The sequence below is a fragment of the Nocardia sp. 852002-20019_SCH5090214 genome (assembly GCF_001665865.1).
Taxonomy (GTDB): domain Bacteria; phylum Actinomycetota; class Actinomycetes; order Mycobacteriales; family Mycobacteriaceae; genus Nocardia; species Nocardia nova.
The window spans coordinates 56,710-114,380 of the sequence record NZ_LZMK01000368.1 but is presented as its reverse complement, the minus strand read 5'-3'; the positions used below and the strand labels follow the sequence as shown (position 1 = coordinate 114,380).

General features: G+C 68.6%; 54 protein-coding genes and 1 pseudogene (1 of these 55 running past the window's edge). 23 read left to right on the top strand and 32 right to left on the bottom strand.

Annotated features, from left to right (window positions below; genetic code table 11):
• Positions 1-514: 514 nt before the first annotated feature.
• Entirely contained in the window at positions 515-1,888 is a 1,374-nt protein-coding gene (locus tag A5780_RS28975; RefSeq protein ID WP_231983137.1) for a DUF4153 domain-containing protein, read from the top strand.
• 64 nt (positions 1,889-1,952) lie between these two features.
• On the opposite strand, the gene A5780_RS28970 is transcribed toward A5780_RS28975, so the two are convergent.
• From A5780_RS28970 to A5780_RS28950, 5 genes are all read right to left on the bottom strand, one after another.
• Positions 1,953-2,672 carry a 3'(2'),5'-bisphosphate nucleotidase CysQ gene (locus A5780_RS28970; RefSeq protein ID WP_063002033.1) on the bottom strand — a complete coding sequence of 240 codons (720 nt, stop codon included), beginning with the start codon at positions 2,670-2,672 and terminating at the stop codon, positions 1,953-1,955.
• Between the two features lie 187 nt (positions 2,673-2,859).
• Positions 2,860-3,378 carry a hypothetical protein gene (locus A5780_RS28965; RefSeq protein WP_063011765.1) on the bottom strand — a complete coding sequence of 173 codons (519 nt, stop codon included), beginning with the start codon at positions 3,376-3,378 and terminating at the stop codon, positions 2,860-2,862.
• A gap of 11 nt (positions 3,379-3,389) precedes the next feature.
• Entirely contained in the window at positions 3,390-4,178 is a 789-nt protein-coding gene (locus tag A5780_RS28960) for an enoyl-CoA hydratase (RefSeq protein WP_064905401.1), read from the bottom strand.
• A gap of 9 nt (positions 4,179-4,187) precedes the next feature.
• Entirely contained in the window at positions 4,188-5,366 is a 1,179-nt protein-coding gene (locus A5780_RS28955) for an acyl-CoA dehydrogenase family protein (protein ID WP_064910410.1), read from the bottom strand.
• Positions 5,350-6,348, bottom strand: coding sequence for an acyl-CoA dehydrogenase family protein (locus tag A5780_RS28950; protein ID WP_063011823.1), 999 nt, complete (start codon positions 6,346-6,348; stop codon positions 5,350-5,352). The genes A5780_RS28955 and A5780_RS28950 overlap by 17 nt, the downstream gene beginning before the upstream one ends.
• 178 nt (positions 6,349-6,526) lie before the next feature.
• On the opposite strand from A5780_RS28950, the gene A5780_RS28945 reads away from it, so the two are divergent.
• From A5780_RS28945 to A5780_RS28935, 3 genes are all read left to right on the top strand, one after another.
• Entirely contained in the window at positions 6,527-7,180 is a 654-nt protein-coding gene (locus A5780_RS28945; RefSeq protein WP_063011759.1) for a TetR/AcrR family transcriptional regulator, read from the top strand.
• 44 nt (positions 7,181-7,224) lie between these two features.
• The gene (locus A5780_RS28940) at positions 7,225-8,037 is read left to right on the top strand and encodes an acyl-CoA thioesterase II (protein ID WP_064910408.1); all 813 of its coding nucleotides are present in this window, start codon (positions 7,225-7,227) and stop codon (positions 8,035-8,037) included.
• A gap of 172 nt (positions 8,038-8,209) precedes the next feature.
• Positions 8,210-9,028 (top strand): SDR family oxidoreductase, encoded by an 819-nt coding sequence (locus tag A5780_RS28935; protein WP_063011755.1) that lies wholly within the window; start codon positions 8,210-8,212, stop codon positions 9,026-9,028.
• Positions 9,029-9,045: 17 nt separating this feature from the next.
• On the opposite strand, the gene A5780_RS28930 is transcribed toward A5780_RS28935, so the two are convergent.
• The 3 genes from A5780_RS28930 to A5780_RS28920 are packed head-to-tail and all read right to left on the bottom strand — an operon-like array spanning position 9,046 to position 12,528.
• Positions 9,046-9,957, bottom strand: a complete 912-nt coding sequence (locus A5780_RS28930; RefSeq protein WP_063011753.1) for an ArgK/MeaB family GTPase — start codon at positions 9,955-9,957, stop codon at positions 9,046-9,048.
• Positions 9,954-11,099, bottom strand: a complete 1,146-nt coding sequence (locus tag A5780_RS28925; protein ID WP_064910406.1) for a thiolase family protein — start codon at positions 11,097-11,099, stop codon at positions 9,954-9,956. The genes A5780_RS28930 and A5780_RS28925 overlap by 4 nt, the downstream gene beginning before the upstream one ends.
• The gene (locus tag A5780_RS28920) at positions 11,092-12,528 is read right to left on the bottom strand and encodes a class I adenylate-forming enzyme family protein (RefSeq protein ID WP_064910404.1); all 1,437 of its coding nucleotides are present in this window, start codon (positions 12,526-12,528) and stop codon (positions 11,092-11,094) included. The genes A5780_RS28925 and A5780_RS28920 overlap by 8 nt, the downstream gene beginning before the upstream one ends.
• Positions 12,529-12,581: 53 nt before the next feature.
• Between A5780_RS28920 and A5780_RS28915 the strand changes: the two genes are divergently transcribed.
• Together A5780_RS28915 and A5780_RS28910 are read left to right on the top strand one after the other, a co-directional pair.
• Positions 12,582-13,346 (top strand): SDR family NAD(P)-dependent oxidoreductase, encoded by a 765-nt coding sequence (locus A5780_RS28915; RefSeq protein ID WP_063011747.1) that lies wholly within the window; start codon positions 12,582-12,584, stop codon positions 13,344-13,346.
• Positions 13,343-14,092 (top strand): SDR family NAD(P)-dependent oxidoreductase, encoded by a 750-nt coding sequence (locus A5780_RS28910; RefSeq protein ID WP_063011745.1) that lies wholly within the window; start codon positions 13,343-13,345, stop codon positions 14,090-14,092. The genes A5780_RS28915 and A5780_RS28910 overlap by 4 nt, the downstream gene beginning before the upstream one ends.
• 35 nt (positions 14,093-14,127) lie before the next feature.
• On the opposite strand, the gene A5780_RS28905 is transcribed toward A5780_RS28910, so the two are convergent.
• The 5 genes from A5780_RS28905 to A5780_RS28885 form a co-directional block, all read right to left on the bottom strand.
• Positions 14,128-14,940, bottom strand: coding sequence for an LLM class flavin-dependent oxidoreductase (locus tag A5780_RS28905; RefSeq protein WP_064910574.1), 813 nt, complete (start codon positions 14,938-14,940; stop codon positions 14,128-14,130).
• An 89-nt stretch (positions 14,941-15,029) separates the two neighbouring features.
• Positions 15,030-15,809 carry an enoyl-CoA hydratase/isomerase family protein gene (locus A5780_RS28900; protein WP_063011743.1) on the bottom strand — a complete coding sequence of 260 codons (780 nt, stop codon included), beginning with the start codon at positions 15,807-15,809 and terminating at the stop codon, positions 15,030-15,032.
• Position 15,810: 1 nt separating this feature from the next.
• Entirely contained in the window at positions 15,811-16,899 is a 1,089-nt protein-coding gene (locus A5780_RS28895; RefSeq protein ID WP_064910402.1) for an acyl-CoA dehydrogenase family protein, read from the bottom strand.
• Complete coding sequence (locus A5780_RS28890) at positions 16,886-17,791, bottom strand: acyl-CoA dehydrogenase family protein (protein WP_064910572.1); 906 nt, start codon at positions 17,789-17,791, stop codon at positions 16,886-16,888. Before A5780_RS28890 ends, A5780_RS28895 begins: the two co-directional genes overlap by 14 nt.
• On the bottom strand, positions 17,769-19,172 hold the full coding sequence (locus tag A5780_RS28885; RefSeq protein ID WP_064910400.1) for a class I adenylate-forming enzyme family protein: 1,404 nt from the start codon (positions 19,170-19,172) through the stop codon (positions 17,769-17,771). The genes A5780_RS28890 and A5780_RS28885 overlap by 23 nt, the downstream gene beginning before the upstream one ends.
• 73 nt (positions 19,173-19,245) lie before the next feature.
• On the opposite strand from A5780_RS28885, the gene A5780_RS28880 reads away from it, so the two are divergent.
• Entirely contained in the window at positions 19,246-20,292 is a 1,047-nt protein-coding gene (locus A5780_RS28880) for a ferredoxin--NADP reductase (protein WP_064910398.1), read from the top strand.
• 108 nt (positions 20,293-20,400) lie between these two features.
• Here A5780_RS28880 and A5780_RS28875 read toward each other — a convergent pair whose 3' ends face one another.
• Together A5780_RS28875 and A5780_RS28870 are read right to left on the bottom strand one after the other, a co-directional pair.
• Positions 20,401-21,522, bottom strand: a complete 1,122-nt coding sequence (locus A5780_RS28875; RefSeq protein ID WP_082976790.1) for a CaiB/BaiF CoA-transferase family protein — start codon at positions 21,520-21,522, stop codon at positions 20,401-20,403.
• Complete coding sequence (locus A5780_RS28870) at positions 21,519-22,475, bottom strand: TIGR03564 family F420-dependent LLM class oxidoreductase (protein ID WP_064910570.1); 957 nt, start codon at positions 22,473-22,475, stop codon at positions 21,519-21,521. Before A5780_RS28870 ends, A5780_RS28875 begins: the two co-directional genes overlap by 4 nt.
• Positions 22,476-22,874: 399 nt before the next feature.
• Here A5780_RS28870 and A5780_RS28865 point away from each other — a divergent pair, with 399 nt between their 5' ends.
• The 4 genes from A5780_RS28865 to A5780_RS28845 all read left to right on the top strand — a co-directional run bounded on the left by A5780_RS28865 (position 22,875) and on the right by A5780_RS28845 (position 31,849).
• Positions 22,875-26,147 carry an arabinosyltransferase domain-containing protein gene (locus A5780_RS28865; RefSeq protein ID WP_064910396.1) on the top strand — a complete coding sequence of 1,091 codons (3,273 nt, stop codon included), beginning with the start codon at positions 22,875-22,877 and terminating at the stop codon, positions 26,145-26,147.
• Positions 26,148-26,226: 79 nt separating this feature from the next.
• On the top strand, positions 26,227-26,985 hold the full coding sequence (locus tag A5780_RS28860) for a Mut7-C RNAse domain-containing protein (protein ID WP_063011813.1): 759 nt from the start codon (positions 26,227-26,229) through the stop codon (positions 26,983-26,985).
• A 476-nt stretch (positions 26,986-27,461) separates the two neighbouring features.
• Positions 27,462-30,347, top strand: a complete 2,886-nt coding sequence (locus A5780_RS28850) for a BTAD domain-containing putative transcriptional regulator (RefSeq protein WP_231983136.1) — start codon at positions 27,462-27,464, stop codon at positions 30,345-30,347.
• A gap of 62 nt (positions 30,348-30,409) precedes the next feature.
• Positions 30,410-31,849, top strand: a complete 1,440-nt coding sequence (locus tag A5780_RS28845) for an FAD-binding oxidoreductase (protein ID WP_064910568.1) — start codon at positions 30,410-30,412, stop codon at positions 31,847-31,849.
• A gap of 85 nt (positions 31,850-31,934) precedes the next feature.
• Here the strand turns inward: A5780_RS28845 and A5780_RS28840 are convergent, their stop codons facing one another.
• A complete protein-coding gene (locus tag A5780_RS28840) occupies positions 31,935-34,823 on the bottom strand; it encodes a crotonase/enoyl-CoA hydratase family protein (RefSeq protein ID WP_231983135.1) in 2,889 nt (962 codons plus the stop codon).
• 174 nt (positions 34,824-34,997) lie between these two features.
• Between A5780_RS28840 and A5780_RS28835 the strand changes: the two genes are divergently transcribed.
• Positions 34,998-35,648: a TetR/AcrR family transcriptional regulator gene (locus A5780_RS28835; protein ID WP_030516325.1), complete on the top strand. Its 651-nt coding sequence runs from the start codon at positions 34,998-35,000 to the stop codon at positions 35,646-35,648.
• 136 nt (positions 35,649-35,784) lie between these two features.
• On the top strand, positions 35,785-36,945 hold the full coding sequence (locus A5780_RS28830) for an acyl-CoA dehydrogenase family protein (RefSeq protein ID WP_064910566.1): 1,161 nt from the start codon (positions 35,785-35,787) through the stop codon (positions 36,943-36,945).
• Positions 36,946-36,951: 6 nt separating this feature from the next.
• On the opposite strand, the pseudogene A5780_RS28825 reads toward A5780_RS28830, so the two are convergent.
• The 4 genes and pseudogenes from A5780_RS28825 to A5780_RS28810 form a co-directional block, all read right to left on the bottom strand.
• Positions 36,952-37,623: pseudogene (locus A5780_RS28825) on the bottom strand (AMP-binding protein); the annotation flags it as partial.
• Positions 37,624-37,664: 41 nt separating this feature from the next.
• Entirely contained in the window at positions 37,665-39,251 is a 1,587-nt protein-coding gene (locus A5780_RS28820; RefSeq protein WP_064910388.1) for an FAD-dependent oxidoreductase, read from the bottom strand.
• Positions 39,251-39,718 carry a hypothetical protein gene (locus A5780_RS28815; RefSeq protein WP_064910386.1) on the bottom strand — a complete coding sequence of 156 codons (468 nt, stop codon included), beginning with the start codon at positions 39,716-39,718 and terminating at the stop codon, positions 39,251-39,253. The genes A5780_RS28820 and A5780_RS28815 overlap by 1 nt, the downstream gene beginning before the upstream one ends.
• A gap of 57 nt (positions 39,719-39,775) precedes the next feature.
• Complete coding sequence (locus A5780_RS28810; RefSeq protein ID WP_064910384.1) at positions 39,776-40,804, bottom strand: AraC family transcriptional regulator; 1,029 nt, start codon at positions 40,802-40,804, stop codon at positions 39,776-39,778.
• A 166-nt stretch (positions 40,805-40,970) separates the two neighbouring features.
• Between A5780_RS28810 and A5780_RS28805 the strand changes: the two genes are divergently transcribed.
• Complete coding sequence (locus A5780_RS28805; protein ID WP_063011726.1) at positions 40,971-41,402, top strand: hypothetical protein; 432 nt, start codon at positions 40,971-40,973, stop codon at positions 41,400-41,402.
• Between the two features lie 121 nt (positions 41,403-41,523).
• Here A5780_RS28805 and A5780_RS28800 read toward each other — a convergent pair whose 3' ends face one another.
• A complete protein-coding gene (locus A5780_RS28800; protein WP_156511260.1) occupies positions 41,524-41,664 on the bottom strand; it encodes an Rv1535 domain-containing protein in 141 nt (46 codons plus the stop codon).
• Positions 41,665-41,727: 63 nt separating this feature from the next.
• Between A5780_RS28800 and A5780_RS28795 the strand changes: the two genes are divergently transcribed.
• Positions 41,728-41,994, top strand: coding sequence for a hypothetical protein (locus tag A5780_RS28795; RefSeq protein WP_063011722.1), 267 nt, complete (start codon positions 41,728-41,730; stop codon positions 41,992-41,994).
• A 19-nt stretch (positions 41,995-42,013) separates the two neighbouring features.
• Here the strand turns inward: A5780_RS28795 and A5780_RS28790 are convergent, their stop codons facing one another.
• The 4 genes from A5780_RS28790 to A5780_RS28775 all read right to left on the bottom strand — a co-directional run bounded on the left by A5780_RS28790 (position 42,014) and on the right by A5780_RS28775 (position 44,559).
• On the bottom strand, positions 42,014-42,763 hold the full coding sequence (locus tag A5780_RS28790; RefSeq protein WP_219822977.1) for a 2-phosphosulfolactate phosphatase: 750 nt from the start codon (positions 42,761-42,763) through the stop codon (positions 42,014-42,016).
• 195 nt (positions 42,764-42,958) lie between these two features.
• On the bottom strand, positions 42,959-43,549 hold the full coding sequence (locus A5780_RS28785) for a GNAT family N-acetyltransferase (RefSeq protein WP_197521910.1): 591 nt from the start codon (positions 43,547-43,549) through the stop codon (positions 42,959-42,961).
• A gap of 142 nt (positions 43,550-43,691) precedes the next feature.
• Entirely contained in the window at positions 43,692-44,225 is a 534-nt protein-coding gene (locus tag A5780_RS28780; RefSeq protein ID WP_064910380.1) for an SRPBCC family protein, read from the bottom strand.
• On the bottom strand, positions 44,218-44,559 hold the full coding sequence (locus A5780_RS28775) for a helix-turn-helix transcriptional regulator (protein ID WP_030516309.1): 342 nt from the start codon (positions 44,557-44,559) through the stop codon (positions 44,218-44,220). Before A5780_RS28775 ends, A5780_RS28780 begins: the two co-directional genes overlap by 8 nt.
• Positions 44,560-44,648: 89 nt before the next feature.
• Between A5780_RS28775 and A5780_RS28770 the strand changes: the two genes are divergently transcribed.
• Entirely contained in the window at positions 44,649-45,140 is a 492-nt protein-coding gene (locus A5780_RS28770) for an SRPBCC domain-containing protein (protein ID WP_064910377.1), read from the top strand.
• Between the two features lie 51 nt (positions 45,141-45,191).
• Here the strand turns inward: A5780_RS28770 and A5780_RS28765 are convergent, their stop codons facing one another.
• Positions 45,192-45,575, bottom strand: coding sequence for a hypothetical protein (locus A5780_RS28765; RefSeq protein WP_063011714.1), 384 nt, complete (start codon positions 45,573-45,575; stop codon positions 45,192-45,194).
• 217 nt (positions 45,576-45,792) lie between these two features.
• Here A5780_RS28765 and A5780_RS28760 point away from each other — a divergent pair, with 217 nt between their 5' ends.
• From A5780_RS28760 to A5780_RS28750, 3 genes are all read left to right on the top strand, one after another.
• Positions 45,793-47,148, top strand: coding sequence for a sugar ABC transporter substrate-binding protein (locus tag A5780_RS28760; RefSeq protein ID WP_064910376.1), 1,356 nt, complete (start codon positions 45,793-45,795; stop codon positions 47,146-47,148).
• A gap of 116 nt (positions 47,149-47,264) precedes the next feature.
• A complete protein-coding gene (locus A5780_RS28755) occupies positions 47,265-48,119 on the top strand; it encodes a carbohydrate ABC transporter permease (protein WP_063011803.1) in 855 nt (284 codons plus the stop codon).
• Positions 48,120-48,971, top strand: coding sequence for a carbohydrate ABC transporter permease (locus A5780_RS28750; RefSeq protein ID WP_227462839.1), 852 nt, complete (start codon positions 48,120-48,122; stop codon positions 48,969-48,971).
• Positions 48,972-49,174: 203 nt separating this feature from the next.
• Here the strand turns inward: A5780_RS28750 and A5780_RS41415 are convergent, their stop codons facing one another.
• Positions 49,175-49,348 (bottom strand): hypothetical protein, encoded by a 174-nt coding sequence (locus A5780_RS41415; protein WP_197521909.1) that lies wholly within the window; start codon positions 49,346-49,348, stop codon positions 49,175-49,177.
• A 19-nt stretch (positions 49,349-49,367) separates the two neighbouring features.
• On the opposite strand from A5780_RS41415, the gene A5780_RS28745 reads away from it, so the two are divergent.
• Positions 49,368-50,021, top strand: coding sequence for a hypothetical protein (locus A5780_RS28745; RefSeq protein ID WP_174553933.1), 654 nt, complete (start codon positions 49,368-49,370; stop codon positions 50,019-50,021).
• A gap of 115 nt (positions 50,022-50,136) precedes the next feature.
• On the opposite strand, the gene A5780_RS28740 is transcribed toward A5780_RS28745, so the two are convergent.
• Positions 50,137-50,391, bottom strand: a complete 255-nt coding sequence (locus A5780_RS28740) for a nickel-binding protein (protein ID WP_063011710.1) — start codon at positions 50,389-50,391, stop codon at positions 50,137-50,139.
• 306 nt (positions 50,392-50,697) lie between these two features.
• On the opposite strand from A5780_RS28740, the gene A5780_RS40395 reads away from it, so the two are divergent.
• Entirely contained in the window at positions 50,698-50,997 is a 300-nt protein-coding gene (locus A5780_RS40395; RefSeq protein WP_063011708.1) for a hypothetical protein, read from the top strand.
• A gap of 165 nt (positions 50,998-51,162) precedes the next feature.
• Positions 51,163-52,077 carry a MurR/RpiR family transcriptional regulator gene (locus A5780_RS28730; protein ID WP_063011799.1) on the top strand — a complete coding sequence of 305 codons (915 nt, stop codon included), beginning with the start codon at positions 51,163-51,165 and terminating at the stop codon, positions 52,075-52,077.
• A 24-nt stretch (positions 52,078-52,101) separates the two neighbouring features.
• On the opposite strand, the gene A5780_RS28725 is transcribed toward A5780_RS28730, so the two are convergent.
• From A5780_RS28725 to A5780_RS28710, 4 genes are all read right to left on the bottom strand, one after another.
• Complete coding sequence (locus A5780_RS28725) at positions 52,102-53,472, bottom strand: FAD-binding oxidoreductase (protein ID WP_064910374.1); 1,371 nt, start codon at positions 53,470-53,472, stop codon at positions 52,102-52,104.
• Between the two features lie 95 nt (positions 53,473-53,567).
• Positions 53,568-54,368 (bottom strand): crotonase/enoyl-CoA hydratase family protein, encoded by an 801-nt coding sequence (locus tag A5780_RS28720; RefSeq protein ID WP_063011705.1) that lies wholly within the window; start codon positions 54,366-54,368, stop codon positions 53,568-53,570.
• On the bottom strand, positions 54,365-56,542 hold the full coding sequence (locus A5780_RS28715) for an acetate--CoA ligase family protein (RefSeq protein WP_064910372.1): 2,178 nt from the start codon (positions 56,540-56,542) through the stop codon (positions 54,365-54,367). Before A5780_RS28715 ends, A5780_RS28720 begins: the two co-directional genes overlap by 4 nt.
• Before the next feature lie 9 nt (positions 56,543-56,551).
• Complete coding sequence (locus tag A5780_RS28710; RefSeq protein WP_197521908.1) at positions 56,552-57,313, bottom strand: enoyl-CoA hydratase/isomerase family protein; 762 nt, start codon at positions 57,311-57,313, stop codon at positions 56,552-56,554.
• 184 nt (positions 57,314-57,497) lie between these two features.
• Here A5780_RS28710 and A5780_RS28705 point away from each other — a divergent pair, with 184 nt between their 5' ends.
• Positions 57,498-57,671, top strand: the 5' portion of a protein-coding gene (locus tag A5780_RS28705; protein WP_197521907.1) for an amino acid permease. 1,239 nt of this gene lie beyond the right edge of the window; the window shows 174 of its 1,413 coding nt (coding positions 1-174); its start codon is at positions 57,498-57,500; its stop codon lies off the right edge, out of view.

The window sequence follows — 57,671 nt, the reverse complement described above, 5'->3', positions numbered from 1 at the left end:
CAGCCCGAAACTCACAGCCCGGCAGACCGATTCGGTCCCGGGCCGATACCCCACACCCTCAGGAGGACCGGCCGTGCCCGAAGAATCCACCCCCGACCGCACGCGATCACCGGAACCGGCGGACTCCGCCGGTCACGATCGTCCGCTGTGCGCCGACGCCCATTCGGAACCGAATCGACCGGACATTCCACCGGACCGAGACGACACCACGGGGCCGGATCGTCAGCTGAAACCGGCACCGGCATCTCCTCCGGCCTCAGCGAAACCGGCTGCCCCGGAGACGGGTTCAGCCGCGGACGCTTCGGTCCCGAACGGCTCCGGCGAAACTCCGGGCGCCGCGTCGCACGATATCTCCACCGCCGGCGGCTCGGCACCAGCCGGGCACACCGAGGCGCCGGTGTGGTCGCGGAATGCCGGTACCGCCACAGCTGTGGTCGCCGACCCGCCTCGCTGGGGCTCCCTGTCCGCACCTCCCGTCGCGCCCCGTGGGCGATGGGTCGCCTACCCAGCGGGCGTGCTCCCTGCCGCGGGAGTGGCAGGTCTGGTCGCGGCAGCCACCGTGCCGGTGGATCGGCCCGGAATCGGCTGGCTGCTAGCGGGTTTCGCCATCGCCCTCGCGATCGGTACCGTCCATCGTCGCGCCGCGGACCGCGCGGAAATACCCAGCGAGCGCCGGCACCGCCCGAGCCGCTGGTGGGGGGTCGCCGCACTCGCACTGCTCGCGGTCGGCACCTTTCGGGCCGCGGGGTGGTTGTTCGTCCTCTGCCTGATCGCGGCGGCCGTCTGCGGATCGCTCGCCGTGGTCGGCCGGCCCTCGGCGCGGGGGGTGTTCCACGATGCGATCGCGGTCCCGCTGGCATCGGCCGGCGCCCTCGCCTGGGTGTACGCGGCGCAGGGAAGGTTGCGCGGCAGCACCGGAGCCCGGCACTGGCGACTCGGTGCGTCCGTGGCCGCGACGGTGGCGTTGCTGGCGGTGTTCGTGCCGCTGCTCGCCGGTGCCGACGCCACGTTCGCCGCCATCGTCACGGGGCTGGTGCCGCGCATGGACGCCCCCACCACCACTCGATGGATCGTGCTGTTCCTGCTCACCGGTACGACAACTCTCGGCGCGCTGTACGTGCTCGCCGGGCCCCCGGCTCCTGCCGACGCGGGGAGCACACGCGCGAAACGCACGCTGGCACGACTGGAATGGGCGCTTCCGGTCGGGGCGCTGACCGTGTTGTTCGCATCGTTCCTCGGCGCGCAGCTGGTGGCCCTGTTCGGTGGCGACGACTATGTGCAGCGCACCGCCGGGCTGACCTACGCCGACTACGCGCGCAGTGGATTCTGGCAACTGGCCGCGGTCACCCTGCTCACACTCGCCGTCATCCTGCCCGTCCTGCACCGGGCCGCCAGGGATTCGGCGGCCGACCGCCTCTGGTTGCGCGGCCTGCTCTGCACGATCAGCGGGCTCACCCTGGTGATCATCGCCTCCGCGTTCGGTCGCATGTGGACCTATCAGCAGGCATACGGATTCACCGTGCTGCGTCTCCTGGTCGGAACCTGCGAACTCTGGCTCGGCGTCGTGTACCTGCTGGTGGTCGTCGCGGTCCTGCGCCTGGAAACGGCGTGGCTGCCGCGCACCACCCTCGCGACCGCGGTGGCCGCGCTGCTGATGCTCGCCGTCGCGAATCCCGAGGCGCTGGTCGCTTCGGAGAACATCGATCGCTGGCAGCGCGGTGCAGACCTCGACGCGGACTATCTGTCGGGGCTGTCGGCCGATATCGTCCCCGTCCTCGACCGCCTCCCGGGACCGATCCGCCTCGACCTGAGGCAGCGGCTCACGCACCGAGAAGACGACGAGACCTGGAACAGCTGGAACCTGGCCCGGATGCGCGCGGGTGAATGACCGCGAACATCACGCAGTGCCGGCGGCCCCGGCCGGACGGCATGTAGCGCCGGGCCGCCACCACTCAGATCCCGAAGTCCCGCAAGGCTTCCAGGACTTCGTCCGCCAGTTCCGGACGGCAGATGAGCAGATCCGGGAGGTAGGGGTCGGGCTGGTTGTAGATGAGCGGCGAGCCGTCCAGGCGCGAGGTGTGCAGGCCCGCGGCGGCGGCCACCGCGACGGGGGCGCAGGAGTCCCATTCGTACTGCCCGCCGGAGTGGGCGTAGATGTCGGCTTCGCCGCGCACGACCGCCATGGCTTTGGCGCCGGCCGAACCCATCGGGATGGTCTCGGCGCCGAGCGCGGCGGTGAGATGGTGCACGCAGGCGGGTGGGCGGCTGCGGGAGACGACGATGCGCGGCGGGCCGTCGTGGGCGGGCGGGAGTACCGGCGGCGCACCGGTTTCCAGCACCAGCCCGGGCACCGGAAGCGCGACGGCGCCGATCTCGGCGCGGCCGTCCACCGCCAGCGCCACGTGCACGGCCCAATCCGCTCGCGGGGGCTGCCCGTATTCGCGGGTGCCGTCGAGCGGGTCGACGATCCACACTCGGCTGCGGGACAGGCGAATCGGATCGTCGGTGCTCTCCTCCGACAGGACCGCGTCGTCGGGGCGCAGCTCCGCGAGCCGCTTCAGCAGCAGTTCGTCGGAACGCCGGTCCCCGACCGCACCACCCTGGTCACGAATCTCGAGCAGGAGCTCACCGGCTTCCCGGGCGAGCTCGGCGGCCACCGCGTGGTCGTCCATATTCGGTTCTCACTCTCCCGCCGGACGGCGAACCGACGCCGACCGGGCGCACCTGGCGCGCCGGCGTTCGGCCGGCGCTCGCATCGCCCCGCGGTGATCGGCGGGACCCTTGCAGTGTGCCAGCCGGTGCGGCCGCGGTGGCGTGCCCCCTGTCGCTGCGGGTCGATCAGGGGGCCGGAGCAGCCGCTCAGCAGGCGGGTGCGGTGCCGCCCTGCAACTTCAGCAGCGCGCAGAAGGTGGAGGCGGCGACCTTCCACTGCCCGTTCTCCTGCACGGCCTGCCCGGACTGATCCGGCAGCACCGGATTGCCGCCCATGAGCAGCGTGTAGGTGACATCGGCATGGCCGGCGTCGACCGTGACGACCTTCGAGACGGTGGCGGAGGTGCCCTGCGCCTGCGGGTTGTTCGCCTGGGCGGCCAGCACCGGCGCGAACACGTCGCCCTTCTCCACCGCGGCCGCGCGTTTGTCGGCGGGCTGTTTGGCGTCGAAGAACAGCACGTAGGCGTCGGTGACGGCCTTGGTGGTCGCCGGGTCGGCCGCCGACGATCCGGCGGCGGGCGCCGCCGCCGAGGTGGTCGCCGCCGCGGCCGTGGTGGTCGAGGCGCTGTTGTCGGACTTGTCGTCGCTACAGCCGGTGACGGTCGCCGCTGCGATCACCGCGATGCCGCACAGACTCGCCGCGCCGCGAATCATCTTGTTGCGCATGGATATACCCTTCACTCGATCTTCTGTTTCATCTCGTCCAGGTTGACCAGAATCGGATAACCGTTGACGCTCAGCGCATTACCGTGCCCGGTCTGGTGCACGTCGAACACCGACTGGATGGCCGCGTAGAAGCCCTGCACATCGAGGGTCTGGTTGACCGCGCGCTTGGCCTGGCGCAGACCGAACGGCGGCATCGCGGCGATGCGTTCGGCCAGTGCCCGGGTGCGGGCGTCGAGGTCGGCACGCGGCACGACACTGTTGACCATGCCGATCTGTTCGGCCTCCCGCGCGGTGACCGCCCGCCCGGTGAACAGGATCTCCTTGGCCTTGCGCGGGCCCAATTCCCACGTGTGCCCGTGGTATTCGACGCCGCCGATGCCCATCATCACCACCGGATCGGAGAACTGTGCGTCCTCGGCGGCGACGATCAGATCGCACGGCCAGCACAGCAGCAGCCCACCCGCGATGCAGCGGCCCTGCACTGCGGCGATGGACGGCTTCGGGATGTTGCGCCAGCGCAGCGAGAATTCGAGGTACTTCCTCGATTCGATGGCGTAGATGCGCTCGAGGGTGACCGTCGACGGGTCCGGCCACGAGCGGTCCTTGAGATCGTGTCCGGCGGAGAAGTGTTTCCCGTTGGCGCGCAACACGATCACCGCGACATCGTCGTCGGCGCCGGCCTTCTGCCAGGCGGCATCCAGTTCTTCCAGTAGTTCGCCGTTCTGGGCGTTGGCTGCCTCCGGGCGGTTGAGTGAGATGGTCGCGATCTTGTCGGCGACCTCGTATTCGATGTACGACATGGCGACTCCTCAGCCTCGGGGCAGACCGAGCACGCGCTCGGCGATGATGTTGCGCTGGATTTCGGATGTGCCGCCGGCGATCGTCCCGGCGAAACTGCGGGTATAGCGTTCGAACCAGCTGGCGCCGAAGGCATCCAGATTCAACGGGTTGAACGCCGAGGTCCGCGCCGGGTGGATCAGGCCATCGGCTCCCTGCGCGCGCAGCGCGTGTCCGGAGGCGGTCTGCACCGCCTCGGAACCGAAGACCTTCAGCACCGACAGCGCCGCCACATCCTGTTCGTCGCGCGCGGCCCGGGCCAGCGCCGCCGAACCCAGTAACCGCAGGGCGTAGCTGTCCATGATCAGGGTGGCGTAGTGATCGCGATCGAGCACCGTCTGCGGAGCGAAATCGGCGGCGAGTTCCTCGAGCCGGTCCGCGTAGGACAACCACAGCAGTGTGCGTTCGTGTCCGAGTGAACCGTTGGCGACACCCCATCCGCCGTGCAGCGGGCCGACCAGATTCTCCGCCGGCACCCGCACGCCTTCGAAGAACACCTCGTTGAAATCCAGATCGTGCGGACCGCACACCGAGGCGAACGGCCGGCGCGTCACGCCGGGGGTATCGGTGGGGATCAGCAGCACGCTGATGCCCTTGTGTTTCGGCGCGTCCGGATCGGTGCGCACGAAGGTCAGCAGCACGTCGGCGTCGTGGGCGCCGGAGGTCCACACCTTCTGCCCGTCGACGACGAATTCGTCACCGTCGCGCACCGCCCGGGTACGCAGACCGGCCAGATCCGATCCCGCGCCGGGTTCGCTCATGCCGAGTGCGGCGGTGATCTCCGCGCGCAAAATCCTTCTCGCCCAACGGGTTTTCTGCTCCTCGGTGCCGAACGACAGCAGCGAGGCCGCGACGATTCCGACGCCCTGCGGATTGAAGCTGTGATAGATGCGCCGATCCGACAGCTCCTGCAGATGCACGTACTGCTGCAGGATGGTGGCATTGCGCCCGCCGAATTCGGGCGGATTACCGGGCAGCAGCCAGCCGTGATCGAACTGCAGCCGCTGCCAGTCCCGCGCCCATTCGGGCACGTCGGCACTGGAATGCGACCGCCGCCGGCTCGCGGTGGCCGCATCGGGCAGATGGGCGTCGAGGAAGGCTGCGAATTCGGCCCGGAACTCCTCGACGTCGTCGTCAAATCTCAGTTGCACGGCACTCCTCGGCGATCAGCGCCCGGTGTTCGGCCGCACCGCCGAGCATCAGCTCGCCGGCCTGGGCACGTTTGAGCGCGAACTGCAGGTCGTTCTCCCAGGTGAATCCCATAGCTCCGAACAGCTGTAATCCGTTGCGGAACACCACGTTCTGGCACTCTCCCGCGGCGGCCTTCGCCATCGAGGCCGCCAGCGCCCGGCGCGGATCGTCCTCGGCGATGGTCAGCGCGGCGAAATAGGCCAGCGCCCGGGCCCGCTCGATCGCCACGTGCATATCGGCGGCCTTGTGTTTGACCGCCTGCAGCGAGCCGATCGGCACGCCGAACTGGTGGCGGGTGCGCACATGGTCGAGCACCAGATCCAGAATCCGCCGGCAGGCACCGACGACGGTCAGAGCCATTCCGGTGACGGCGAACTGACGCGCCCGCGCCACATCCACGGTGCTGCGCCGATCGTGTCCGGCACGCACGCCTTCGAAGCGCACCTCGGCGATATGCAGCACGGGATCGAAGACCGCACTGCGGCGCACCTGCACCTCGGCGGCCGGCACCACGAACACACCGGCCCTGGTCACCACCGCGAACTGTTCGGCGCGGTCACCGTCCAGGACGTGGTGCGCGGTGCCGCCGAGCACCCAGCCGTCGGCGTCGAGGACCGCGTTCACACCGTCGTACACGGCCGTGCCCGACCGTGCGGGATCCGCGAATTCCGGTGCCAGCGGCGCGAATTGGGTCATCGTGGCCAGATACGGCGTCGGATCGGTGGCCCGGCCCAGTTCCTCGAGGACGATCGCCAGCTCGACAGCGGCCGCGTCCCCGGTCAATTCGGTCCAGCCCAGCCCGATGTAGCTGCGCCACAAGGGCATCGGGTCACCGTCCTTGTCGGCGATCTCCCGGATCAGCGTCGCCGGGCATTGTCTGCCGACCGCCTCGCGCACGGTGTCGCGCCAGAGTCTTTGTTCGGAGTCGAACTCCAAAAGCATCCCGGACCGCCTCTCTGGCCACTAGACTGCCTACCGACGCGAGAATATCATTCTCCACAACAGAAAGTAACAGTCTCTCGTGCCGTTCCCGAACACGCGCCCTCGGTGCCCGGGAACATGACATTCTCCGGTACAGTGCATTCATGTTCTGCACACATAACCAAGGACCGAGCCGACCGTGAGCAGCCCCAGCGAAGAGCCCGCCTGGAAGCAACGCGCCGTCGAGCGCTCGATCCGGACCGCGAAATTGCGTGCCGAACAGCGAGTACAGCGCTTCCTCGACGCGGCGCAGGCCATCATCACCGAGAAGGGCACCACCGACTTCACCGTGCAGGAAGTGGTGGACCGCTCCAAACAATCGCTGCGCAGCTTCTACCTGCAGTTCGACGGTAAACACGAACTGCTGCTGGCCCTGTTCGAGGATGCGCTCAGCCGCACCGCGGACCAGCTGCGCGCTGCCGCCGACGGGCAGGACGATCCGATCGACCAGCTCCGGGTGACCATCGAGCTGCTGTTCGAACTGAGCCGCCCGGATCCGACCGCGCAGCGGCCGCTGTTCACCGATTTCGCGCCGCAGCTACTGGTTTCGCATCCCGCGCAGGTGAAGGTGGCGCACGCGCCGCTGCTGAGCCTGATCACAGAGTTGATGGAGAAGGCCCAGGCACAGGGCCGGTTGCGCAAGGATCTCAACGCGCGCCGGACCGCGGCGATGGTCATGCAGACGGTGATGTTCACCGCGCAGTCCACCGGCGGCACCGACGAGGAGACCACCCACCCCATCACCGCCGAAGAGGTGTGGAACTTCTGCGCCCACGGCTTTGCGCAAGACTGAGAATTTCATTCTCGTAATCGAGAAGGTCGCTTACACTCGGATCCATGCCCGATCTGTGGAGCGACCTTCTCGCTTGTCTCGACCTGCGTTCGGTTCCGGCCGAGGACGACCGCGATACCGCGGTGTTCTCCGGCCCCAACCAGAGCCTGGGGTACTACCGGATCTTCGGCGGCCAGCTGCTGGCGCAATTCGTGCGCGCCGCCCAGCTGGCCTGTCCGGACAAGTCCGTCAAATCGCTGCATGCGCTGTTTCCCCGCGAGGGTAAACCGGACGAGGCGCTGCGGTACCGGGTGCAGGTCCAGCATCAGGGACGGACCTTCGCCTCGGCGACGATACTGGCCGAGCAGGCATCGGGAATCGTTGCCACCGCGGCCATTTCCCTGCACGCCGCCGACGACGGGCCCGAGCAACAGGCGACCGCACCGATCGGCCCGCTGCTGTCGGCCGAGCACAAGGCCGGATTCGACATCATCCCGTGGGAGACCCGCACGAACGTCGACCTCGACGACACCGGTTCGGCCGCACCGGAATTCGAGTTCTGGATGCGCACACCGGCCGCGGACGCCACGCTCGCACCGGCCTTGACCGGCTACGCCACCGACCTCACCCTGATCGGCACGGCACTGCGCCCGATCGAGGGGGTGTGCCAGCGCGGCAACGGCACCGCGTTCCGCTCCGCGGTCACCAGCCACACCCTCTGGTTCCACCGGCCGTTCCGCACCGACGACTGGCTGTTGCTGCGCCAGGACAGCCCGGTGATGGCACAGGGCCGCTGCTTCGGCCGCGGGGACGTCTTCACCGAGAACGGTTCGCTGGTCGCGTCTTTCGCCCAGGAAGCCATGGTGCGGTTCCCCTAGCCGAGCCCTTTCCCGGTCGGCCCATCCGGCATCGGGCCGGTTCTCCGCGTCGCGTAAGCCGATGGCCGGCTGTTTCCCGGCCGCCGCGAAGTGATAGAACCTGTTCTAGAACCCTCTTTCCGCTCGATGGGTTTCGAGCGCGGTGCGCGGAGGGGCGGAAGGAGTTCGTCCGGTGCAGGTCGCTGGCAAGGTATTCGTCGTCACCGGCGCGGGTAACGGCATCGGGCGCTGCGTCGCCCTCGAATTGGTGCGACGAGGAGCGATCGTCGCCGGCGCCGACCTCGACGAGCAGGCACTGGCCGCGACCGCGGACCTGGTCACCGACCGATCCCGGTTCTCGGCCCACCGCCTCGACATCGGAGATCGCGACGCGGTGCAGGCCTTCCCCGATGCGGTGATCGCCGCGCACGGCCATGTCGACGGCCTGTTCAACATCGCCGGAATCGCCCAGCAGATGCAGACCGTCGCCGAGGTCGACGACGACCGCATCGACACCTTGATGCGGGTGAACTTCTTCGGCTCCGTATGGATGTGCCGGGCATTCCTCCCGCACCTGTCGCAGCGCCCGGAGGCCACGATCATGAACACCTCGAGCCTCTCGGCGATCGTGCCCGTTCCGGGTTCGACGTTCTACGGGGCCTCCAAAGCCGCGCTCGCGATGTTCGGATACGGATTGTCCCAGGATCTGCGCGGGCGGCGCTCCGCCGTCACGGTGACCACGGCTCTCCCGGGGACGGTGTGGACCGATCTCGTGCGCGCGAGCGCGGCGCAACTGGGAGCACCCGAACCCGTGGCCAGAGCATTCGCGGCACGTCCGGAACGGGTCGCGAAACGAATGATCGACGCAACGATGCGCGGGCGAGGCCGGGTGGTCATCGGTAAGGACGCCCACGTCTACAACCTCACCCGCCGGCTCAGTTCTCGGCTGGCGGACCGGCTCGCGTATCTGCAGGTCGGCAAGATCTTCTACGCTCGCCGCGGCGGACACTGAGCCGGCCGGGAACTACCTCACCACCGGATGGCCGGTGCCGGGACCGCGGGCGAACGCGGCACCAGCCGCTCCGCGGCCGTGTAGGCATCCAGGCTCCCGCGGGCGACTTCCTCGGCCAGCCGTGCCAGGTCGGGATGGGCTCGCACGCGGGTGTGCACCAGCGACAGGATCTGCGCCCGGGCGCGGGCGGCGCGGCGTTCGGGGTTGTCGCTGCGCTGGTGCGCGTCGATGGCCTCGGCCAGTTCGGCCACACCGGTGCCGTTCTCCGCGACAAGGGTCAGGATGGGGGCCGAGGATTCGCCGCGCAGTTCCCGCACCGTCCGGTCGGCGCCGGGCCGGTCGGCCTTGTTCACCACGAGGATGTCGGCGATCTCCAGCAGCCCCGCCTTGGCGGCTTGAATCGCGTCTCCCGCACCGGGATTCAGGATGACCACGGTCGGATCGGCGACCGCCGCGACCTCGATCTCCGATTGCCCGACCCCGACCGTCTCGACCACGATCCGGTCGTAGCCGAGATCGGCGAGCAGCCGGATCGCGGCCGGCACCACCGCGGCCAGGCCGCCGATATGCCCGCGGGTGGCCACCGAGCGGATCAGCACACCGGGGTCGCCGACATGGGCCGACATGCGGATGCGGTCTCCGAGCAGAGCGCCGCCGCTGTAGGGCGAGGACGGATCGACCGCGAGGACGGCGACCCTCGCACCCTGCGCCCGATACGTGCCGACCAGCGCCGCGACCGTGGTCGATTTTCCGGCGCCCGGCGGGCCGGTGACGCCCAGCACCCGAGGCGTGGCGACCGAGCCGAGCAGCGCGAGAACCTCGTCGCGGCTGCCGTTTTCGACCATGCTCAGCAACCGCCCGGTGGCTCGCAGGGAACCCTCCCGGGCGGCGGCGAGCAGCCGTTTGGCCTCACGCCCGGCGGTGGTCACGGAGCGGGCACCTCGATCACGGTCGCCGATCCCATACCACCCCCGGCGCACAGCGCCGCGATACCGAATCCGCCGCCGCGACGGCGCAATTCGTGGACCAGGGTGACGATCATGCGGGCGCCGGTGGCTGCCACGGGATGCCCCAGCGAGCAGCCGCTGCCGCTGTAGTTCACCCGCTCGGGATCCAGGTCCAGCGCCTTGACCGCGGCCAGCGGGACCGAGGCGAAGGCCTCGTTGATCTCGATCAGCTTCACCTCGGACAGTGAGATACCCGCCCGCGCAACCGATTTGGTGATCGCCTCGATCGGCGCCAGGCCGGTGTCGGCGGGGTCCACGCCCACCGAGGCCCACGAACGGATGACACCCAGCGCGGGCAGGCCCAGCCGATCCGAGGCGATGGCCAGCGCGGCGGCGCCGTCGTTGGATCCCGAGGCGTTACCCGCGGTGATCGAGAACCCCTCGATCTCCGGATGCAGCACCTTCAATCCGGCGAGCCGCTCCAGGCTGGTGTCGCGGCGCGGATGTTCGTCGACGGAGAATTCGCCGTGCGGCGTCTCGATCGCGACGATCTCCTCCTTGAACCGGCCCTCGTCGATGGCAGCGATCGCGTTGCGATGCGAACGCAGGGCCCAGGCGTCCATCTCCTCGCGCGAGATTCCCGCCTTGACCGCGGTATTCCAGCCGACGGTGATCGACATATCCAGATTGGGCGCGTCCGGGCGGTCCGGATGCGACGGCGAGACCCACGGGTCGATCCATTCGTCCGCACCGACCCGGAACCGCACCCGGGGCCCGGTGGAATCGGAATTCACACCACCGGCGAGGACGAGTTCGTCCATCCCCGAACGGATTCCGGCCGCCGCGCTCTGCACCGCGGCCATTCCCGCCGCGCAGTGCCGGTTGGCGGCCAGTCCCGGTACTGTGGTGAGCCCGGCCGTCACCGCCGCGTGGCGGGCCAGCACCCCGCCGCCGTAGCGGCCCTCGCCGAGGATGACGTCGTCCACCCGGCTCGGGTCGATATCGCGGGCGACCGCCGCGACCACATGGTGGGCGAGGTCGAAGGCGTTGGTGTCGCGCAGCGTGCCCTTGCGCGCGGTTCCGATGGGGGTCCGCACGGCGGAGACGATGACGGCTTCAGGCATGGGAGCTCTCCAATTCGGCGACGAGGTTGCGGCGCAACAGTTTTCCGGTTTCGGTCTTGGGCAGTTCGGCGCGGAAGACGATCGCGTCGGGGGTTTTCGAGGACCGCATCCGCTCCCGCACCCACCGCTTGATCTCTTCGGGATCACCGGCGCCCACCACGACCGCGACCAGGCGCTGCCCCCATTCCGGATCGGGCACCCCGATCACCGCGGCCTCGCTGATCCCGGGATGGGTGAGCAGCACATCCTCGATTTCGGCCGGTGCGATGTTCTCCCCGCCGCGGATGATGGTGTCGTCGGCGCGGCCCTCGATGAACAGATAGCCGTCCTCGTCCAGCCTGCCCAGGTCACGGGTGCCGAACCAGCCGTCGGCATCCAGCGCGGTGCGCGCACCGTACTCTCCCGAGATCTGCTCGCCCCGCACGTACACGAGTCCGGTCTGCCCGATCGGCAGCGATTCCCCCGCGGCACTGCGAATGTCGAATTCGACGCCCGGCAGCGCCCGGCCGGCGGAGCTCAGCCGCTCGCGGATCGCGGGATCGGTCGCGGCCTGTGCGGCGCGATGATCCTCCGGTCCGAGCACCGCCACCGAGGAGGCGGTTTCGGTGAGGCCGTAGGCATTGACGAACCCGGCCTCGGGGAACATCGCCAGCGCCCGTTCCAGCACCGGCCGCGGCATCCGTGAACCGCCGTAGGCCAGGCTCGCGAGCGTCGGCGTAGCCGCGTCGGCGCCGTCGACCGCGGTGACGATGCGGGCCAGCATGGTCGGCACCAGCATGGCGTGCGTGATCCGCTCGGCCCGAACGGTTTGCAGCCATCGCTGCGGTTCGAACGCCGGCAGGTACACCACACGGCGGCCGGTGTAGAGATTGGAGAGCAGATTGGTGAGTCCCGCGATGTGGTACGGCGGGACCGATACCAGCGATGCGTCGGATTCCGCGGCCGTGCCGAACTCCATCGTGTTCAGCAGGTAGGCCATCAGATGCCGGTGTCGCAGCAGCGCCGCCTTGGGTTCGGAGGTGGTGCCGCTGGTATAGATGATCGCGGCCACCGCCTCGCCGTCCCACGGGGCCGACTGCGGTTCCTGATCGGGCTGTGCCGCATCGGTTTCCACCAGGGCGTCGAGATCCCCGGGGCGCAGCACCCGCGCACCCGGATGCCGCGCCAGCAGTGCCGAGAGTTGCTGTTCGCCGAGCCGATAGTTCAGCGGCACGAACGGCACCGCGGCCAGCACGGCGCCGAACAGCGCCACCGGATAGGCCAGGTGGTTCGTGCCCAGATACAGCACGGCCGAACTGTCGGCGAACTCCGCGGCCGCGCGGCGCGCCAGTCGCAGCAATTGCGACGCCGTGAGCGAACGGCCGTCGACGGTGATCACCGGCCGGTTTCCGGCCGAGGCCGCCATCTCGAGGATCATGCTAATGTTCATGAGAACATTATTCTCTCAGCAAGAGAGTGTTGATTTCAAGAGAGGGCAGCGTCATGGAGATCAGCGGTAGCGCCGCGATCGTGGTGGGCGGCACCGGGGGGCTGGGCGAAGCGACGGTGCGGCGGCTGCACGCCGCGGGAGCCAAGGTGGTGGTGGCCGATGTCGCCGACGACAAGGGCAAGGAGCTGGCCGCCGAACTCGGCATCCGCTACGTGCACACCGACGCCACCAGCGAGGAGTCGGTGCAGGCGGCGATCGCCGAGGCGCAATCGCTGGGCCCGCTGCGCATCTCGGTGGACGCGCACGGCGGGCCGGCCAGCGGTGGCCGCTTGGTCGGCAAGGACGGCAGCCCGCTCGCGCTCGACGGGTTCCGCACCACGATCGAGTTCTATCTCACCGCCGTATTCAATGTGCTGCGACTCTCGGCCGCGGCGATCGCCCAGTCCGAGCCGGGCGAGGAGGGCCGGCGCGGTGTCATCGTGAACACGGCGTCGATCGCCGCCTACGAGGGCCAGATCGGGCAGTTGCCGTACTCGGCGGCCAAAGGCGGGGTGGTCGGCATGACGCTGGTCGCCGCACGTGACCTGTCACCGCTGGGCATCCGCGTGGTCACCATCGCACCCGGCACGTTCAACACCCCCGCCTACGGTAAGGCCGCCGATCAGCTGGAAGCCTATTGGGGCAAACAGGTTCCGCATCCCAAGCGGATGGGCCGCTCCACGGAATACGCGCAACTGGTGCAGTCCATCGTGGAGAACGACTACCTCAACGGTGAGGTGATCCGCCTCGACGGCGCCCTGCGCTTCCCGCCCAAATGACCTCTCTGACAGGCAAAGTCGCGTTCGTAGCGGGTGCCAGCCGCGGTATCGGCGCCGCGATCGCGCACGGCCTGGCGGCGGCGGGGGCCGAGGTGGCCGTCGCCGCCCGCTCGCGGGAACCGGGGCGGTTGCCCGGAACCATCCACTCGGTGGCACAGCGGATCACCGAATCCGGCGGCCGGGCCCTGCCGGTGGCCTGCGATGTCACCAGCGCGGAATCCGTCGAGACAGCCTTGGTGGCAACGGTTTCCGAATTCGGCGGGGTCGACATCGTGGTGGCGAATGCCGGGGTACTGGCACTGAGCCCGATCGAATCGACCCCGGACGCCCGCTGGCAGCGCTGTCTGGACGTCAACCTCACCGGCGTCTTCCACGTCACCCGGGCGGCGATTCCGCTGCTGCGTGCTCGCGGCGGCGGTTCGATGATCGCCATCACGACCACCGGCGTCGGCATGCTCGACCGCGGCGCCAACGCCTATTGGATCACCAAGGCCGCCGTGGAGCGCATGTATCTGGGACTGGCGGCCGATCTGCGCGCGGACAATATCGCCGTCAACTGTCTGTGCCCGTCGCGGGTGGTTCTCACCGAGGGCTGGCGGGCCGGTGGCGGCGGACAGCGGATTCCGGCGGAGATGGTCGAACCGCCGGAAACCATGGCGGAGGCCGCGGTACTGCTCGCGCGGCAGGACGCGACCGGCATCACGGGATCGGTCCAACAGTCGGAAGTGCTGCTGGCGCAACGCTAGCCGTCGTCGGCACAGCGCGGCGGCTCCGGCGGTCGTTACGACCGGGCGCGGCGCATGCCACCGATGACCGCGTCACCGAATTCGGCGAGAGTCTCCGGGTGCGCGAAATCGGTGAACCAGATGTAGAACCGTTCGACACCCTGCTCCGCGGCAGCGGCGAAGTGCGCGATCAGCTCCTCGGCATTTCCACACACCAAACCGCCTACCAGATAACCGAATCGGCGCCGGCTCACCTCGCGCACCCGGTCGGGATCGGCGCGGCGTCCCACGAAACCCACCAGCTGCTGGGTCGACACGCGCGCCCGCCCGGCGCTCGACCGCAACCGTGGCAGCCGGTCGAGCTGGTTGGCCGGCAGGTTCCACCAGTCCGCGTAACGACGCACCAGCGCCATCGTCGCGGGACCGGACCCGCCGATCACGATCGGAATCCGCGACGTCGGTGCGGGTGCCAGGCCGAGGTCCCCCTCACCCGACCAATACCGCGGCAGCAGTGCCAGCGTGCGTTCCAACCGGGCCCGGCGGGCCGGCCCGTTCTCGTGGCCGATGTCGAAGTCGGCCAGTTCCTTCGGCACCGACCCCGACCCGAGCCCCAGCTCGAACCGGCCACCGCTGGCCTCCTGCAACGCCACCGCTTGTTTCGCCAGCATCGCGGGATGGCGCAGCGCGTCGCAGAGCACCAGGTGGCCGATGCGCAACCGTTCGGTGCGCGCGGCCACCCAGGCGGCGACCGTCATCGCCTCCCACAGCGGCTGCTGTTCGGCGCCGGGCGCCCGCAGATGATCGATGAAGGCGATCCCGTCGAATCCGCCGGCCTCCGCCGCCCGGGCCCGCGCCACGATCTCGGCCATATCGAACCGGATCTGCGGCAGGAACAGATACCACTGCGCCCCGCCTGCCACTGCCCGGCCTGCCTCCACTCCACCTACCGCTGCCACGGCTACTTCTTCGCGCCGTTCTTCGGCGCCGACAACCGGGCCAGATTGGCGCGCAGATCCTCCGATTGGAAGGTCAGGTCCTCGGCGGTGAGCGCGAAGTCGAGAGTGGCCAGCACCGCGCGCTCGAGCTGCAGGTTCAGGATCCGCTTGGTGGATTCGACTGCCTGCCTGGGCAACCGGATGATCCGTTCGGCGCAGGCGCGTGCCTCGGCGACCGGATCGGCGACCACGTGATTGACCAAACCCATCTCCCGCGCCCGCTCGGCCGGGATCCGGTCACCGGTCAGCGCGTACTCCTTGGCCAGCAGCAGGCTGGTGTGCAGCGGCCAGGTCAGTGGGCCGCCGTCGGCGGCCACCAGTCCCACCTGCACGTGCGGATCGGCGAGATAGGCCTGTTCGGCGATGTAGACGATATCGCTGAGGGCGACCAGGCTGCAGCCCAAGCCGACCGCGGGCCCGTTCACGGCGGCCACGATCGGCACCCGGCACCGAGCCATCCCGAGCACGATATCGCGGCCGTGCGCAATGGTTTTCGCGCGCAACTCGGCATCGCGGCTCAATTCGCCGAGGTAGGCGAAGTCGCCGCCGGCGGAGAAGGCGCGCCCGGCGCCGGTGAGTACCGCGACGCGGGCCTCCCGATCCTCGCCGAGTCGCGGCCACAGCCGGGCCAGCCCGGTGTGCAGCGCGTCGTCGACGGCGTTGAGCGCGTCGGGGCGGTTCAAGGTGATGATGCGAATCGGGCCCTCGGCCCGGACGTCGACTTCGGCGGGCAGGTCGTACATGTCAGGCTCCCAATCCGAGTATGCGGGCGGCGATGATGTTCTTCTGAATCTGCGAGGTGCCGCCCATGACGCTCTGCGCGCGGCTGTAGAGGTAGGTGCCGAACATATCGGCGTCGTCGGTGCCGGCGACGGTCAGCGCGGCATGGCCGACGGCCTGGTCCACCCACGTCATGAGCAGTTTGTCGAGTGAGCCGTCGGGGCCGTGCGAGACGCCGTCCAGTTGTTCGGACAACCGGCGCCGCACGTGCAGCCGCAACATCTCCGATTGCACCGCCGCCCAGGTCAATTCGTCGGGCAGCAGCCCGTCGACGCGGTCGACCAACGCGCGCACCGTCTTGGCGTAGCGGGCCGAATAGCCGAGAGTCGACGGCTCCCGCTCGTGACCGACGACGGTCATCGCCAGCTTCCAGCCCTCACCGGGGGCGCCAACCATCCGATCGGCCGGCACGGTGGCGCCGTCGAAACTCACCTGCCCGAATTCGGTGGTGATACCGCTGATCATGCGCAGCGGCCGCTGCTGCACACCCGGCTGCTTCATCGACACGATGAACGCCGAAATCCCCTTGTGCCGAGGCGCTTGCGGATCGGTGCGGGCCAGCAGCAGGCACCAGTCCGCGACATCGGAGTAGCTGGTCCAGATCTTGTGGCCGTGGATCACATAGTGGTCGCCTTCGAGGGTGGCGGTGGTGGTCAGGGCGGCGAGATCCGAACCGGCTCCCGGTTCGCTGAAGCCCTGGCACCAGCGTTCGGTGCCGTCGATCATGCCGGGCAGGAATCGCTGTTGCAGTTCCCTGTTGCCGTGGCGGCCCAGGCCCTGGATCAGATAGCCCAGACTCGGCCGCGGCGGGGCGCCCGCGCGGGCCAGTTCCTCGTCGACGATCACGTCGTAGACCGGCGCCAGATCGTGTCCGCCGAACTCCTTCGGCCACGACGATCCGAAGAAACCGGCCCGGTACAGGGCGCGATGCCACGCGCCCTGACGGGCCCAGTATTCGTCACCCGAGGTCGGGAAGTCGCCGGCGACCTCGGACAGCCAGCGCCGCAACCGATCCCGGAATTCGGCCTCGGCCGGTGAGTCACGAAAGTCCACGGGCGATCTCCTCCAGACGGACGGGAAACAGTTCGGTCGAGACCAGGGCGCGGCGAAGGTAGATGTGCGCCAGGCATTCCCAGGTGTTGCCGATGCCGCCGTGCACCTGGATGGCGGTTTCGCAGACGGTGCGCGCGGCGCGGGCACCGTAGATCTTGGCGATGCGGGCGGCGCGCACCGCCTCGTCGGGCGACAGTTCGTCCACTCCCCAGGCGGCGTAGCGCAGCACGCTGACCGATCCCTCGATCAAGGCCTGCGATTCGGCGAGCAGATGCGCCACGGCTTGGTAGGAGCCGATCGTCTTGCCGTACTGGGCACGGATTTTCGCGTAGTCGACGGCCAGCCGCTGCGCGCCCCGGGCGGCGCCCAGGAGGTCCGCGGTGGTGCCGACCAGGGCGAGGGCGAGCCATTGCGACGCCTGATCCGGCGACAGTTCCCCGATGTGCTCGAGCCGCCCGTCGAGCTCGGCCGCCGCCCTGGTCGGATCCGCCGACGGCGCGGCGGGACCCAGCCGGCCGGCCAGCACCTGACCGTCGGCGAGCACCACCGCCCGATCACATCCGGCCGCGTCGACGGCCCGTCCACGCACCCCCAGTGTCCAGCGACCCTCGTCCCCGGCGGGATGGCCGCGCAGATCGTCGGCCAGCACCGGACCCAGAAACGCCACGTCGACCAGTCCGCGCGCGAATTCCTCGGCCACCAGCGCCACTTCCACGCCCGACGCGCCGTCGGAGCGCAGGGCTCGCCATCCGGTCAGCTCGACGGTCTTGTCCAGCCGCGTGATCCGCTCCCGGTCGGCCAGTTCCGCTACCGAGCCGGGCCCCAGATCGTCGGCCAACTTGGCTGCGGCATCACGCAATTGGCGCTGTTCACTGGTCAGACGGACGTCCATAGCGCTCCTCGAGGACTCGGCGCAGCACCTTGCCGGACGGCAGGCGCGGAATGTCGGGGACGAACACCACCCGGCGCAGCCGCTTGTATCCGGCCAGGCGATCGGCGACCAGAGCGGACAACTCCTCCGCGGTCACCGGCGCGGCGGCCGACACCGCGGCGACGATCGCCTCGCCGTCGGCGCCGTCGGCCACACCGAAGACCGCGCAATCGGCGACGGCGGGATGCCCGTGCAGGACGGACTCGATCTCGGCGGGCGCGACCTGGAAGCCGCGGACCTTGATCATCTCCTTCACCCGATCGGTGATGCGGACCCAGCCGTCGGCGTCGATCCAGCCGACATCGCCGGTGCGGTACCAGCCGTCCACGACGGCCCCCGCGTCCGCGCCATCGGGCAGATAACCCGCCATCAGCGACGGCGACCGCGCCTGGATCTCCCCGATCTTCCCGGGCGGCAAAGGTTTTCCGTCCTCGAGCGACGCCGTTCGCAGGCATACCCCGGGCGCGGCGCGTCCCACCGTGTCCAGCCGGGCGCCTTCGATCGGATTACAGGCCAGCACCGGCAGTTCGGTGGCGCCGTAGGCGGGCAGCCAGCGCACGCCCGTGCGGCGGGTCACGGTTTCGGCCACGCTCACCGTCACCGGCGTCGCGCCCCACATGATGTAGCGCAGCGAGGACAGGTCGAACGATTCCAGTTGCGGATGCGAGGCGATGGCCAGCGCGATCGGCGCCACCGCCATCTCCACGGTGATGCGGTCGCGTTCGATGCTGCGCAGCATCGACTCCAGGTCGAAGCGGCGATGTAGCCGCATCCAGGCGCCCACCCGCAGCGCGGTGACGATGTTGAGCAGGCCGAGGATATGGGACGGCGGGGTCAGGATCTGGATCCGGTCGTCGCTGCCCAACTCCAGCACCTGCTGCCAGTCCCGCACCGCGGCCGCGAACGAGGCGTGCGTGTGGCGCACCGCCTTGGGCAGGCCGGTGGTGCCGGAGCTGAACACCAGCACTGCATCCGATTCCGGATCCGGCGGGTCGAATTCCGCGCGGCTGGGCGTGATCGGGTCGTCGAGATCGAGCATGGGCATCAGTTCCGCCAGCACCGGATGGTCGCCGGCCGCGAATCCGGGTGTGGTGATCGCGAGCGCGTGCTCGACCTCGGCTCGCCGCCACGCCGGGCTCAGCAGGACCACCGCCGCGCCGAGCTTCCACGCCGCCAGCACCGCGAGCACGAATTCCGGGCGATTCGACGACATCACGGCGATCCGGCTGCGCGCGCGAACGCCGCGCGCGTGCAGGGTCTCGGCCAGTCCGCCGGCCAGCTCGTCGAGCTGCGACAGGCTGTAGTGCCGATCGTCGAACACGATCGCCGTCGGCTCGGTCATGAGAAAATCCCATCTCGTTCAGGAGAACGCTATTCTCTTTGTATAAGAATCTTAATACCAGGAGAGGCGTTCCATGGCGAGTCCCCCGATGTTCCGGCCCGCGACCGTGACCCGGATCGTGAAGGAGTGCGCCGATGCGCGGACTTTCGTGCTGGCCCCGCACGACGGCCCGCTCACCTATCGCGCCGGACAGTTCTGCACCTTCCGGGTCCGGGTCGACGGCACCGATCTGTATCGGTCCTATTCGATGTCCAGCGCACCGGAAACCGACTCCGAACTGATGACCACGGTCAAGCGGGTGCCGGGAGGCAAGGTCTCGAACTGGTTGCTGGACAACGTGTCCGAGGGTGACGTGATCGATATGGGCCGACCCGCCGGCCGATTCTGCCTGCGCGACACCGAGGTTCCGCTCCTGGGCTTCACCGGCGGCAGCGGGATCACGCCGGTGCTCTCGCTGGCAAAGAGCGCCCTGGCGACCACCGAGCGCCGCGTGCGGCTGTTGTGCGCGGACCGCGACGCGGAATCGGTGATCTTCGGCGCGGCACTGCCCGAGCTGGCGGAGCGCTATCCGGGCCGGCTCCAGGTGATCCGGCATCTGGACAGTGCCGCCGGGCTGCTCGACCCGAGGGCGGTGCGCGACTTCGTCGGCGCGGACGGTCACGGCGACAGTTATGTGTGCGGACCGGAGAAATTCATGGAGATGGTGGAGGCGGCCCTGCCCGGCCCGGGGGTGATCTTCAGCGAACGGTTCGGCGCACCGGTCCCCGAACTCGCCGATTCGGCGACCGAGCCGGCACCCGCAACCACCTCCGATACCGCCACGCCCGCAACCGAATCCGGCGCTGGCGGTGGCACGATCACGATCTTCCTCAATCGCAAGAAGGCCACGGTGCCGCGCCACGCCGGCGAGACCCTACTGGAAAGCGCCCGCCGCGCGGGCCTGACCCCGCCGTTCTCCTGCGAATCCGGCAACTGCGCCACCTGTATGGCCCGGCTCAGCGAGGGCAGCGCCACGATGCGGGTGAACGACGCCCTCGCCGACGACGAGGTCGAGGACGGCTACGTCCTCACCTGCCAAGCGGTGCCGGACACCGAGTCGGTGACGGTGCATTACGAATGAGCGGAGTCCGCGGGCGGTCGTCCCCGGTCGGCCGCCTCGGTTCCCGCAGGGATGTGGCCGTATCGGTGTGAGCAGCGCCGAGGCCGACGCTGGTCGGCGCCTATCGACTCAACGCACCGGCTCCTGGTTGTCGTGTTCACCCAGCCGGGGGGGCGGGCCGTATTCCGGTGTGTAGCCGTCGATTCGGATGGGAGATGCCACCAAACGGTACGTCCCCGCGACGGCCACGGCGTCGGGCGTGGCGTCGAGCGCTTCGGGCAATGTGCGGACCGCGGCGGCGGGAATGCCCAGGGGGCGCAGCCGCGCCTCCCAGCCCCGGGCGTCGTCGCGGGCCAGTGCGGCGGTCACCGCGGCGAGCACCTCGGCTCGCCGGCCCACGCGTTCGGCCATGGTGTCGAAGCCCGTCACCCCGGCCTCGGCGGCGAAGGCCTTCCAGAAGCGGTCGTGCGTGACGAACAACGCCAGGTAACCGTTCGCGGTCGGAAACAGCTGTGCCGGAACGTAATACGAATGCGCGCCGAACGGGCGCCGCTGCGGATGTTTGCCCTCGTTGAGATACGCCGCCGCGTGATAGTTCAATTGCGACAACATCACATCACGCAGCGAGACGTCCACCTGACCACCGCGGCCGGACACGATCTGCGCGAGCAGACCCAGCGCCGCGGTCAGGCCGGTGGAGTTGTCGGCGGAGGAATAGCCGGGCAGGGTCGGCGGTCCGGCCGGATCGCCGGTGAGGGCGGCAACCCCCGTGGCGGCCTGCACGATGTAGTCGAAGGCCGGATCGTCGCCGCCGTAGAGACCGAATCCGGTGATCGCGACGCAGACGATCGCCGGGTTGAATTCCCGCAGCGAGGCGTACGTCAGGCCGAGCCGGTGAATCGCCGAGGGTTTCAAATTCACCAGCAGCGCATGCGAATGCGCGACGAGCTCACCCAGGCGTGCCCGGCCGGCCGCACTGCCTGGGTCGAGACGAATGCTGCGCTTGCCGCGGTTCAGGCTCGCGAAATAGCTGTCGCCGACCTGCCGGGAGATGTCGCCGCCGGCCGGTTCCAGCTTGGTGACCTCGGCCCCCAGATCCGCCAGCATCATCGTCGCGTACGGACCGGCGAGCATGGTGCCGACCTCGAGAATGCGAATCCCCGCCAGCGGACCGGCACTGGTGCGCTCCGCCAACGCTCCGGTTCGCCGGTCCGGACCCGTACCGGACGCCGCAGAGACGTCGGTGCTCATCGTAATTCCCGCGCGATACCGGCGATCATCTCGCGGGTGCGGCGCTTGGAGGCGATCAGTTCGCCGCGAGTGTCACCGATCGGCAGCAGCCGGATCGAGACATCGGTCGCACCCGCCTCGGCGAAACGGCGCAATCCGGCCGCGATGGCGGCCTCGTCACCGGCCACGCAGATGTCGCCGACGTCGCGAGCATCGCCCTGTTCGAGCAGGCGCTGATAATTGGGCGAGATTTCCGCCTCGCCGAGGATGCGATTGGCACGCGCCTTCGCCTCCTCCACCTCCGAATCCCGGCACAGGCAGACCGGAAGTCCCGCCACGATGCGCGGCGGTGTCCGGCCCGCGTCGGCGGCGGCCTTGGTGATCTTGGGCGTCACATGATCGGCGATCGCGCGCTCGTCGGCCATCCACAGAATGGTCCCGTCAGCCCGCTCCCCCGCGATGCGCAACATCACCGGCCCGAGCGCGGCCACCAGCACCGGCACCGGGGCGACCGGACCCAGATCGAGCGGATTGTGCACGGAGAACGTGTCGTTCTCGACGTCGACGGTCCCCGGGCCGGTCAGTCCCGCCGCCAGCACATCCAGGTAGTCACGGGTGTAGGCCGCCGGGCGCTCGTACGGCAAGCCGAGCATGTCGCGCACGATCCAGTGATGCGAGGGGCCCACCCCCAGCGCCAATCGCCCACTCGCGGCGGCCTGCGCCGAGAGCGCCTGGCGTGCCAGGGCGATCGGATGCTGCGCCTGCAATGGCACCACGGCGGTCCCCAATTCGATGCGGCGAGTCCGCAATCCCATCGCCGCGACCGTGATCAGCGCGTCGAAATCGCTCGGAATCTGCGGAATCCACGCGGTGTCGAGCCCGGCCTCCTCGGCCCAGGCGATGTCGTCGAGCATCCGGCTCAGCTTGCGCGCGGAATCCCCCTTCTCCGGTCCGATCATCACTCCGACACGCACGAAGACCTCCAACCCGCCGCTACGCCGGGCGACCGCGTCACCCACTGATGAATACGGTACTTGCGAAAAAAGAGAATGCCAATACCGCTAGCGCGGTCATACGTTATCGAACCGGTGGCGCAGCGTCGAGCGGCGCCTTCGCAACCGCTGCGCAAACCCTCCCGCCTCCGCGCGCACGACCGGGCGGCCATCCGACTCGGGATGCGCTGAAAGCCGTTGCCACGAACGGGGATCGAATGTCCGATTCGCGAACGGTGACCTACCCACCGGCAACTCACCGGCCGGGGTCGTCGGCGACCTCGGGACGCGACCTCGCCTCGCCCGCCGATTCCTGAGTGCAGACTGAGAACAAGAGACGAAATCGCGGATAACAGAAGCGTCACGCTAGCATCGGCGACCGTGGTCGACACGATGGTGAGGGCGGACGGTGCGCCTACTGCAGGCGCGACACCCAGGACCTCGGGTAGACAGCGCGGCGACTGGGCCGGACCGATCGCCTTCCTCGCCGGGCTGCTGGGCGCGCTGTGCGCCCTCGCGGTGCCGTTGCTGCCGGTGAAGGTGGACCACACCACCCTGTCGTGGCCGCAGGCCGATTCGGCCCGCAGTGTCGACGCCCCATTGGTCACCTACGCACCGCTGACCTTCGATGCCACGATCCCCGGCCGGTCGATAGCGCAACTGAGCGCACACGGCGGCGTGCTGGCATCGACGCTGCCCGCCGGTGCGCCGCAACTGGAGAAATACGGGTTCGTCGCGCGGGTGCGACCGGTGCAGGACGGAAAGCCCGCGCAACTCGAGGTCGTGTTGCGCAATCAATCGCTGCTGAACGTGCCGATCGATGCGGTCGCCGACGGCACCTTGACCGTGCACGCCGATATGTCGTCGACCAAGGTCGGTGTCACCGGAACCGATATCGAAGGCGCCACCTTGCCGCCGGGTGACTGGCGGCCACAGGTGGTCGGCATCTTCAGCGATCTCCCCACGGCGGACGGCGCCAAGGTCGTCGTGCAGGTCGACAGCCGGTTCTCGGTGACGCCGACCTTTCTCAAGCGCGCGGCCGAAGTACTGGCTGTCGTCTTCACACTGGTAGCGCTGCTCGCGCTGTACCGGCTGGACCGCACCGACGGCCGGCGTGTGCGGCGGCTGTTACCACAGCGATGGTGGAGGTTCACCGGCGTGGACGTCGTCGTCTTCGCCACGCTGCTGCTGTGGCATTTCATCGGGGCCACCACCTCCGACGACGGCTACCAGTTCGGGATGGCACGCACCTCGCTGGCGTCCGGTTACATGGCCAACTACTTCCGGTTCTTCGGCGTCCCGGAGAATCCGGTCGGCACGCCGCCGTACGACATCATCGCGCACATGTCGGAGATCAGCGTCGCGAGCCCGTGGATGCGACTGCCGACGCTGCTGGCCGCCGTGGTCACCTGGCTGGCGCTGAGCCGTGAGGTGATCCCGCGGCTCGGTGTGGCGGTGCGCCACGACAAGGTGGCGGTGTGGACGGGCGCGCTGGCCTTCCTGGCCGTGTGGCTGCCCTACAACAACGGGCTGCGGCCCGAGCCGGTGGTCGCCGTCTGCGTGCTGCTCACCTGGTGCCTGGTGGAGCGCGCCATCGCGACGCACCGGCTACTGCCGTATGCCCTCGCGATCCTGGTCGCCGCGTTCAGTTTCACCGCCGCGCCCTCGGGCATCATCTGCCTGGCGCCGCTGCTCGCGGGCCTGCGTTCGGCCGTGGGATTCGGTGTCCCGAGAGCACGCGAACTCGCCGGTGCGCAGGACGGAAACACGGTGCCGACCGGCGCGTGGATCCGGGCGTACGGGGCGCTGCTGGCACCGCTGGCCGCGGCCGGAATGCTGGTGCTGGCCTTCGCCTTCGCCGTCGAACCGCTCTCGGCGATGTTCGAGATGCAGCGCGTGCACAACATCGTCGGCCCCTCGGACCCCTGGTACAACGACTACCTGAACTATCAGTGGCTGTTCATGCCGTCGGCCGACGGCTCCATCGCCCGTCGCTTCGGCATGGTCGCGATGTGGCTGAGCCTGCTGGTCTGCGTCTTCGTCCTGCTGCGCAAGGGCGGGCGCATTCCGTTCACCGCCCCGGGGCCGGCGCGGCGGCTGCTCGGCGTGACATTCGGGGCCATGGTGCTGATGGCGACCTGCCCGACGAAATTCACCCACCACAACGGTGTCTACGCCGGCCTGGCCGGAGCGGTCGCGGTACTGACCGCGGTCGCGGTGGGGCCCCGCGTGATGCGCTCGCCGCGCAATCGCGCCCTGTTCGCGGCGGTGGTGGCGCTGGCGATGGCGCAGATCTTCACCAGTGTCAACCAGTGGTGGTGGGTCTCGAGTTTCGGTGTCCCGTGGTGGAACGAGCCACCTGCGGTGCTCGGCGTCGGGTTCAGCCGGATATTCCTGATCATCGCCGCGCTGTGCCTGCTGCTGGCGATCTGGTGGCATGTGCGGGCGCCGAAACCCGGCACACCGCATCGGGTTTCCCCGCGCGCCTGGCGCCTGGCGAAGTTCCCGCCGTTGATGGCGGCCGCGGCGATCCTGGTGGTGTTCGAGGTGTTCTCGTTCACCGCGGGCGCGGTGACGCAATATCCGGGATTCTCGCTGGCTTCCTCGAATATCCATGCGGTAGTGGGCAATCCGTGCGGGCTGGCGAACAAGGTCCTGGTCGAAACCGACCCCAACGCCTCGCTGATGCAGCCGCTCGTCGGCGACCAGTTCTCCACCTTCTCCAACGGCGCTCGCGGATTCGTGCCGAACGGCGTCGGTGACGTGATGTCACCCGACGAGAAGGAGGAGACCAGCAGTATCGCCAAATCGTTCGGCGACAAACCCGGCACCGGCGAGTCGGCCACCCAGACCGGCGGTGCTCCACTGCCTTACGGTCTCGACGCGGCGACCACACCGGAACTCGGCACCTACGGCGAGGAGGAGCCCGCCGATCTCGTCACCGGCTGGTACCGCCTGCCCGCGCAGCACGATCGCAGCGATATCGTCTCGATCGCGGCGGCGGGGCGCATCCAGGCGGTGGGTCCGAACAACGGATACGTCGGCGGTGAACCGGTGGAGATCGAATACGGCAGCACCGACTCCGCGACGAGCGCACACGCACTCGGACGGGTGACCCCGATCGACATCGGCCCGGCGCCGTCGTGGCGGAACCTGCGGGTTCCCCTGGATCGAATTCCCGCCGCGGCCAACGTGATCCGCATCGTGGCCAAGGATCACAACCTCGATCCGCAGCGCTGGGTGGCGCTGACTCCCCCGCGCATCCCGAAGACCCACACCCTGAACGATCTGGTCGGCTCGAAGCAGCCGGTTCTACTGGACTGGGCCGTGGGCCTGCAGTTCCCCTGCCAGCGCCCCTTCGACCACAAGGACGGCATCGCCCAGGTACCGAACTGGCGCATCCTGCCCAACCGCCTGGGCGCCGCCGACACCACGATGTGGGAAAGCCACGCCGGCGGCGGACCCTTGGGCTGGAGTCAGCAACTGCTGCGCTCGCAAACCCTGGCCACCTACCTCGCCTACGACTGGGACCAGGATTGGGGCGAACTGCAACGCCTCAGCAAGATCGATCCCTCGGCCGTCCCGGCGACCCCGGCGGTCACCCAGGAGACCCACGGCGGTATGTGGTCACCCGGGCATATCTACACCTGGTGACCGATTCCGCGGAGCCCGCCCGCGATCGGACTTCGCGCGTATCGCACAGCGCGCCCGCAGCCGGACGACAATGGTCTCCATGACCGCGAGTGTCGAACTGCGGGTGTACGCCGAGCTGAACGACTTCGTGCCCCCGGCCGCACGGTACGCGGCGCAGCCGCGGCCGATCCGTCCGCATCAGACCGTGAAAGATATCGTCGAGGCCGCGGGCATCCCGCATACCGAGGTCGACCTCATGCTGGTGAATGGCGAATCCGTCGACTTCGGTCATCATCCGCGGCCGGGCGATCGACTCGCCGCCTACCCGGTCTTCGAGACCCTCGACATCGGGCCGGCGACACGGGTCCGTCCCCGCCCGCTGCGCGATCCGCGCTTCATCGTGGACGTCAATCTCGGTGGGCTCGCCCGGCTCATGCGGTTGATGGGCCTCGACGCCCGGAGCCCGTCGGACACCGACGATGCCGCCCTGGCAACGGCCGCCGCGGAACAACACCGGATCATCCTCACCCGCGACCGCGGGCTCCTGAAGCGACGCAACGTGACCCACGGAGTATTCGTGCGTTCGAATCGGCCCGTCGATCAGCTCGTCGAGGTAATCCGCCGGCTCGATCTGACCGATCGGCTGAGGCCGTTCAGCCGCTGCCTGCCCTGCGGGGGCCTGCTGACCGACGTGGCCGAACAGGATGTCGCCGACCGGCTCGAGCCACTCACCCGCAAGTACTACGACACCTTCAGACAATGCCGGGAATGCCGCCGGATCTATTGGGAGGGTTCGCACCAGCGGCGGCTCGACGACCTCGTCACCAGAATTCGAGCCGCGGTCGGACCGGATCGATAGGGGCAACCACACCGCCCCGGCGTAGACACGACGCAATTCCTCCACCGGGACGGAAGCAGGCTTCTACAGCACCGGTGCCGCCGGTGCCGGGCACACTCTCACGCTAGATGCAGAAGCTGACGCTCGCCGATCCGACCGGAAGGTTGAGGCAAACGGAGAGCCACTGAATCTGCGTCGCCTGGGCTGTGTCGCTGGTCCCCGGCGTACCGGCCGCCGGGGCGGCGGCCGAAGCGATCGCGGGGGCGGCGACCCCCAGGGTCAACGTAGTGACAGCCGTCGCGACGGCAAGACCAATCCTTCGAGACATCACAGTTCTTTCGCAGGAGTCGGGACTATCACCCGCCTATTCTCCGCCCGGCGCCGCATCGATCACAAGTGACCGTCGGTACTCGACATGCCGAGGAATGCTCCCTGCCGGGCCGTCATCGGGCGGGGCCGGGTTAGATTGCCGGGCGAGAGCTGTAGTGAGGTGACTCGTGGGTGATCCCCCGGATACGGATGATTCGAGCGGTGCGCGGTTGCGGCTGCGGGTACTGGGCGGGTTGGCGGCCACCGTCGGCGGCCGGCCGGTCGATCTCGGGGGCTTGCGGCAGCGGACACTGCTGGCGGCGTTGATCGCCGCGTTCCCGCACGAGGTGTCCGCCGACCGACTGCTCGAGCAGGTGTGGCACGACGCCAGGGACCCCTCGGTGAACTCGCTGCATTTCGGCATCTCGACGCTGCGTAACCGGCTCGAGCCCGACCGCCGCCGCGGCGGCGGGAGCGTGATCGCCCGCTGCGGCACCCGCTACCTGCTGGATCTGCCCGCGGACCGGATCGACGCGCATCGATTCGCACAGCACGTCACCGACGCCGAATCTGCTTGTGCCACAGGTGATCTCGATGCCGGTCTCAGGTCGTACGAGGCGGCGCTGGCGGATTGGCGGGGTGCGCCCTACGCGGACGTGGCCGATGTGGAATTCGTGCGCCCCGAGATCGTCAGACTGACCACGCTGGAACTGCGCGCCCGCAAGGCACTCGTGCAGTTGCGACTCGACACCGGTCGCGCCGATGCCGCGCTGGCCGACGCCGAGGACCTGGTGTCGGCGCACCCCCTCGACGAGCGGGTATGGGAGTTGCTGGCGCTGGCCCGTTACCGGGCCGGGCGGCAGTCCGAGGCCCTTGCCGCCCTGCGGGACATCCGCCGCCTGCTCGACAGCGAGCTCGGCATCGAGCCCGGTGTGCGGCTGCGGGAACTGGAGACTGCGATCCTGCGTCACGACGAGGATCTGCTCTCCGGCTCCGCGAGACGCACGACGGCCGCCCAAGGCTCGGTCGCGTCGGCTCCACAGATGCCGGTACCGCGCACCCAATTGATCGGCCGCAGCGGCGAACTCGACGACATCGGACGAGCCGTGCGCACCCACCGGCTGGTGACGCTCGTCGGCACCGGCGGCGTGGGCAAGACCCGGCTGGCCCTCGAAACCTGCCAGCGACTGCCCGCGGGCGACGGGCCGTGGTGGGTCGACCTGGCACCGGTCGAATCCGACGAACTGGTCGCCGCCACCGTGGCCGCGGCTGTCCAGGTTCGCGGTGCGGCAACGCCGGATCGGCTCGCGAACGTCCTCGCCGACCGGGAATGCACGCTGTTGCTGGACAATTGCGAACATCTGCTCGACGGGGTCGCCGCCGTCGTGAGCGTCCTGTTGAGCCGATGCCCGCGCATCCGAATCCTGGCCACCAGCCGGGAGGCGCTGGCCGTCGACGGCGAACGCGTCGTCGAGGTCCTGCCGCTGGACGAGGCCGACGCCGTCGAACTGTTCGCCACGCGGGCGGCGGGTGTGGTCGACGGCTGGACGCTCGACGAGCGGGTGCGCGAACCGGTGCGGCAGATCTGCGCCGATCTCGACGGCATTCCGCTCGCGGTGGAACTGGCCGCCGCGCAACTGCGGGTCTTGTCCGAACAACAGATCGCCGCCGGACTGGCCGACCGGTTCACCCTGCTGGCGGGCGGCGCGCGCACCGCGCCGGCCCGCCAGCGCCGGCTGGCCGACACCATCGACTGGAGCTATCGCATGCTCGGCCCGGCAGAAGCCCGGCTGCTGCGTGAGATCGCCGTCTTCGCCGGCAGTTTCGACATCGACGCCGCAGCCGCCGTGCACGGCGCGCCCTCGCCGCTGGCGGTTCTCGAAACGCTGACGGGTCTGGTCCGTCGATCGCTGCTGCGAGTGCAGCCGGCGTCCTCGCCGCGCCGGTACCGAATGTTGCAGTCCATCCGCGAATTCGCTCTCGCCCGTTGCGAAGCCGACGAGCTGGTTCGGGTGCGGGCGGCGCATCGACGCTGCGTCCTGGAGCGATCGCAGCTGGCGGCCACCCACCTGCGCGACGCGCGGTCGGCACAGATGCTGGAGGCGCTCGCCGCCGATGTCGCCGAGCACCGCAGCGCGATCGCCTCGGCATTCGCGGACGGCGACCCGGGCTACGTCTTGCGGCTGGCGGCAACGCTCTACTGGTTCTGGTACCGGCGCGGCTTCATCGAGGAGGGCATCGAGGCGATCACGGGCGCGCTCTCCGCGTGTGAGCATTGCGGGCACGAGGCCGACGGGGCGACACTGGCGGCCGCTCTGGCAGGTCTCGGCGGACTGTACTACCTGTCGGGCGATCCGGTCCGGGGCGCGGAATCGACCGAGCGAGCCGCCCGGGTGGCGACGGATGCGGGCGACCAGGCCACCGCCGCGTGGATGCGGACGTGGACCACCTACATGCACGCCGTGGTCACGGCGACGCCCGCGACGGCGGCCGCCGCCCGTGCGGCCGTCGCCGAGGTGAGTGCGGCCGGCCACCCGTGGCAGCTGGCCGAGGCGCTCATGATCGAGGGCATGATCCTGCGATTCGTGAACCGCCTCGACGCGGCACGGGACGCGCTGCGGGAGGCGGTATCGGTCGCGGAGCGATGCGGCCACCGCTGGCCGGTCGCCTCCGCGTCGTGGACGCTGGCTCGATGCGCGATGGACACCGGCGATCCGACCGATGCTCGCACGGCGTTGCGCACCATGCAGACGGCGCTGGAATCGGACGGCGACGTCACCTCGTGGCTGGTGATGGTGCATCTGGCCGCCGCGATCGCCGCGCGCAGCGGCCGTGCCGACGACGGTGCCCGCCTGCTGGGCGCCGTGCGCGCACTCGGCGGTCGGATCGGATTCCTTCCGGAGGCGATGGATCCGATGGATGCGCCGCGCGAGGCCGCCGCGGTGCGGGCGTCGCTGTCCGAGCGGGATTTCGACGCGGGTCTGGCGGCCGGCGCGGCCATGACACGGACCGAGGTGAACGCGCTGGTGAGCGCGGTGGGCGCCGAGCCGACGAGGACGCTGAGCGGGAGCTAAGTTCGCGCTAAGCGGTGCGCGGTGTGCTGAAGACGTTCACCATCAGCGACTTCAGGAGTCACATGTCCAGCGTCTTCGATCCGCCCGCGCCGACCGGAACCGGGCGGCAACCACTGACCGGTGTCGCCCTCGCCGAGCGCCTGCGCGCGGCGGTCGCCGGTCGGGTCCACACCCCCGGCGAGGACGGATATCGCCTGTCGGCAACCGGGTTCAACGTCGCGACCGAGCACCGGGCGGCGGCCGTCGTCGTGGCCGCCGGCGCCGCCGATGTCGCGGCCGCCGTGAGCGTCGCGAACGCTGCCGGCTACACGGTCGCGGTGCAGGCCACCGGGCACGGGGCGAGCCCCACGCCGCCGCACAGCATCCTGATCGACACCGCGCTCCTGGACGCGATAGCGATCGATCCGGACGGGCGCACCGCGACGGTCGGCGCGGGCGTGCGCTGGCAGGAGGTATTGGATGCGGCCGCCCCGTTCGGACTGGCCGCGCTGGCGGGGTCATCGACCAGTGTGGGTGTGGTCGGCTATACCCTCGGCGGCGGTCTGGGCCCGATCGCGCGCACCTACGGGTTCGCCGCCGATCATGTGACCGCCATGGAGGTGGTGACCGCCGATGCGACGCTGCGCCGGGTCACGCCCGAGGCCGAGCCCGATCTGTTCCGGGCGCTGCTCGGCGGCGGCGCGGCCTTCGGAATCGTCACGCAGATGACCTTCCGGCTGTTCCCGATTCGCAGCCTGTACGCCGGCGGTCTCACCTATCGGATGGACGATGCGGCGACGGTGCTGCGAGCCTGGCGGAATTGGGCGGCGACCGTGCCGGAGGCCGTGACCAGTTCGGTGGCTGTCCTGAATCTTCCTCCGCTGCCGGAGATTCCGGAGCCGCTGCGCGGTGCGACGGTGCTGCACCTGCGCTACGCCCATGTCGGCGACGCTGCCGAGGGTGCCGCGCTGCTGCAGCCGCTGCGGTCGGTGGCATCACCGATGCTGGACACGATCGCCGAGATGCCCTATGCGGCACTCGCGTCCATCCACAACGACCCGGTCGACCCCATGCCCGCTGCCGATCGGTCCACCCTGCTGCGCGAACTGCCCGACGCGGCCATCGACGCGCTGCTGGAGGCCGCCGGTCCCGCACGCGGACTGCCGATCACCATGACCGAGATCCGGGCTCTCGGTGGCGCGCTCGCGCGAGAGTCGCTGTCGCCCACCATGGTTGCGGGCAGGCAGGCCGCTTTCAATGTCCTCGCGGTCGGCGTGCTGGCACCGCCGATCGCGGCGGCGGTCCCCGCGGCACTGGACACCGTGATCGATGCCTTCTCCGCGTGGAGTCTCGGCGCGGCCACACCGAACTTCACCCGCGATCCGCACGGCCGCAGCGCCGCCGAAACCATGGCGGCCTGGACCGCCGGTCAGCGCGAGCGCCTGGTCGAGGCGCGCCGCCGCTACGACCCGGCCGGCATGTTCGACCCGGCCGCCCGCTGGACCATGCCCGCCGCCCACTGACCGCCGGCGGGGACGCGGCATCCGGAAAGACCTGCCACCGGTCGAGAGACCCCGAGGGGTGCGGCAGGTCGATCCGGGTTTCCTATCAGCGGCCGTTCCAGACCGGGGCGCGCTTCTCGGTGAAGGCGCGCACACCTTCGGCGGCGTCTTCGGAAAACAATGCGGTGGACGCGATGTCGTATTGCTTGTCGAAGGCGTCGGCCGTGGTCCAGTCGGATGTCTCGTCGACGATGCGTTTGCTGCCCTCCAGGCTGAGCGGTGCGTTGGCGGCGATGCGCTCGGCCAGTTCCAGAGCCGCTGTGAGTGCTCGGCCCGGTTCGGCGAGGATATTGATCAGGCCGAGTTCGGCCAGCCGGGTCGCCTGCATGGGGTCGCCGGTGAGCGCCAGCTGCATCGCGATATTGCGCGGCAGGCGCTCCCGCAGACGCATGACGCCGCCGGCGGCGGCGATCAGGCCGCGTTTGGGCTCCGGTATGCCGAATTGCGAATCGCTCGCGGCGACAATCAGATCCGCGGCCAAAGCCAGTTCACAGCCGCCCGCGAGGGCCGGGCCTTCGACGGCGGCGATCAACGGTTTGCGCGGCGGCTTACCGGCCAGACCCAGAGCACCGCGATTCTCGGTCAGCGGGGCTTCTCCCCGCGCCATCGCTTTCAGATCCATACCGGAACTGAAGTAGCCGCCCGCGCCGGTGAGGACGGCGACGCGGACGTTCGGATCGGCTTCGAACGCGTCACAGGCCTTTTCGAGCCCGAGGGCCATGGCGTGATCGACCGCGTTGCGGACCTCGGGGCGGTTCATCGTGATGATCATGACGGGGCCGCGGCGCTCCACCAGCACGGGCGGCGGTGGGGGAGCGGGCAACTCGTGGCGTTGCGTGCCCTCGAAGGTGATATCGCCGTCACCGATCGTGGCGGATCGGCCCAGCGCATCACCGTCGCGCAGTTCGGCGACGAGATCGGATCTGTTGCTGCGCACCAGCACTCGCGTGCCGTCGGGGGCGATCAGGCTGATGATCACCGCCTCCGGCTCGCCGTCACGTCCGTAGGGCAGTGTATAGGCCTCGACCACCGCCGGTCCCTCGTACTCGGTCCGGACCGGACGGGCGGGCGGATTGTCGACGACCGGCCGCAGATGGGCGTAGGGCCGCTGCGGCGGTGTGGCGGAATAGATGCCCAGCGCGTGCTTGGTGACGTACCAGCCGAGTGAGGTGCTCAACCCGAAGGTATCAGGGTCGGCGCGCAACTGCGCGACCATGGTGGCGATCGCGTGGGTGCCGTAATTGTTGCCCGGCCCGCCGCCGAAGGTCAGTCCGCCGGTCACCGAGAGCGAGCGTTCGGGATCGTCTGTGGCGAGCCCGAGTTCACGCGCCGCGATCTGCACCGCGACCGGGAAGCAGGAGTACAGGTCCACGGGACCGATCCGGTCGATGGTCAGGCCGGCATGCTCGAGCGCAGCCGCGCCGACGGCCCGGATCGCCGGGGAGGCAGCCAGTTCCGCGCGTTCGGAGACGAACCATTCGTCGTGCGCGCTGGCGCCGGCGTGGACGAACACCCATTTGTCCTGCGGGATTCCGGCCGCCTCGGCAGCGGCGGCGCTGCACAGCACCAGTCCGGCGGCCATATCCACCTGCAAATTGGCGCACAGCAGTTTGGTGTACGGGGCCGATACCGTCCGGTTGTCCGCGGTCGGTGTGGTCAATTCCGGCGCGCTGAACCGTTGCGGCAGCCAGGCATTCGGATTGTCCGCGCCCACCGCCGACAACCGCGACCACAGCTCGCCGATCGCCTCGAGATGCTGCTTCGGATCGCGGCCGAGCCGATGCCGGTTGGCCGACTCCATGAGCGCGTACATGTAGATGGGCGCACCCAGCCCGACGGCGATTTCGGCGGCGTTGTTGGCCTCCTTGTCGATCCCGGCGATACGGGTCGGCTCCACCTCGGGGCCCTGTTCCGGCCACGTCACCTCGGTGCCCACGCGCTGCGCGGCGGCCATGGTGGCGCCCGCTTCCGCGCCGGTCACCAGCACGATCTCGTAGGTGCCGTCGGCGATCGCCTGTGCCGCTTCATTGACCAGCAGCTGGCCACCGTCGCCACCGTAGGTCGAGGACTGCACGGTATCGGCTCCGTCAGCGCCGACCGAACGCACCACCAGGGCGCCGAGATCTCGATACTTCCAGGAGGCGCTGGCGACCGCGAACACCGCGTCGGCGGCCGAGAGCAGCGACTGCCCCACCCCGGCATCCCGCGCGGCCAGCCGCAGTGCTCGCACCGCCAGCGCCGCCGGGTCCTCGGCGGTGTTCGGCTGATGCTGCACCAGCTGTCCGGCACCGACCAGAACCGGCGTATTCGGTGCGATCGTGCGACCGGACGCCTTGTGCAGCACGGGTTTGCGCACCGATTTCGCGCCGGTGAAGGGCCCCGCCGCGGCGATACGGTCCGGCACACGGTCCAGTGATTCCCGCAGGGCCTCCGACAGGCTTCGCACCAGCGAGGCACCCAGCGGGCCGTCGACGGGTTGTCCCGACAGCCCGGCGTCGAAGTAGGCGGTCGCCCCGTTCCCCTCGGCACGCACGGTCAGCCAGAAGCCGAGGGTCAACCCCATCGGCCCGGCGCCGCGCAGCACCAGCGCGGTCTCGTCCACCGCGACCACGGTCCAGGCGACTTCGGCCGGGATGCCCATGAACTTCACCTGCTGAGCGAACTCCGATCCGGGGTATACACCGCTCGGCGCCTCGCCGCGGAAGGCCGCGTGCATGGTCAGCCATTCGGCGAACCGGCCCGGATCGGTCAGATAGGCCGCGACCTCGGCCACCGGACGGTCGAGATGCTTGCTCGCGTGGGCCCGTTTGCCGAAGTCCGCGAGCCCGTCCGGTGGGGTGTACGCCTCGGAGACGGCCGGGCCGGCGGGAGGCGTGGCGGGCCTGCCCAGCACTCCCCCGACGATGTCGCGCAGAATCGCCGGATCGCTCGTCACGGCGTCGGCTAGTGCGCGTACCGCACGTACTCGAGCGCGCGCCTGGCGCATCACCTGGGGAAGTCGACCCACGTCAGCCACTACCTAGCCCTTTCCATCGGCGGAACTATTATTTGCGAAATAGTTCCGTGGAACTATTAGACGGATAGTGGTTCCACGTGTCAAGATGACCTCGTGACCAGACCCGGTGCGCCGCTGTCCAGCCTGCTCAGCCGCGCGATGACCCTGCTTCCGCAGTCGGCGCCCAGCGACGACGCGACGGACGCGCGGGTCCTCGACGCCGCGTTGCGAGTCCTGGCGCGCCGCGGCACCCGCGAGGCGACCATGGACGACATCGCGGCCGAGGCCGGGGTCGGCCGCACGACGCTGTTCCGCCGCTACACCGGCAAGGACCAGCTGTTCGAACGGGCGCTGGCTCGCGATATCGGCCGCATCCTCGCCGACCTCGCCGACCGCTTCACCGAAGTCACCGATCCCACCGAACAGGTGGTGCTCGGCTTCCTCACCGGGCTCGGACTGGGCGACCACATCCTGTTCCGCGATGCCGACCCACTGCGCCGAGCCGAACTCATCCAGGCTCTCGGCCAGGGCGATCCTTCACCGATCACCTTGGCCTTCAACGCCATTCGCGCGAATATCGGCAAAGCCCAAGCGGACGGCAAGATCCCGGTCCGTGACCCCGACGCCCAGGCCGACGCCCTGGTGCACCTGATCATCGGCTACCTGGCCACACCGAGCCATGCCATCGATCTGACCGATCCCGCGGCGGCCGAACGCGTCGCCCGCGCCGCCGTCGCGCCGATCCTCACCGGAACCATCGACTGATCCACACCCGTCCGGGGACGTCCCGCGACGACATCCGAATACACCGTCCCACCGCCTGTCCGCGGTGGCGCCGGTCGCTGCCCAGCGCCCGAAAGCCTCACGCGCGCATCCGATCCCGCACATCTCAGGAGTGATCATGACTGTCACCTACACCGACCCCTACCGCACGCCGGAACGTCTCGCGCTACGCGAGGCGGTGGGCGATTTCGTTCGCCGCGAGGTCGCGCCGCATCTCGACCGGTGGGAACGCGAGGGGGCTCTGCCCCGCGAATTGCACCGGGCCGCGGCGAAATCCGGGTTGTACGGCATCGGCACGCCCGAGGCGTACGGCGGTGACGGCGGGGATCTCGTCGACATGACCGTCGCCACCGAGGCGTTCATCGAGGCCGGCGGCTCGTCGGGCTGCCACTCCGCGCTGTTCACCCACGGGATCGCGCTGCCGCACATCGTCGCCGCCGGCGACGCCACCCTGATCGACCGGTACGTGCGCCCGACCCTCTCCGGGGACCTGATCGGTTCGCTCGGGGTGACCGAGCCGGAGGCGGGCTCCGACGTCGGATCCGTGCGCACCACCGCGGTCCGCGACGGCGACCACTACGTCGTCAACGGCGCGAAGCTGTTCATCACCTCCGGCACACGCGCGGATTTCGTCACCACCGCGGTGCGCACCGGCGGACCGGGCGCGAGCGGAATCAGCTTGCTCGTGATCGACACCGGCACTCCAGGTTTCAGCGTGTCGCGGAAGCTGGAGAAGATGGGCTGGTTGTGCTCGGACACCGCCGAGCTGACCTTCACCGATTGCCGGGTACCCGCCGCCAATCTGGTCGGCGCCGAGAACGGTGGATTCGCGCTGCTCGGTGCGGCTTTCGTCACCGAGCGGGTCAATATCGCGGTGCACGCGTACGCGATCGCGCAGCGCTGCCTCGATCTGACCCTCGACCACGTCCGGCGTCGGGAGAGCTTCGGCAAGCCGCTGATCGCCCGGCAGGTGGTGCGGCACAAGCTGGTCGAGATGCGCCGCCGGATCGAGCTGGCCCGCACCTTCACCCGCCAGGTCGCCGTGCGCGCCACGGCCGGCGAATTCGTCGTCGGCGAAGCCTGCCTGGCGAAGAATTCCGCCGTCGCGGCCGTCAAACACGTCGTCGACGAGGCCGGCCAGTTGCACGGCGGCATGGGGTACATGCGGGAATCGGAGGTGGAGCGCCATTACCGTGACGCGCGCATCCTCGGCATCGGCGGGGGCGCCAGCGAAGTGATGACGGATCTGGCGGCGAAGCTCTTCGGCTACGACAGCTGAGAAACGTCAGTCCATCTCCTCCAGCACCCGGCGCAGGACCTTGCCGGTGGCATTGCGCGGCAGTTCGTCCAGGACGACCACATCGCGGGGAACCTTGTAGCGCGCCAGGTTCGCCTTCACGTACGCCTTGATCTCCGCGTCGTCCACGGTGGCGCCGGGCGCTGGAACGATATAGGCGCGCAAGCGTTTTCCGAACTCCTCGTCAGCCACGCCGACGACCGACACCTCGTCGATATCGGGCCGCGCCGCGAGCAGGTTCTCGATCTCCAGCGGGTAGACGTTCTCACCGCCGGAGACGATCATGTCATCGTCGCGGCCGTCGATGTGCAGCAGCCCGTGCTCGTCGATCCGGCCCATATCGCCGGTGGACATGTAACCGGCATCGAACCGGCGCAACAGCACCGTCTTGTTGCCCAGCGCGGTGGCCACGGTCCACATCCCGAAGCCGGTCGAATGGAAAATCGGCGACACGATCACCACGCTGCCTTTGCGCGGGAACGGAATACGGTCCACGATCATCGCACTCGCCAGCGGCGACACCTTGGTGCGCGGCGCTCCCTTGGGCAGGCCCGTGGTGCCGCTGGTGAGAATGATGAAACCACCCGGCCGCGCCGGTGCCGGTGGCATCCGGCGATCGCCCGCGTCGATCAGCTCATCCACGGTACGCGCGCCCGCCGGTACCGCGTCGACCCGTTCTACCCGGGGATGAGTGCCGGCCGCTAGTTCGAGTCCGGTTCTCGGAGTGCGGGTTTGGCCGGAATGTGGCTCAGCGCCTCCTCGGCCATGGCGGTGATGGTGAGGCTCGGGTTGACGCCCACATTCGCCGGTACCGCGGACCCGTCGGTCACCAGCAGATTGCGGTAGCCGAAGACCCGGTGGTACCGGTCGACCACTCCTCGGCTCGCGTCGGGCCCGATCACGGCGCCGCCGAGGATATGAGCCGTGGTGGGCGAGCTGATCAGCGATTCGGCGACGGAGCTTTCGGGGTAGCCGCCGATGTGTCGCGCCGCCAGTTCGGTGAACCGGTTCGCGATCGGCAGATAGCTCGCCGGGGCTGTGCCGGCATCGTCGACGACGGTGGCCATCCCCGAACCGAATCTCTTGGGACGCAACCGGAGTGAGCTGTCGAGGCTTTGCATGACGGTGAAGACGACGGTGCGGCGGGACCAGCCACGGATGCGTGTGGGATTCAGCCAGCGGAACGGTTGCCGGGCGATCTCTCGCACGAATTGCAGGGTTCGCCGCCGGCCGCCGGTGAACGGGCCGAAGGTCAAGGCCAGCGCGTCACCGGCCGCCGCGTAGGTGTTGTTGGTGACGTGGGTGTGCTCGTCGGGGTGCACACTCATGGTGATGGTCAGGTCGGTGGCGAGATCGGCCGAGCGGTCGTGCGCGGTGACCGCGGTGATGGCTTCGCTGTTGGTGCGTACGAGGTGCCCCACACGGTCCGACAGTCTCGGTAGCGAACCGGTGGCGCGGGCTCGGGTGAGCAGTTCGCTCGTTCCCATCGCTCCGCCCGCGAGCACGACTCCGCGTGCGTGCACGACCTGGCGGTCACGCCGTATCCACGCGCCGGAGCGTTCGGTGGTGACGGCGTAACCGTCGCTGCCGTCGGCGGCGCCGAGCGGACGAATTCCGACGACCGTGCGTTCGGGCCGGATCTCGACGCCGAGCCCTTCGGCCAGGTGGAGATAATTTTTGACCAGGCTGTTCTTGGCGCCGTGGCGGCAACCGAGCAGACATTCGCCGCAGCGTAGGCACCCGGTGCGTTCCGGTCCGGCACCGCCGAAGAAGGGATCCGGCACCGTCTTGCCCGGAGTGCCGAGATACACCCCCACTCTGGTCTGGTGCACGGCATCCGGCACACCGAGGTCGGCCGCGACGGCGCGCATCATCTGCTCACTTCGACCGTCGCTGTGACAGTCCACCACCCCCAGCATGCGTTCGGCGGTGGCGTAGTGCGGAGCGAGCACCGATCGCCAATCCGCGAGCTCGGCCCACTGCTCGTGCCGGTAGAAGTCGTCGGAGTGCGGAACGTACAGCGTGCTCGCGTACACCAGGGACCCGCCGCCGACACCCACCCCGCAGATCACCGATACGTGCTTCATCGGCCGCAGTTGGAGGATTCCTCTGAGGCCGATGCGCGGAGCCCACAGCATGCGCGGAGCCTGCCATGCGCTGGTGGCGAAGTCCTCGTCCCGGTAGCGGCGGCCTTTCTCCACAACGGTGACGGAGTATCCCTTCTCGGCCAGTCGCAACGCGGCGACGCTGCCGCCGAAACCGGATCCGATCACGATCCAATCGCGCATCACCGGACCTCCCGTCGCAGCAGGAAAGGCGAGCCGCCGCGGGGCGTGAAGGGCAGGCCGAACGTGAGGCCCAGCACGGTCCCGTCCGCGAGGATGCGCAGATCGTCGACGACCCGCCGCCAGGGGAAGGGGGCATCGGGTGCATAGCTGACCACCACGGCCGGCGCGCCGTCGAGCCGGGAGGGACCGATGGTCGCGCGCAGCGGCAGGGTGGCCGATTCGCCGCGCGGGCCGGCGAGGTTGTATCCCGTCAGCCCGTCCCCCGCGGGAGCTGGTCGCAGATCCTTACCCCACCAGTCCGCCAGGCCGGTGAGCCGGAACGCTATCGGGGCCAGCGCACGCACGAGCGCCGGCCCGGCGAGCTCGGCCTCGAGACGTCCCGTCACCTCCGCGAGGTCCGGGCACGCCGCAGTCCGAAACAGTGCGCGTAACTCTTCGCTGCTGCGCCGGGCGAGGGTGTTGTCCATGACAGGGAAGTGTGCGTTTCGCCGACCTGCGGGGTATTGCCCACCGACGACAGAGATTTACCTCTGGACGACAGGTTCGGCGACGCCGCCCGCGCGGCGGACGGCGCTCGGGGTGGCGCCGAACCAGCGCAGGCAGCAGCGCGTCAGTGCCGACTGCTCCGCCAGTCCGACCGCAGCGGTCACGCGGGACAGGGCGAGGTCGGATTCGATCAAGTGGCGTAGCGCGGCATCGCGGCGGACCGCGTCGAGAATCTCGGCGTAGGACGTGCCCTCCGTCACCAGCCTGCGCTGCAGGGTTCGCGCGTGAATACCGAAAGTGGCTGCGACAGCTGACAACTCGATCGCCCCACTGCCCAGAGCCTGGTCGAGATAGCCACGAACCCGCGGGACGTACACCTGCTGCGGGTCGGGGTAGCGCGAAGTGAGGTAGTCCAGGGCGAGCTTTCTCAGCAGCGGATTCGCCGCCGCCAGCGAGGAGTCCAGCCCCTCGGCCGGCAATCTCAGGGTGGCCGTGCGACGGCCGAATCGGGCCGGCGCCCCGAAACACTCCACGTACCGCTCGGGCGGGGCGATCCGGGAATGCGGGAAGTCCACGCCGATCGGCGGCGTCGCCGCGCCGAGTTCGAGTCGACCTACCCGATATGCCACCAGCAGCGCCATTTCGACGACCTGACGCGTGGGCGGGGGCGCACTCAGCGAGTACCGCACACCGGCCACGTCCGCATTCCCGTCCGGATCATCGGTCAGGGTGAACGACACCGCCGGGCTGTGCACGAACATGAACCGGGATGCACTCTCGACCGCTTCGCGCAGGGTCGCCGAGTGGAGCATGACCACCGCGAGCGGGCCGAGGATCGAAATGTCTTGGCGTTCGGCCACTCTCAGCCCCAGGTCGGGGACATCCAATTCGGCGGATGCGTGTTCCAGCAGCCGTGCCAGACTGCGATGCGAGATGAGCGCGTCTTCGGAGTCAAGCAGCGCGGGTTCGATTCCGACATGTGCGAGCAGCGCGGCAGGGTCACCTCCGCACTCTTCGATCACACTCCCGAAACCCCGCAGGGCGGCAGCTCGGATCACATCGCTCATGTCGCGCCAGGATAAATCACGATCCGAGTGATGACCGACCGCCCTCGTCACGAGGAGTGCCGGGCGCATGTTTCATCTCGGTCGCTACGCCCGGAGCGGCCGCGCGCCGCGAGTAGACTGCAGCTTGCTCGCAGATGTCCAAAAGGTGAACTCAAAGGGAGTGACGATGGACCTTCTCGAGGGTGGGGTAAAAGCGATTTCGTGGACGGCCGATGCGACCACATCCGCGGCCGGTGCGGTGGGCGGCGCCGCGGTGAACGGAGTTCTCGGCGGGATGCAGGGTGTCGTGTCCGGGGTGCGGAGCGGACTGAGCAGCGGGAGTCATTCGACACCGGCCGCCGCGCTCACGTTGGCGGCGATCGGAGCCACGGGAGTCGTGGACTGGCCCGTGCTCCTGGGCGTCGGCGGCACCGCACTCGTACTCCGGAGGCTCACCTCGCACCCGGACCAGCAACCGTCGTCGGCCACCAGGGCTCCCGCCGCGCAGCGCAAGCAGCCGGCCCGCAGTGACCGACCGGCCCGCCGCAGCGACGGTGGCAAAAAGACGACCGCCCGCAAGACCGCGGCCCGCTCACGGCGCGCACCCAGCAAGGCGTAACCGGCGCCGGCGAACCTCGAGCAGCCTTCCGCGTGACCGTGGGCGCACGCTTCTCGTTGCGCGTCGACGGCCGTCGTACGTGCCGTCATCGGCCTCGACTCGCGGCGTAGCGTGGAAACGGTCAGCGCGATGATTCGCCGACGACGTCGATGACTCCCAGGCGCCACAACGCCGCGTACAACTCACGCAGGGGAACGGTCAGCACCTGCGTCAGCGCGCCCGTCAACGGATCCTGGCCGCCACCTACATCAGCTGTCCTCACGACGGCCACTGTGGCGAACCCAAGCGTCGGGACCCCGAATATCGCATGACCGGAAGGCAACATATGGCCGACAAAACGCACACCAGCCACCGGAACGCGGTCGACAAGGTCATCGCCGCGCACAGTTTCGCGGTGGAACTCCCCCTGCTCGGCCGTGTACCGATCCCCCGCCCCGAACAACTGGCCTACTACGGCGCACTCGGCGCCCTGGCCGCCGCGGAAATCATCGAATGGCCCGTCGCCCTGGTACTGGCCGGCGGGCACTGGCTCGCGGAAAACCAGCACAACCGCGTGGCCCACGAAATCGGCGAGGCCCTCGAAGACGCCTGATTCCCCACCTCGGACGCGCCTACCCGCCGTAGATTCCGCCGACGAGCACGGGCGCGGCCGTACTGATGTTCCACTGCGCCGCGAGCCGTACATCGCGCACCAGCCCGATACCGGTCAGTTCCCGGCCGGAGATCGCCTCGGCCAGGACTGCGGGCAATTCACCTGCCACGCCACGGAAACCAACGGCCGCGAGCCGGGCCTCCGGCGAGCCGTGGGCATCGTGTGCGAGGAGTGCGGTGGCGATCGCGCCCGCCCCCAGGTGATCCTCGAGGCTCGGACGCAGCGGCCCGTCCACGACGCCCCACCGCTCGCCCGCCGGGACGATCCCGACAGGTCGATCACCGGCAGCGGCGATCGCGGCCTTCGCCACCGCATCGGCATTGCGGATCGATCCGGCAAAGACGGTGAGATCGAATCCCGCGGCGCGGGCCGACAGCGTGGCGCCGTTCGGCGACGGCAGCGCCAGCAACGTGCCCGCCGGAAGTTCGAGCAGGGACGAAGGACTCAGCGACCACCCACTCCGGTGTTTGGCAGCAGCGAGCACGGCGCCGGCCCGCTCGGCCTCGACGGCAGCCCGGGGATCGGCGTGCCGCAACGGTAACGGCAACACCCGCCCGCCCCGCGATACCGCGATATCGACCGCTGTCGAGAAGGAGAGGACGTCGACGATGATCAACGCCCCGCACTCCGGACCGAGCTGCTCGACACCCTCGCGCCCCCACTCGAGACGAATGCGATAGCCCTGCTGCCGGAAGATGCCCGCATTCACTCACCGATAGTGCACTCGACTCGGCGCGTCCGCGAGCCGCCTGGCGGGTGAGCAGCGTCGAGTCGCGCTCGACCGCATACGGTTCGAGCCGACTCCGCGGTGAACACGGCGGGCAATGCCGCGACCAGGTATGCCTCGCCGCGGGCCCGCAGCTCGACACCGGAACAGCGATAGCCGCCTCACGGCGGCAGCCGATCACGCATAGCGCTCGACGTGCCCGACGGTGCCGAAGCCCAGGCGTCGATAGATTCCTTCGCCGTCCGGTGATGCGGTGAGTACGACCCGGCGAGCACCCGCTGCCAGGGCCAGTGCCAGCGCATACCGCGTGAGCGCGGTCCCGATGCCTTCTCCGCGATGATCGGCTCGGGTCACGATGTGCTCGAGCGATGCGCCCGCGGCGCAGGTGACGACGGCGGCACAGCCGAGCACCTCCCCGCCGTCACGCCAGAGCAGGTAGCGGGTGGACCTCCGATCCATCCCCTCACGCAGGCCGGTCACGAGATCGTCGACATCGGTCACACCCGACCAGAGTCGCGCCCACTCGGCGAGGCCGGCATCGTCGGCCACGTCCTCGATCGGCTCCGGTCGTCCGCGTTCCAGGTACGCGGCTCGGTCGGGATCGGCGAGCATCATCAGCGGCTCGGTTTCGAACAACTCCAGTCCGCGCCGCCGCAGGAGCTCCGGAATCTCCGGCGAATCGACGTCCGGCCAGAAATGCCAGCATGCCGGTACCCCGTCGAACAGTGTGCGCAACTGCTCGATCTCGTGCGGGATCGCAGCGCCCACTCTGAGGACTCCGTTCAGTTCCTCGCTGGGCGCACCGGTGTGGAACCAGCTCGACGGCGTGCCATCGCTCGACCGGCTCGCGCGCACCAGATGCGTTGCGACAAAGGTGGTTACGGCCTCGTGGCACCTGCGGTTGCCTAGATCAGCGGTCATTCGACGAATCCGGAAGCAGCGATTCGTATTCCGCGCGAAGGGAATCGAACTTCGGCCAGAACGGATCCGGTGCGGATGCCGCGAGCCTGGCGTGCAGGATGTCCAGGTGGGTGTGCCAGCCGGCGGCGATATCGAGGATCTCGCCGCGGGTCGGGAGCCGGCGGTGGGTGACCGTCAGACGGACCTTGTCGGCGACCTGCTCGAGCGCGAAGGTCACCTCCGAGTCGGCGAGGCCGCCGCCACTGCTCCAGGTGTGGCGCAGCAGATGCGGAGGATCCCATTCGAGCACCTCGCCGTGCCTGCGGTCGGCCACCGCGGCGGGATCGCCTTCGCCGGTGAGCTCGTGAATCCGGAAGACGTGTTCGACCCGGCCGCCGGTGACCTGTTCGAGCAGCCCGCCGGCCAGCCAGGTCGCGCGCTTGTCGATATCGGTCAGATACGCCCAGACCCGTTCGATGGGCCCGGGCAGTAGCCGTTCGATGCGGACCGTGCCCGGTTCGACGACCTCCCCGTAGTCACTCATCTCGCGAATCCTCCTGTAGCAGTGCTGCTTCCAAAGCGTCGAGGCTCTGATTCCAGAAACGCTCGTAGAAGTTCACCCATTCGGCGCACTCTCGCAACGGGCGCGGATCGAGCCGGCACAGATGGGTGCGCCCGTGCACGCTGCGTCGTACCAGCCCCGCGCGCTCGAGCACCTTGATGTGCTTGGACGCGGCCGCGAGCGAGATGTCGAACGGGGCAGCCAGCTCCCCCACGCTGCACTGGCGACGCGCCAGTGTGCGCAGCATCGAGCGGCGCGTGGAGTCCGACAGCGCGTGGAACACCACGTCGAGCCGCTCCGAAGAATTCTCAACCACATGGTTGACTATTCCGTCTTCCCGCACCTACTGTCAACCCATCGGTTGAATATCGCGGCCGATTCACCCACCCCTTCAGGGAGCACCCCATGACCGAGCAGAACTTCACGACGACCTTCGCCGTCGACCGGACCCCCGAAACCGCCTTCGGCGCCGTGCTCGACGTGCGTGGCTGGTGGTCGAAAGCGCTCACCGGATGCAGCGAAAAGCCCGGAGACGTCTTCACGTACGAGGTTCCGGGCGTGCATCGCGCCACCATCGAGGTCACCGAGGTCGTCCCGCACGACCGCGTCGTCTGGCGCGTTTTGGACGCCCGGCTCACCCTGGTCGACGACCAGACCGAATGGAACGACACCGAAATCCGTTTCGAGATCACCCGCCGCGCCGACACCACCGAACTCCGCTTCACCCACGTCGGCCTCACCCCGGCGTTCGAATGCTTCGACGCCTGCCGCAAGGGCTGGTCGTTCTACATCGACCGGAGCCTGCACGACCTGATCACCACCGGCACCGGTCAACCCGACGAGGACCCGCAGGCTCTCGCCCTGGCGGTCGAGAATGCGACGGCGACGCCGCACTGAGGAGACCGCTGGGACGGCCACCCGGGAAGGTCGCGGCCGGCCGTTGCGCCCTCAGGTCTGGTCGAGCACGCTGGCAGGGACGCCGTAGGGCAGGAATCGCACCTTGCGGCGTTCGTCGGTGTTGTCGCGATGTGCGCGTAAGGCCTCGAGTTCGGTCGGGAAGACCTGCTCGACCCGGGCCTCACCGGCGTCGTCGACGCTGTAGACGGCCCACACCCCGCTGCCGGTCTCCCCGGTCGTCGCGTCGTCCGGTTCCGGCGTCCGCGCGCGATCCGGCTGAACGAACTGGCCGAACAGCGACGTCAGCGAATTGACGGTGCTGCGGTCGAGGTATCCGGCGGCCTTACCGAGCAGGTCGCGAAACTCGACTTCCGCCTCGCGCAGAGCGCGCTCGAATTCTTCCGGATCGATCCCGAAAGGCCCGTTGTTTGCCATCTCGATCCTCCCGAGGACGACGTCGGCGCTATGACTCCAGTATGCCGCGCGTGGGCATCGAGGGGGTTGACCAGAGTTTGCCCACCTGGGATTGTCGAGAATCTGCCCGCATGTCCACGGGCTGCCCCGGCCCGGTCACGAGCGGGAGGGCACGTGCGGCCGGTCTCGTGCGTATTTTCCAGACGAATCAGCCCCCGCGGTATTACGTTCTTCTGCAATGAAGTTCGCTTGTTGCAGCCGAACGGGGGCGCGGGTGGCATCGACTCGAAGGTTCGACCGGCGCACGCTCCTGCGGGGTGCGGCGGCGGCCGGGGCGGCGGCGGCCGCGTCCTCGATAGCCGGTTGCGGTGACAACAACGACGCGCTCACCTTCTTCTTCCAGGCCAAACCCGACGAGGCGAAGGTCCGGCTCGAGATCATCGACGAGTTTCGCAAGCTGCACCCGGACATCAAGATCCGGACTCAGATGTCCGGCCCTGATCCACAGACTCAGATCCTGACCTACTGTGCGGGCGGTAAATGCCCGGACGTGCTGATGTCGTGGGATCTGTCCTATTCCTTCCTCGCCGAACGCGGCATCTTCGAAAATCTCGACACGATCCTGGACAAGGACCCGGTGTACGCGGCCGAGCTGAAGAAGGACAGCTCGATGCCCCTGTACAACACGTTCCGCTACAAGAACGCGCAGCACGCGCTGCCCGAGCAGTGGGCCGGAATCTTCCTCTACTACAACCGCAAACTCTTCGCCGACGCCAAACTCGCACCTCCGCCCACACGCTGGGAGGATGCCTGGAGCTTCGACGAATTCCTCGGCGCCGCACAGGCGCTGACCAAACGTGACAGCTCCGGCGACGTCATCCAATGGGGGTTCGTGGATCCCTGGACCGTCTACTACTCCGCCAGTTGCTTCGGGATGAACAACGGCATCGAATGGTTCACCCCGTCCGTCGACCCGACCCGCACCAACATCGACAACGACGCCTTCATCGAGGGCGTCCAGTTCTACACCGACCTGTCCACCAAGCACCGGGTGATGCCGACAATCGAATTCCAGCAATCGCTTTCCTCGTCGGACATGTTCGCCCAGGGCAAAGCCGCGATGGCGTTGTCCGGGCACTGGATGTACAGCACCTACGCCGGCCAGGAAGACCTCGATTTCGACGTCACGGTGCTACCGGTCGGCCCGCGCGGTACCGCCGCGCGGTCCGATATCGGCACCACCGGCCTGTCCATCGCCGCAGACAGCCCGCGCAAGGAGCAGGCCTGGGAATTCGTCAAATTCGCCACCGGGCCGGTCGGTCAGGCGGTCATCGCGAAATCGGGACTGTTCGTTCCCGCGTTGAAATCGGCGCTCGGCTCCGACGGGTTCGCGCAGGCACATGCGAAGGTGCACAACCTCGAGGTGTTCCACGGCGGCGACCACGCCGACAACCTGCCGGTCACACCCGCATGGCCACGTGTCGACGCGGTGATCCAGCAGGGATACGACCACGTGTTCCGCGGCGCCGCCTCCGCGGAGTGGTTCAAGCACGGCCTCGCCCGGCAGATCAACGACCTCCTGGAGGCGCAGTGAGCGACAATCGCACAGCGGTTCGCTGTGCCGACGGGGTGCAGGTGTCCCGGACCTCACCGGGCACAGTGAGCAACCATCGCTCACCGCTGAGCCGGCGCAAGGCCGCCGCGGGCCGAATGTTCATCGCCCCCAACCTGATCGCGGTCGCGGTGTTCATGGCCTTCCCCTTGGTGTTCACGCTGTATCTGAGCCTGCACAGCTGGGATCTGTTCAGTCCGCCGAAGTTCATCGGTATCGGCAACTTCCGCCGGCTCTTCGCACACGACCCACTGTTCTGGGTGGCCTTGCGCAACACGGTGATCTTCACCGTCGGCACGCTGATCCCGACCATCGCCATCGGTATCGCCGTCGCGGCGGCCCTGAATCGACAACTGAAGGGTATCGGCATCTTTCGCAGCATCATGTTCATGCCGCTGGTCGCCTCGACCGTGGCGATGGCCGTGGTGTGGCGGCTCACCTTCAGCACCGACTACGGCGTGCTCAACACCGCCCTCGGCTGGATCGGCATCGGTCCGGTCCCGTGGCTCACCGACCCCGGGTGGTCGATGGTCTCGCTGTGCCTGGTCAGTGTGTGGAAGAGCGTCCCCTTCGTCACCGTCGTCCTGCTCGCCGCCATGCAGGGCATACCGGCCGACATCTACGAGGCCGCCCGTATCGACGGCGCCGGAGCGGTGCGCAGGTTCGGCTCGATCACCGTGCCGCTGATCCGGCCCGCGCTGGCGTTCGCGTTCGTCATCACGGTCATCAACTCGTTCCAGGTGTTCGATCAGGCCTACGTCCTCACCGGCGGCAAGGGCGGTCCCGAAACCGGCACGTACGTGCTCGGAATCATGCTCTACCAGAACGCTTTCTCCTTCGACGACATCGGCTACGCCTGTGCACTCGCCTGGGTGATCTTCGCGATCCTGCTGGCATTGACACTGCTCCAATTGCGATTCACCCGCGGCGATGCCTACGAAAGCGAGGCCTAGGTGGCGACCGCGACCGCGAATCGTGCCGTTCTCCGCCGTACCGGGCGCGGGATACTGCTGTACCTGGTGCTCGTCGCGATGGCATGGTGCGCGCTGTTTCCGCTGCTGTGGGCGTTGTCGAGTTCGCTGAAAAAGCAGGGCAACATCTCCGACACCAGCATCCTCCCGGCCCACCCGGCATGGTCGAACTACCGCGACATCTTCGACCTGATGCCGTTCGGGCGGATCTTCTTCAACACCGTGCTCTACGCCGGCTGTGTCACCGCGGGTCAGGTGTTCTTCTGCTCGCTGGCCGGATATGCCTTCGCCCGCTTGCCGTTCAAGGGTCGCGACGTCTTGTTCGTCGCCTACCTCGCCACCCTGATGGTCCCTGCGACCGTCACCGTCATCCCCCAGTTCATCCTCATGCGCACCTTCGGCTGGGTGGACAGCCCCCTGGCCATGATCGTGCCGGGCCTGTTCGGCAGCGCCTTCGGCACCTACCTCATGCGCCAGTTCTTCATCACCCTGCCGGTCGAACTGGAGGAAGCCGCCATCCTCGACGGCTGCTCGGTCTGGCAGACCTACTGGCGCGTTCTGCTCCCCCACGCCCGCCCGGCGGTGATGGTGCTCGCGGTCCTCACCTGGGTGACGGTGTGGAACGACTTCCTGTGGCCGCTGGTGATGATCCAGCGCGACGAGATCTCCACGCTCACACTGGGATTGGTGCGCCTGCAGGGCCAGTACGAAACCAACTGGCCGATCCTCATGGCGACCTCCATTCTGATGGTGGCGCCGATGCTGGTGATCTACGCGTTCGCGCAGAAGTCGTTCGTGCGAGGGATTGCGATGTCGGGACTGGGTGGGCGGTGACCTGGTCACCCATTACCCACTCGGCGCTGTCCGGTGGGGCCTCGACGCCGCCACCCCGTTCCTGCAGCAGTTCTTCTCCGAATACCCGCCCGGCGGAAACTACTGACCTACGAACTGAGGCCTTCTTCCGACAAGAACAGTTCGCTCACCACTGCGCGCCTGCGGAATGGAAACTGTTGCGGGCGAACGCTTCCCGTCCCGGATCAGTCCTCGCCGTCGCCGACCGGCTCGGCTTGGTCGCCGAGGCGGGCGTGCAGGCGCTCCCGGACCTGATCCGGGGTGTAGGCCCGGCGCTTGCGCTCGGAGCGCACGATGACCACTCCGGTCGCCGCGACACCCGCGGCTCCTGCCAAGCCGAGTACTTTCCACCATCGCATACGGCCTAGGCTAGTCGCTGTGCCACGCGAAGCGCCCTCGAGTATCGGTTTGGATGAAGCGGTCGAACTCACGCGGACGGGCGACTTGTGGTTGTTCCGTGGACATTCCGGCGCCGATCGCGCGATCCGGGGCCTGACCAACAGCCCGGTCAACCATGTCGGCATGGCGGTGGTCGTCGACGACCTGCCGGCCCTCATCTGGCATGCCGAACTCGGCCGAGCACTGCCGGATGTCTGGTCCGGCAACCACCATCGCGGCGCCCAGCTGCACGACCTGCAGGCCGCGGTCCTGCGCTGGACCAATGATTACGGGCAGCAAGCCTGGCTGCGCCAGCTGGATCGCCCTGTGACACCCGAGATGGAGGATGCGGCCCTGCGGACGGTCGCACGGCTGGACGGCATGCCTTTTCCCTCGACAAGCGCGCTGGCCGGCCGGTGGTTCCGGGGCCGGATACCGCGACCGAAGCGTTCGAAGCACCGCGAAACCGAGGCCGGCCTGGAGAACGCCTACTGCGCGGAAATCGTCGCCCTGACCTACCAAGCGATGGGATTGCTGCCGGAGAAGCGCCCGAATTGGTACGACCCGGGCAGATTTTGGAGCGGCGACAATCTGCATCTGTCCGAGGGCTATCGCCTCGGCGGTGAGATCGAAGTGAACGTTTTCGGGCGCTGACGCACCGATATCCGAAGTACCGGGCGTCGGCACAAGGACGCGGGCGATCCCAGCCGCATTCGTTCGGACGCCGCGGGCCGATCGAGCCGGGGCGTGGACGTTCCGGCGGAGACGATCAGTCGCCCTCGACCACCGGGTAGATCCGGTCGGGAACGAGCCCGTGCGCCTCGCGATGGACGGTGATCGCGGTATCCGCGTCCGGGGCATCGACCAGGCAGAACGCCGTGTGACTCGCTTCGTCGACCCAGTAGCGCTGGTACGTCACGCCGTAATCTCCCTGGATCGCCACGTCGGCGGCATGAGCGGCGGCCACGTCCCGCACCGTCGTGCCTTCGGGCAGATGTTCGTGCACGTCGATGAAGAGGACCATCAGGACTCCTTGGTCGAGTGGGCGACGCCGAGTGGCGATGTGACGTAGATTACGCCGCACGTGATCCCTCCGACAGCCCGCGGACCGCGATTCGAGGCATCGGCCGGAAGCCCGGAGAATTGATCATGTAATTAACGGAAAGAATGCAAGATCAATTCTGAGATCTGCACGAAATGCGCAGTTCGCCAGCTGTTAACCGTGACCATTCACACAGTAACGAAAGTGGATTTACACATTTCACCTTCATATATTTGGGTTACGCGCCGTGATGGCATCGTTATTCATCTGTGGAAGGAACTCCCGTACATGGTCTCTCGCAAGATCTTTGCTGCCGCCACCCTCTCCGCCGCCGCGCTGTTCTTCGGCCCGGTCGCCATCGCCTCCGCGGCCGCACCCTCGGCCGACTCGGGCACTACCGCCCCCGCGCAGCTGAGCACGGGCTCGGCGGACAGCGGTTCGTCCTCCGGTTCCGCCGGATTGTCGTCGGGCTCGGCCATGCTCGACTCCGGAAGCTCGGCCCTCGAGGGCGGCACCTCCACCATCGACAACATCATCACGGCGATCACCGGTATCAAGGACCTTTCCCAGCCCAAGCCGGCCTCCTGATCCCTGGCGGCAGAACCTCTTTCGCTCCAGCCCGCCGGCGGACCCCACCTTGGCGGTGCGACCGCAGTCGGCCTCGAACGACGATCGATAGCTGCACCGCGGCCCATTAGAGTTCAGGTGTCCGGATCCGCCGACCCTCCGGACAGTTCGGAGAATGGAGCGACCATGGCCGCCACAAGTGAGCAGTCGACGTCGGGCCCTGCGAGCTTCGACGAACTTCTGGCCGAACTGCGCCGGCGTCTGGATTCGATGTCGCCCTCGCATCGCAAGCTCGCCGAGCGCGTCATGTCGGATCCCGAGACCGTCGCGTTCATGACCGTCTCGGAGCTCGCCTCCGCGGTCGGGGTGAACCAGGCGACCGTCGTTCGGTTCGCCAATGGCCTGGGCTTGCAGGGCTACCCGGGGCTGATCCGTCTGTGCCGTGAACATCTGCAGGAGCAGGCGCAACTGCTGCGCCGCTTCGACAGCATGGAGCAGCTCGGAAACGTCGGCAGCGGAGTACTCGAACAGGCCGCAGCGCTGGATCAGGCGAACATCGCCCGCACCTTCGCCCGTATCGAGGAGCCGACCTGGCACCGCGTGGTCGAACACCTGGCACGCGATGCCCACGTCCACGTGCTGGGCTTGCGTAAATCTCATGCCCCGGCCTACTTGCTCGGATATCTGCTCGGCATGCTGCGCGAGGATGTGCACACCATCAACGGTGCGGCCGGCTCGCTCACCGACGAACTGCGCCGCGTGCGGGCGGGCGACTGTTTCGTCGCGATCTCCATTCATCGCTACAGCACCGATACCGTGCGCGCCGCGCAGTGGGCACGCGACCGCGGTGCGCACGTGGTGGCGCTGACCGATAACGCCGGGTCTCCGCTGGCGACGACCGCCCACGATTGTTTTCTCGTCGATGCGTCCAGTGCCTCGGTGCTCCGGTCGATGACCGCGTTCACCGCTTTGGCACAGGCATTGGCCGCCGGTGTCGCCCAGACCCTCGGTCACAGCGTTCGATCGACCCTGCTGGAGGAAGAGAACCTGCTGAGCAGTTTCGGTATCTACCGCAGTGGGACCACGTCTGCTCGCGGCTGAGCAACTTCTCGGCAGGAATGAAGATCATTTCGCGGGAAGAATGTGCGGGTTGAGCAGTCGTGCCGGATCCAGGGCAGCTCGGATCGACCGCATGATGTCGAGATCGACGTCGCTGCGACCGAGCCCGATCCATCGAGCCTTCGCCCGCCCGATTCCGTGCTCGGCACTGATGCTGCCGTCGTGGAGGGCCACCCGCCGCAGCACCGTATCGGTCACCGCATCGCGGTCGTCGGCGGCGACATCGAGAAGATTCACGTGGATGTTGCCGTCGCCCAGGTGGCCGAAACAGATCGCGCGCACAGCGGGAGCCGATTCGGCGAGATCCTCGCCGAGCGCTGAGAGGAACGGCTCGATTTCCCGCACCGGGGTCGACAGATCGAGTTTCACCGGCGGAGTGGATGATTCGGCGCTCACGGCTTCGGTGTGTCCTTCCCGGTACCGCCAGAGCCGATGCGCGGGTCCCTGCTCCACGGCCGCGTCGAGCACATTCGGTCCGGCGGCTTCCAGCACGTCGAACAGCGCTGCCTGGGTTTCCGGCCGGCCCGACACCTCGACCAGCAGGTAGTACGCGGGGTCGGCAGCGAGCGGTGGTCGAAGCGCGCAGTGCGTGCGGACCAAATGGATACCGGCCCGGGTCATCAGTTCCGCGGCCTCCACTGTGATTCCGGCACGCTGTATTTCGGCTATGAGGCGCAATGCGACGCCGACGGTGCCGACGCCGATGAGCGCAACGTGCGTTTCCCGCGGCGGAACGACCAGCCGCATGAGTACGCGGGTGATCACCGCCAGCGTGCCCTCCGAGCCGGCGAGCAGCCCGGGCAGGTCGTATCCGACGTTGTCCTTGGTCAATTCCTTCCAGCGACTGACTGTTCGGCCGTCGGCCAGCACCGCTTCGAGTCCGAGCACCTGATGACGGGTGTTGCCGTTCTTGATCATGCGGATGCCGCCGGCATTCGTAGCGACGATCCCGCCGAGCGTCGCCGAATCCCGCGAGGCCAGATCGACTCCCAGGTCGAGATCGTGGGCGCGCGCGGCCTGCTGGGCTCGGGCGACGGTCACGCCGGCACCTGCGGCGATGGTGCGGCCGATCGGGTCCACGCGCTCGATCTCGTCGAGACGAGCGGTACTGAGCACCAACTCGCCCCGCATCGGAACGGACCCGCCGACCAAGCCGGTATTTCCGCCCTGCGGAACGACGGCGACCCCGGCCCGGTGGCAGGCCGCCAGGACCGCGGAGGTCTCCGCGGTGTCGGCGGGGCGGACCACGGCGCAGGTGCTCCCTACCCAATGGCCGGTCCAGTCGACTACGTGTCCGGCGACGACGTCCGGATCGGTGAGCACATGGGCTCGACCGACGATCGCCGCCAACTCGTCCACCAGTTCCAGGGTTCGCACCCCGCCGATTCTCCTACTCGCGTCCGCTGAGCCATTTACCTCTGCTGAGGCGTTCACCGAAGGCAACGGCAGCAACACATTCCACGGATCATCGACTACGTCCCGGTGAACCGCGGTTCTCGGCGGGACAGCATCGCCGCGACGGCCTCGGCGTGGTCGGCGGTGTGGTGGACCGCGGCCTGCATCGCTGCGGAGAGATCCAAAATACCTTCCAGACTGTGGTTTTCGGCCGAACGCAACAGGCGTTTGGTCATCCGCAGCGCATGCGGCGGTTGCCGCGCGATCCGCGTCGCGAGGGTGTGTGCCGATTCGAGAAGCAGCGCCGGCTCGACAACCGCGGAGATCAGGCCCCACTCGAGCGCGGTCGCCGCGTCGACCGGCTCGCCGGTGTAAGCCATTTCCGCAGCGCGGGCCGGGCCGATCGCGCGGGAAAGCAGCCATGCCCCGCCGTCACCGGGAACGATGCCGACTCGCACGAAGCTTTCCGCGAAGGTCGCGGCGGTGGATGCGATCCGAATGTCGCACATCATCGCCACGTCGCAGCCGGCGCCCACGGCAGGCCCGTTCACCGCCGCGATCGTCGGAACTTCGCAGTAATACAGTGCTTTCGGAATGCGCTGAATGCCGTGCCGGTAATTGCGATACAGCTCCGCCGGACTGCCGCCGAACATTCCCGTCCGGTCGCGCATGTCCTTGATGTTGCCTCCCGAAGAGAACGCTGGGCCGGCCGCGGTGAGAATGGCGACGCGCACGCCGAGATCATGGTCGGCCTCGGCGATGGCGTCCTCCAGTGCCGCGATGGTTTCGGGGTCGGAGATCGCGTTTCGTGTGGCCGGGTTGTCGAGAGTCCACACCACCACGTCACCGCGGCGGTCGATCCGCACCGGTCCACTCACCGTCCGGCCTCCTCGGTGTCGTTGTCGGACAAAATGATGCGAACGTCGACCGGAAGGATCGCAGTGCCGGAGGCGATCACAGGGTTGAGATCGAGTTCGGCGATCTCCGGGTGCGCCGCGACGATCGCGCCGACGCGAACCAGCAGGCGCGCCAGCTGTTTCCGATCGATCGCTTCCAGGTGGCGGTGGCCATCGAGTAGACGTGACGCCCTGGTTTCCTCGATCATCTCGAGGGCTTCGACGTCGGTGAGCGGCGCGGCGCGGAAGGTGACGTCGTCCCGTGCTTCGACCAGTACCCCGCCGCTGCCGAAGGCGACGACAGGTCCGAAGACCGGATCACGCATCGCGCCGACGAGCAACTCGACGCCCGGCTCGGCCATCGGAGTGACGATGATCCCGTCGATCCGCGCACCGGGCACGCCGGAGGTCACCGACCCGATCATGGCCGTGGCGGTCGCCTCGGCGTCCGCGGCCGCCACATGCAACCGCACACCACCCACGTCGGATTTGTGCACCACATCCGGCGATACGATCCGCAACGCGCACGGCCGGCGGTATTCCCGGACGGCGACGACGACGTCGGCGATCGTCGGTGCCACCGTCCATTCGCCGACATCGATGCCTTGCCGGCTGAGAAAGGTTCTGGCGGAGGGTTCGTCGAGCACCGGCCGATCCGAGACCAGCCGCGGTGCAGGACGAGGCAGGGCGAACGACGACCGCTGGGCTGCGGTGGCCAGGATTCTGCCGCGTCGTCGCAGGGCCGCGACGATACGGGCCGCGTGATCGAGGGAACTGGTCACCGATACCCCTCGGGCGCGCATCAGGTCGTGGTGAACATTCCGCTCACCGGCGTAGCAGCTGTGCACGACCAGCGGAACCTTCTGCGCGGCAGTACATTCCAGCAGTCGCGCCGTGGCGGCGGCCTCCTGCTCGGCCAGTGCGGCATCGAAGCGCAGGTGGTAGCCCCCGTACATACCGACGATCAGCACCAGCCCCACCGCTGGATCACGGGTCAGGATCTCGACCGCGTCGGCGAAGAGAGCGGGATCGGTGTCCGTGGCGCCCGCGACATCGACGGGATTGAACACCGCCGCTGCGGGGCCGAGGAGTTGCCGCAGTGCGTCGCGGGTGTCGTCGGCGAGGGCGGCGAGTTCGACACCTGCGGCGGCCAGCGCGTCGGCGGCCAGCGCGGCGTGTCCACCGCCGTCCGACAGCACGACCACGCCGCGTCCGAGGGCCATCGGGTGGGTGGAGGCCAGGGCATTGGCGAGCACAGCGAGTTCGTCGGATCGTTCGGCCGATTCCACGCCCGCTTGGCGCAGCACGGCGGCGGCGACAGCGTCGGATCCGGCCACGGATGCGGTGTGTGAACGCGCGGTGGCCCGACCGGCCTGCGACCGTCCACCGCGAACGACCACCACGGGAGTGTCCCGGATCGCCTGCGCCGCGGACCGGAGGAACGCACGCCCGTCGGTGAATCCTTCGATATGAATGGCGATCACCCCGGTTTCGGGATGACGCGCGAGTTCGGCGAGGCATTCGTCGTAGCTCACATCGACCTGGTTGCCGAGTCCGACATAGGCGTGGATTCCGGTGCCCCGCAGTGTCCGAAGGTCGTTGACCAGCGACAGCAGCATATTCCCGCTCTGCGTGATCACGCTGATGGCACCAGGCGGAACATTCTGTACACCAACGAGATTCGCGCCCGTGGCGAGGTTGAGAAGGCCCGACGTGTTGGGTCCGACGACGCGGATGCCGGTCTCGGCGATCGCTCGAGCCAATGCGGTCTGCGCCTGCGCGCCCGCCGCACCGGTCTCCTCGAATCCATTGGCCAACACCACCGCCGCGGGAATCCCCACCGCCGCGCAACGGCGCAGCGCGTCGGGAACGGCAGCGGCGGGCAGCGCGATGAGGGCGACGTCGACGCCATAGGGAAGCTGGGCGATCGATGACGCGACCTCGAGACCCAGGATGCGGCCGCCGCGGGGATTCACCGGATACACCGGATAGGCGTAACCGGCCTCCTGAAGTCCACGAACGGCCTGGTAGCCGCGTTTGCCAGGATCGGCGGAGGCGCCGATGACCGCGACCGACCGCGGCTCGAACAAGCGGGCGAGGGCCGATCGCGCGGGAGCGGTCTGTACAGCGGACGATGCGGAATGTGCTTGAACCACAGCGCTTTCCTACTTTCCTTCGAAGCGGGGGGCGCGCCGCTCGGTGAAAGCCGCGACACCCTCGGCCCAGTCCCGCGTCTGCATCAACGCGAGAATCTGGTGTGGTTCGGATTCGAGCGCCGCGTCGAGAGAGTCGTTGTGGCGCAGCGCCTGTTTCATTCGGCCGACAGACAGCGGGGCTTTCCTGGCCAACGTGGCGGCCAGCGCCTGAGCCGCTGTGACGACGCTGCCACTGTCCACCGCCAGATACGCCAGACCCCACGCGTGCGCGTCCGCTCCGCTGAATCGTTCACCGAGCAAGAGCAGTTCGGTGGCGCGGCGCAGGCCCACGAGGCGCGGTAGGCGGTGGGTGACTCCGCCGCCCACGAAGGTGCCGAGGCCGACCTCCGGGAAGCCGATCCGAGCATCCGACGCGACGACGAGAAAGTCTGCGCTGACGGCGATTTCAGCGCCGGCTCCGAGCGCGTAGCCGTTGACGGCGGCGACTACCGGGGTGTTCATCGTCTGTATCCGCTCACACACTGTCTGCGCCAGCAGCAGGTAGCGCTCGCGGTCGGAGCGGTCGCGGGTGCCGGAGCTGTGGGCTTTCATGTCGGCGCCGACACAGAAGGCGCGTCCCGCGCCGGTGATGACGACGGCGCGGACCTCTGGTGCGGAATCGGCAAGAGTCAGTTGCTCGATCAGTGTTTCGTACATCGTCTCGCTGACCGCGTTCAGTCGATCCGGGCGGTTCAAGGTCAGCGTCATCAGATCGTCGGATCGAGTCGTCACCACTGTCGTCACGGTCGGTATGTCCCTTCGTCGGCTCGAGCACGGCTACGCCGGCTGCAAGCAATAGTTGCACAAAACAGTTTCTATGCAACTTCTCTTGCATCCCGTGGGAATGGCGTGTTTCATAAGGGGGGCAAGCGATTACCTGGGTCACCGCCCAGAGGTTCAGGAAGAAGGCGCCACCGTGCCCACCTCGCTGTCCACGTCGGAAAACCTGCAACGCGCCATCAGCACCCGCCAGATGACGATGATCGGTATCGGCGGCGTCATCGGCGCCGGACTGTTCGTCGGCAGTGGTGCAACGATTTCGGCCGTCGGGCCGGGGATCGTGCTCGTATATCTGTGCACCGGACTGCTG

Coding starts and splice junctions, on each gene's coding strand:
- A5780_RS28875 (WP_082976790.1), bottom strand. CDS start 21,522: ATGAGCACCGACGTCTCTGCGGCGTCCGGTACGGGTCCGGACCGGCGA.
- A5780_RS28900 (WP_063011743.1), bottom strand. CDS start 15,809: ATGTACGACCTGCCCGCCGAAGTCGACGTCCGGGCCGAGGGCCCGATT.
- A5780_RS28910 (WP_063011745.1), top strand. CDS start 13,343: ATGACCTCTCTGACAGGCAAAGTCGCGTTCGTAGCGGGTGCCAGCCGC.
- A5780_RS28805 (WP_063011726.1), top strand. CDS start 40,971: ATGGACCTTCTCGAGGGTGGGGTAAAAGCGATTTCGTGGACGGCCGAT.
- A5780_RS41415 (WP_197521909.1), bottom strand. CDS start 49,348: ATGCGATGGTGGAAAGTACTCGGCTTGGCAGGAGCCGCGGGTGTCGCG.
- A5780_RS28940 (WP_064910408.1), top strand. CDS start 7,225: ATGCCCGATCTGTGGAGCGACCTTCTCGCTTGTCTCGACCTGCGTTCG.
- A5780_RS28780 (WP_064910380.1), bottom strand. CDS start 44,225: ATGAGTGACTACGGGGAGGTCGTCGAACCGGGCACGGTCCGCATCGAA.
- A5780_RS28795 (WP_063011722.1), top strand. CDS start 41,728: ATGGCCGACAAAACGCACACCAGCCACCGGAACGCGGTCGACAAGGTC.
- A5780_RS28965 (WP_063011765.1), bottom strand. CDS start 3,378: ATGCGCAACAAGATGATTCGCGGCGCGGCGAGTCTGTGCGGCATCGCG.
- A5780_RS28905 (WP_064910574.1), bottom strand. CDS start 14,940: ATGGCCGAGATCGTGGCGCGGGCCCGGGCGGCGGAGGCCGGCGGATTC.
- A5780_RS28815 (WP_064910386.1), bottom strand. CDS start 39,718: ATGGACAACACCCTCGCCCGGCGCAGCAGCGAAGAGTTACGCGCACTG.
- A5780_RS28860 (WP_063011813.1), top strand. CDS start 26,227: ATGACCGCGAGTGTCGAACTGCGGGTGTACGCCGAGCTGAACGACTTC.
- A5780_RS28890 (WP_064910572.1), bottom strand. CDS start 17,791: ATGGACGTCCGTCTGACCAGTGAACAGCGCCAATTGCGTGATGCCGCA.
- A5780_RS28730 (WP_063011799.1), top strand. CDS start 51,163: ATGGCCGCCACAAGTGAGCAGTCGACGTCGGGCCCTGCGAGCTTCGAC.
- A5780_RS28770 (WP_064910377.1), top strand. CDS start 44,649: ATGACCGAGCAGAACTTCACGACGACCTTCGCCGTCGACCGGACCCCC.
- A5780_RS28755 (WP_063011803.1), top strand. CDS start 47,265: ATGTTCATCGCCCCCAACCTGATCGCGGTCGCGGTGTTCATGGCCTTC.
- A5780_RS28765 (WP_063011714.1), bottom strand. CDS start 45,575: ATGGCAAACAACGGGCCTTTCGGGATCGATCCGGAAGAATTCGAGCGC.
- A5780_RS28915 (WP_063011747.1), top strand. CDS start 12,582: ATGGAGATCAGCGGTAGCGCCGCGATCGTGGTGGGCGGCACCGGGGGG.
- A5780_RS40395 (WP_063011708.1), top strand. CDS start 50,698: ATGGTCTCTCGCAAGATCTTTGCTGCCGCCACCCTCTCCGCCGCCGCG.
- A5780_RS28950 (WP_063011823.1), bottom strand. CDS start 6,348: ATGCTTTTGGAGTTCGACTCCGAACAAAGACTCTGGCGCGACACCGTG.
- A5780_RS28830 (WP_064910566.1), top strand. CDS start 35,785: ATGACTGTCACCTACACCGACCCCTACCGCACGCCGGAACGTCTCGCG.
- A5780_RS28810 (WP_064910384.1), bottom strand. CDS start 40,804: ATGAGCGATGTGATCCGAGCTGCCGCCCTGCGGGGTTTCGGGAGTGTG.
- A5780_RS28925 (WP_064910406.1), bottom strand. CDS start 11,099: ATGCCTGAAGCCGTCATCGTCTCCGCCGTGCGGACCCCCATCGGAACC.
- A5780_RS28885 (WP_064910400.1), bottom strand. CDS start 19,172: ATGACCGAGCCGACGGCGATCGTGTTCGACGATCGGCACTACAGCCTG.
- A5780_RS28740 (WP_063011710.1), bottom strand. CDS start 50,391: ATGGTCCTCTTCATCGACGTGCACGAACATCTGCCCGAAGGCACGACG.
- A5780_RS28970 (WP_063002033.1), bottom strand. CDS start 2,672: ATGGACGACCACGCGGTGGCCGCCGAGCTCGCCCGGGAAGCCGGTGAG.
- A5780_RS28760 (WP_064910376.1), top strand. CDS start 45,793: ATGAAGTTCGCTTGTTGCAGCCGAACGGGGGCGCGGGTGGCATCGACT.
- A5780_RS28920 (WP_064910404.1), bottom strand. CDS start 12,528: ATGAACATTAGCATGATCCTCGAGATGGCGGCCTCGGCCGGAAACCGG.
- A5780_RS28880 (WP_064910398.1), top strand. CDS start 19,246: ATGGCGAGTCCCCCGATGTTCCGGCCCGCGACCGTGACCCGGATCGTG.
- A5780_RS28845 (WP_064910568.1), top strand. CDS start 30,410: ATGTCCAGCGTCTTCGATCCGCCCGCGCCGACCGGAACCGGGCGGCAA.
- A5780_RS28820 (WP_064910388.1), bottom strand. CDS start 39,251: ATGCGCGATTGGATCGTGATCGGATCCGGTTTCGGCGGCAGCGTCGCC.
- A5780_RS28960 (WP_064905401.1), bottom strand. CDS start 4,178: ATGTCGTACATCGAATACGAGGTCGCCGACAAGATCGCGACCATCTCA.